Genomic DNA, 56,603 nt, shown 5'->3' on the forward strand with positions numbered 1-56,603 from the left:
GCCCCGAAGGCCCGCGCCGCCATATCCTGGGCTTCCTTGATCGGTCCGCGCGGCTCCAGCAGGCTGTCCAGGCCGCCAGAGGTGGCGGAGGTTTCCGCAAGGAAAATATTGGAGCCGTAAAACGCCCCCATGTCCTGGATCCAGTGCGAGCGGCTGATCGATTTGCCGCGGCTGATCGGCATCGCGTGGAACACGCCCGTAGGCTGTTTTGAATACTCCTTGAGCGCGGTGAAGAACGGCGACCGGTAACGGCGGTCCACCCCGCGCAGGATATTCAGGTGCAGCTCCTGGAAATCCTCCTGATTGTAGAACACGCGGCGGCAGCGGCCCAGGTCCAGCCCGGCGATGTCCTCGGCGGACCGGTCGGTGACCAGATAAGCGTCCAGCTCGGGCCGGATCTTCTCGATCAGGCGGCAGGCTTCGGGTCCGTATTCATGCGGCTCGATGGCATCAACCTCTTCCTCTTCACTGACGCGGGTCAGATACTGGCTGAGGATCGGCAGCTCGATGCGGGACTTCAGCGACAGGCCCGGCCGCACCACCACGGCCTGCACATTGTAGTTGAAGAGAATGCCGATCAGCGCATCCTCCAACGACGGCACGATGACCGGCTCATAGATGAACGGGTCTTCCACGCGGCGCATCCGCAACAGGTTCTGCCGCAGGAAGCGCTCTTGCGATTCCGACACGTCATCGACGATCAGAACCTCGAAGTAGGGCCGCCCCAGCGCCCGGGCTTCGGGCGCAAGCGAGGCTTCGTCCTCATAATCCTCGTTATCAATCTCTTCCGAGGTCAGCGGGATGGAGCGGCGCCTGTAGGCCCCGGAGGTCAGCGCCCGGGCAATGCGGCGGACCGTCACCGACAGATCGTCGGTATTGCCGTTCTGCAAAAGCCTGCGCAGGTGCTCGAAGGCATGGATCCCCGGAAAGGCCCAGTATCTTTCGACTGGTGCCAGAACCTCCAGAAGATGTTCGGCGGTGGCCATCAGCTTCTGGCTTTGGCGCCCCTCCCGGCTCTGCCGTGCGAGGCCTTCTGCGGCCTCGCGCAACGCGCTCCACCTGTCGGCGCGAAGCTGCGTTGCGCTGTAGTAATCCCGGATCGACGGCAACTTCTTCTTCCGCGAGTGCAAGTTCAAAACCTGCCTCCTTTCTGTCGCGTCAGGACCGGTGCCGCCGTCCAGTCCGGTTAATCTGACCCCGTTTTCCCTTCATAAACGGAGAAATGGTGCGGCGAATGGAACGTCTGTTCTAAATTCTGCAGCGAGCTTCTGGGATCAGCGGTTTGCAAACCGCGCAGGGACCCTTGTGCCGGCGTTTCCAGCGGGCCCAGGGTCCTGAGGTAAGCGTCCGCACCGCTGCTGCGGTCGTAAACGGTGAACTCGGCCTCGCGGTCGCGGAAGCTTTTCAGCACCTGGCCCAGCCCTTTCAGGCCGGTTTCACGCTGCCGCCGGACCTGATCCAGGTCGATCTCGATCGGGAACATGTCCTCTTGGCCCGCGGACTGGTGCAGCACGGTGGCTGAAGGGTCCACGACAAGCGACCGGCCGACACCGCCGGCACCCAGGCCGTTGACGTCAAAGACAAAGCACTGGAACTGCGCCGCCGTTGCCCGGGCAATCGCTATCTCGGCATCACGGTCGGTGGTGCCGGTCAGCACCGGATGCAGCAAAACCTCGACCCCCTGGCTGGTCAGCTGGCGGGTGGTTTCTGGGAACCAGATATCATAGCAGATCGACAGGCCGAAACGGCCGACCCCCGGCACGTCGAACACGCAGAACTCGGTGCCTGCCGAAATTCCGGCTTCATACGGGCGGAACGGGAACATCTTGGAATACTTAGCGGCAATCTCGCCCTGCGGGTTGATCACTACGGAAGTGTTCAGGATCCGGCCATCCTCTGTCTTTTCAAACATTGAGCCGGGGATCAGCCATATTCCAAACCTGCGGGCGTCTTCCTGGAACTGTTGGATGACATCATTGGGAAACGGCTGCGCAAACCGGTCGAGCGGCCCGTAGGGCGCCAACTCTGAAAACAGAACCATTTGCGTCCAGGGGAAACGGGCCATCAGGATTTCAATCCGGTGGCGCATCGCCTCAACATTCGAGTGCAATGCGCCGACGTGCATTTGAACACCAGCAATAGCAAAAGGTGTCATAGGGCGGGGAACTCCAGCTTTCTTTGTTAAAGATAGTTTATGACCGGTTCGAAACCTTGGCTAGAGCGGATTATCGCCCCGCGATTCCCGTTAGCCCCGCCCGTGTTCAGAGGGTCCTGGCCCGGCGGTGCGGCCTGTCAGAAGGAACCGGCTGCTCCTGATGAAGGCGCATTCTTTCGCTCACTGCAGGCCGCATCGTCAAGTTGTGCGCCGCTCCTGCACGGTTGCTGTTTGGCTGCACCGGAGGGCACGTCTTCCCGGAAAACTGCCGGCGGGAGTAAGAAACGCCAGCTTGTCTCAACAACAAAAACCCCGGGCAAAGGATGCCCGAGGCCGATTGCCCTGCCGGGCGTTCAAGGGAGGTTCCTACTTCTTGAGGTTGGTCCAGATCTGATCATAGACCGCCTGGGTTTCCTGGTCGCAGACCTTGATGAATACGCCGTCGCCCGCATTGGCATGAGGGTTCTTTTCCGGTTGAGCGGCAAGAGCGGGATCCAGGTATTCCGCAACCCCGGTCACACCGGCGTTGTACTGCGCATAGTTCGTGACCGCGGCAATGTTTTCCGGCTCCAGAAGGAAATCCATGAATTTCAGCGCATTATCCCTGTTGGGCGCGTCCTTCAGCAGAACCACATTGTCCATCCAGGCAACGTACCCCTGGGTCGGATAGGCATATTCCACATTGGCGCCTTCCTCGCGGGCCTTGGCGGCAAAACCGTCATAGATCTGCCCCACCGCCGCATCGCCCGACACCAGCACCTCTTTGGCGGTGTCGGAGTTGAAGGAGGCCCAGTGCTGCTTCGCCTCCTGCAGCATCGCGTTCAGCGCCTTCAGCTGCTCGCGGTCGGTGGAGCACTGCGGAATGCCCATGTGCAGAGAGGCCATCGCCATCACTTCACCCTGGCTGTCGAGCATGTTGATTTTGCCAGAGAGTTCCGCCGGTGGTTCAAACAGTATGCCGGTGGTCTGGATGTCGCCGCTGTAGGCGTCGCGGTTCACGGCAAAGGAGGTTGAGCCCCACTGATAGGGGATCGAAGACGCCCGGCCCGGGTCGAAGCTGGGGTCGGACCATTCCGGCGCGATGTTGCCTTTGTTTGCCAGTTCCCCGTCGGCAATGGTGTCCAGAAGGCCCTCCCCCGCCATGATGCTGACCATATAATCGCCCGGCACTGCCAGGTCATAGGTGCCCATGCCGCCTGCCTTCAGCGTGGCCAGCATGGACTCGTTGGAATCGTAGGTGTCCATCGTCACCTCGATGCCGGTTTCGGCGGTGAACGTATCCAGCACCTCCTGCGGCATATATTCGAACCAATGGTACAGGACCAGCTTGCCCTCGGCGGCGGCGGCATTGGAAGCGACACTCAAAGCAAGTGCGGCGGCGCTGGATTTCAGCAGGTTATTCATGTGTTTCCCTCCAAGTTTGATCATTTTGTGCTGTCGGATTTGCTGACAAAGTAGCTGATGGTGACCATCACGATCGACACGCTCAGCAGCATGGTGGATATCGCCATGATGTTGGGTTTGATGCCCTGCTTGACCGATCCAAAGATTGCGGTGGGCAGGGTCTCGACGCCTGCGCCCTTGACGAAATTGGTGATGATGAAGTCATCGAGCGACACGATGAAGGCCAACAGGAAGCCTGAGATGATTCCCGGTGCCATCAGCGGCATCAGGATCCGGGTGAAGGCCTGCCGCCGGGTGGCGTAAAGGTCCATCGCCGCCTGTTCAAAGCTGTCCTCGATCCCCTGCATCCGGGCCGAAATCGGCAGGTAGGCAAAAGGGATGCAGAAGGCGATATGTGCGACCAGGATGGTCAGGTAGCCGCGGGTGAAGCCGATGGCGTTGAAGAAAATCAGCGTCGCCACCGCGGTCACGATCTCCGGCACCATAAGCGGCAGGCTGATCAAGCCGAAGGAGACGGTGCGCAGGCGGAACTGGCCGCCGCGCACCATGGCGGTGGCTGCCAGCGTGGCAATCATCGTGCTGGCGGTGGCGGCCATGATGGCGATGGTGAAGCTGTTGAAAGCCGCAGTCTTGAACTTGGCGCTTTCCGGTCCGGTGAAGACATCGGCGTACCAGCGCAAGCTCAGCCCCTCCCAGTTTGTGATCGATTGGGAGGCGTTGAAGCTGTAGATGGTGACGATCACCAGAGGGGCATAGAGCACCACTAGGCAGAACAGGGTGATCGTGCGGAAGCCCTTGTAGGTTTTGATGTTTTCGTTCACGTGCGCCATGGCTCACCCCCCTGCTTTGTCTGCCTTGGCCTGCTGTCGGGCCGAGAACATCAGGATGATCAGCACCATGGTCAGCAGGATCATCGAAGCGGCAGCCCCGAACGGCCAGTTGCCCGCGTTGCCCTTGAACTGCTCCTCGATCAGGGAGCCGATCATGAAGTTTTTCGCCCCACCCAGCAGATCCGGAGCCAGGAAGGAACCCATCGACGGCACGAACACCAGGATGCAGCCCGCCACCACGCCCGGCTTCACCGCAGGCAGCACGATGCGGCGCAGGGTGGTCCATTTGCTGGCATAAAGATCCGCCGCCGCCTCCGAGAGCGAGAAGTTGTAGCGCTCCACCGCCGCGTAGACCGGCAGCACCATGAACGGCAGGTAGGAGTAGAACAGCCCCAACTGCACCGCAAAGTTGGTGTTGACGATATGGATGGGGGAGTCGATCAGGCCGGTGCTGATCAGAAAGTCATTCAGCGGCCCCTGGTCGCGCAGCAGGAATTTCATCGAAACGGTGCGGATCAGCAGGTTCACCCAATAGGGGATAGTTATCAGGAACACCCAGACGGGCCGGACATTCTCGGGCCGGGTGGCGATGAAATAGGCGGTGGGGAAGCCGATCAGAAGGCTCAGCAGCGTCGCCGCCCCCGCCTGCCAGATCGAGCGCCAGAAGATGGTGATGTAGGTCCATTCGATCGTGGGCGGCTCATCCCCGAACAGCCCGCGGTCAAAGAAAAACTGATCGTAAGCCGCGAGTGAAGGTTCCCAGATCACCCCGCCGCGGAATTCCTTGGTCAGGAAGGAATAGATCAGCATCATGCCGACGGGACCCAGCACAAAGATGCCAAGCACCGCCCAGGACGGCAGCAGCAGCCAGCCGCGGGCGTCCTTGTAAGTATCTGCGCGGGCCGAGCCGCCGCTTGCTGCGCCTGCTGCCATCAGTCCATCAAGAGGCGCCCGGCCCCCAGCTCCATGTTGACGAAAATCTCGCTGCCCGGCTCAAAAATCCGCTTGTTGCCGCGGTCGGAGTTGGAGGTGCGCACGATGAACTGGGGGCCCTCGGCCAGATCAACCAGGGTGCTGATGTCGGTGCCGACAAAGATGTTCTCGGCGACCCGGCCCTTGAGGCTCTCGGCCTCCACCGGCACGTCGGACATGAACAGGCGTTCAGGCCGCACCGACATATGCACCTTGGCGCCCGCACCGATACCCTCCACCGAGTTGCAGGTCAGCGCGTGGCCGCCGCCCAGATGGCAGGTCGCGCGGCCGTTCATCACCTGATCCACCGAAACCTCCAACAGGTTGGTCTCGCCGATGAAATCCGCCACGAACATGTTGCGCGGCTGCTCATAGATCTCCGTTGGCGTGCCCAGCTGCTGCATCTCGCCCGCCGACATCACCGCGATGCGGTCGGACATGGTCAGCGCCTCTTCCTGATCGTGGGTCACGAAGATGAATGTGATCCCGGTTTCCCTCTGCAGGTGCTTCAGCTCCAGCTGCATGGCTTTGCGCAGCTTCAGGTCCAGCGCCGAGAGCGGCTCGTCCAGCAGCAGGACTTTAGGCTGTGGCGCCAGCGCACGCGCCAGCGCCACACGCTGCTGCTGGCCGCCTGAGAGCTGGGACGGCTTGCGGGCAGCGAATTGCGACAGCTGGACCAATTCAAGCATCTCTCCCGCGCGTTTGCGGGCGGCGGATTTGGACTTGCCGCGCATCTCCAGGCCAAAGGCCACGTTGTCCAGGATCGTCATATGCGGGAACAGCGCATAGTTCTGGAACACCGTGTTCACCGGCCGCTGATGCGGCGGCAGTTTGGCGATCCCGTCTCCGTAAAGCAGGATCTCGCCTTCGGTCACATCCTCAAACCCGGCGATCATCCGCAGGAGAGTTGTCTTGCCGCAGCCCGAAGGCCCGAGCAGAGTGAAAAACTCATTGTCCTTGATAGTCAGCGAAATGCGCTTGAGGGCGGTGAAGTCCCCATAGCGTTTGACTGCGTCTCGCACATCAATCGCGTCTGTCCTGTTACCGGGCACTTGCGCCTCCCCTCTGCCGCGTGTCGTTTGATCCAGCATAGGAAGGCAGGCGGGCTGCATTAAGAATTGACTCCCTCAGCAAGAGTTAGCCTTTGCCTAACGCTTTAAAGCATAGCAATAACAGAAACTTAACGCACCGGCAGACGGATCTCTTGCGGGCTTTGCCGGACCCTAATCCCTGCAACGGAAACCGCGTCTTTACCCCAGCATCTGCTTCCCAGTACTCCGAAACGGATTTCCCAGCAGCAGGACCAGCGGACAATGCTCAAGACACGCATGGAACAGGACTCCATCGGCCGGATCGAACTGCCATCGGACTGCCTGCACGGCATCCAAACGGAACGGGCCCGGCAGAATTTTCCGATCACCGGGGTGCCGCTGTCGCATTTCCCGGTGCTGGTGCGGGCCATGGCGATGGTGAAGTCCGCCGCCGCCCGCGCCAACGCCGAAACCGGAGGGCTGCCGCAGAACAAGGCCGCAGCAATCACCGCAGCCTGTGCCGAGATCATCGCCGGGCAGCATCACGAACGTTTCAGCGTCGACATGATCCAGGGCGGGGCCGGCACTTCGACCAACATGAATGCCAATGAGGTGATCGCCAATCTGGCCCTGGTGCGGATGGGCCACCGCCCCGGCGATTACGCGCATCTGCATCCCAACGACGACGTGAACCACGGCCAATCCACCAACGACGTTTACCCCACCGCTATCCGGCTGGCGGTTCTGGCCAGAACCCTGCCGCTGTGCGGTGCGCTGCACTGCCTGAAGCTGGCCTTTGCAGAGCGTTCACGGGCCTTTGAAGGAATCGCCAAAGTGGGCCGCACCCAATTGCAGGACGCGGTGCCGATGTCCCTGGGGATGGAGTTCGCTGCTTTTGCCGTCACTATCGGCGAGGATATCGACCGGCTGCGCGATGTCAGCCAGCTGTTGACCGAGGTGAACCTGGGCGGCACTGCCATCGGCACCGGCGTGAATGCCGAACCGGGCTATGCGACGCTGGCCCTTAGGTATCTGTCGCAGCTATCGGCGTTAGAGCTGAAGCAGTCGGGCAACCTGATCGAAGCGTCCTCGGACCTCGGCGCCTTCGTCGCGTACTCCGGCATTTTGAAACGGGTGGCGGTAAAGCTCTCGAAAATCTGCAACGACCTGCGGCTTTTGTCATCCGGTCCGCGCGCCGGAATTGGCGAGATCACCCTGCCCGCGGTGCAGGCGGGGTCATCGATCATGCCGGGAAAGGTCAATCCGGTGATCCCGGAAGTGGTCAATCAGGTCTGTTACCAGGTGATCGGCAACGACCTGACCATCACCATGGCCGCGGAGGCCGGCCAGCTGCAGCTCAATGCGATGGAGCCGGTGGTGGCCTACAATCTGCTGGAATCGATCCGTATCCTGAAAAATGCAGTTGAGGTGCTGACCACGAAATGCGTTTCCGGCATTACCGCCAACGAAGACCGCTGTTCCGCGCTGCTGGAAAACAGCCTCGTTCTGGCCACCGCCCTAGCACCGCATCTGGGCTATGACGCCGCCGCCGCCATCGCCAAGGAGGCCTTGGCCAGCGGCCGGAGCCTGCGTGCTGTGCTGGAGGAAACGGGACAGTTGCCGCCTGACAAGACCCATAGAATTTTAGGAAATGCCGCCATGCTGAAGGGGCCGGAGCGTTAGGCTCCAGCCTCAGCTGGTCAGGTATTCCAGAATCCGGTCCATCATTGCGTCGCAAGCCGCCAGCTGGCTCAGCTCCAGATACTCATCCGGCTTATGCCCCTGCCCCTCCATCGAGCCGGGGCCGCAGACAACTGTCGGCACGCCTAGCCGGTCGAAGAAGCCGGCTTCGGTGCCAAAGGCGACCTTGGTGGTGCCATTGCTGCGGGCCAGCTTCTGGGCGAAGGCGATTATAGGGCTGCCTGCCGGCACGTCGAGGCCGGGATAGGAGTTGTACTGCTCCACCTCGATACGGGCCTCCTGCGCGGGGTAACGGTTGCTGATCTTCTCCGCTGCGGCCCGAATGCGGGCTAAAATGTCCTCGCTTCGGTCTGCTGCCAAATGGCGGTATTCAAAGGTCATCTCGGCCCGGTCGGGCACGATGTTCAGCGCCGTGCCGCCATTCAGCATCCCGGCATGCACAGTGGAATACGGCACTGCGTAGGCCGCGTCCCGCGCGCCGTTGGCTTCGAGATCGTCCTGCAGTGCGCGCAATTCCGCCAGGAAATCTCCGGCCAGATGCAGAGCGTTGGTGCAATCCGGCGCGAGGGCGGAGTGGCCGCTTTGGCCATGGCACACGGCGCGCAGGGCGGCCTTGCCCTTGTGTCCGGTGGCCACTTTCATCTCTGTCGGTTCACCGACAAAACAGGCGCGGGGCCGTCCGATCAGCGGCGCAAGACGCTCCAGCATTTCCTGAATACCGACGCAGCCGATTTCCTCGTCATAGGACAGTGCAATTTTCAGAGGCTCTTTCAAGTCCGCCCTTGCCGCCCGGTCGGCGAGCGCCAGCACGCTGGCGACATAACCCTTCATATCTGTCGTGCCGCGGCCATAGACGCGATCTCCATCCATGGTCATTTCGAACGGATCGCGGCTCCAGTCCTGCCCATCCACCGGCACCACATCGGTATGCGCCGACAGCAGCACGCCCTGCCCCGCTGGGCCTTTTTCGGCGTAGATCCCGGCTTTGCTGCCATCCGGCGAGGGCAGCCGCATGACGGCAAAGCCGCGTTCCATCAGGAACGCTTCGGCATAGGCGGCAAGCTCCAGATTGGAGTTGCGGCTGACCGTGTCGAACCCGATCAGCCGCTCCAGAATGTCCAGCGTTGCCGTCATCGTCAGTCCAGGGCCAGCTCGGTGATCTCACGGCGGAACGGCAGCGCATCGCCGATGTCCGGCCCGTCCAGCTCCCGTGCATAGCGGTGGCCTGCGTAAGTGGCCCAGGCAATCGGCCCCGGCGCGCTGGCATCGCCGATGATCTTGACCGACTTGATGCCGGCATCCGCCCATTCCGCCTCGCGGGCGCGCAGATCCTCGAACAGGCTGTCATTGCCCAGGCGCGAGGCCACCATCACCACCGCGTCGGCCTCGATGTTCCAAGTCCGGTTCGTGTAGGTGCAATTGCTGACCACATAGCTCGGATGAATTTCCGCAACCCCTTGATTAAGAACGATTTCCACCCCAGCCTCGACCAGGCGCGAGTGGATGGCCACCTGCTCCAGCGTATTGTTTGTCCAGTCAGAAACATAGGCTGATGGCGTGACCAGCGTCACCTGCGCCCCATTGGAAGCCAAAAGCTCTGCCAGCACCCCGCCCATGTAGTAGTGGTCGTCGTCATAGACCACCACGCGGCCTTCGGGAATGGTGCCGTCCATCAGGTCGTCAGGGGTGTAGACCTTGGCGCCCTCGGCGATCGGCATCGGCACCACATGCTGGCGGGAGACCCCGTCGCGGCGCCAGGTGGAGCCTGTGGCGATACAGACGTTCTCAAACCCGAACTCCAGGATGCTATCCGCATCCAGCGGGCTTTCGCGGTAGATCTCCACATTCGGGCGCTGGCTCAGCTGGTAATCGCGGTAGTCCACGACGCGGCCCCAAGCATTGAGCCCCGGCAGCTGGCGCTCGCGCGTCACCCGTCCGCCGATCACGTCCTTGGCCTCGGCCATTGCGACGTCATAGCCGCGGCGGCACAGCGCCCAGGCGGCCTCCAGCCCGGAGGGGCCGGAACCGACGACCAGCACGTTAGAGCTGTCGCCCTTGGTGTTCATTTTCTCCGGATGCCAGCCCTTGCGCCATTCCTCCATGAAGGTCGGGTTCTGGGTGCAGCGGCTGATCGACATGGTCATATCGCCGGTGATGCAGATGTTGCAGCCGATGCATTCGCGGATGTCCTCGATGCGGCCTTCCTCGATCTTCTTGGGCAGAAAGGGGTCGGCAATCGACGGCCGCGCGCAGCCGATAAAGTCCAGCGTGCCGGATCTCACCATCTTCGCCATCACGTCGGGGCTGGTGAAGCGGCCGACACCGACGATGGGCCTCTCCGTAAGCTCATGAATGCCGCGCACCAGTTGCTCCTGGGCGGCTTCCTCCTTGAAACGCGAGGGGCCGGAGCAGTCCTCCCACGTGCCCTGCGCCAGGTCCCAGAGGTCCGGCAGGTCCTTGTTCATCTCGATATAGTCGCGCACCTCGGCATTGGAAAACCCCAGCTCGCCGATGGTCTCGTCCAGCGACACCCTGAGGGTGATCGCCATGGTATCGCCCACCGCATCGCGCATATCGGCGATAACTTCCTGGCTGAACCGCGCCCGGTTCTCCAGGCTGCCGCCGTATTCGTCCGAGCGCTGGTTGGTGGCGCGGCTCAGGAAGTGCTGGAAAATACCGAACCCATGCGCACCATAAAGGCAGATCAGGTCGAAACCCGCCTCTTTCGACCGCTTCGCCGCGTTCACGAACCAGCGGCGCAGGTCCTTGATGTCCTGCTTGTCGAGCGCGCGGGCCTGCACCGGGTCATTGGTGAAAGTGCGGATCGGCAGGGCGGAGGGCGCCAGCGGCACCTCCTTGGAATAGAGGTTCGGCCCGTTGATGCCGGAATAGGCCAGCTGAATGCCCGCCAGCGCGCCGTGGGTCTTCATCCGCTCCGACATTTTGCGCAGCTGCGGGATGTCCTTGTCCTCCCACAGGCGCAGCTCGATGAAGGGAGTGATTTCCGAAGTGTGATGCATCTCACACTGTTCGGTGAAGATCACGCCCCAGCCGCCTTCGGCCTTGATGCCCCGCATCGCCGCCGCGGCGGACGGGTCGCGGTAGCCGCCGCCATTGCAGTGGGGCACCTGATAAAAGCGGTTCTTGGCGGTGAGCGGGCCGATCTTCATCGGCTCGAACAGAATATCATAGCGGGGATCGCGCAATTTCCATCTCCTTCGGTGCAAGAGCACTCAAAGGGTACAGGAACGTGGAGAAGGAGAAAGTTGCGCTTACGAAAGCATTGATTAGCCGCCGCCTAAGCGCCGCTGCCGTCCCCGATGCGGATGCCCGGGACCGTGCCGTTCGTAATCCGCTCCTGGCAGTAGCCGATGAATGTCTTGACCGTGAGCACGTTTTCGGCGCCCTCGGCGGTCAGCAGACCCATTCGCATAGGGCGCAGCCTGCCTGCTATCGGCACGAACTTCAGCTTGCGCCCGTCCGGCGCCACGTCCGTCACCGGCCGGATATTGGCGATGGAATAGCCGAACCCATTCGCCACCAAGCCCCGCATCACCGCCATGTCTCGGGTGCGCTCGGCGATCTGCGGGGTAACGCCTGCATCCTCAAAGAACGAAAGAAAGTAGTCGGTGCTCAAGGGCAAATCCAGCAGCACCATCGGGTGCTGGGCCAGTTCCGCCACAGTGACGCTCGCGCGGTCTGCCAGCGGGTGGTCCTCGCTCAGCAGCGCATAGGGCGGCAGCTCCGCAAGCGCATTGAATTTCAGATCAGCGGGAATGTTCAGATCATAGGTCAGCGCCACGTCGATCCGCGCTTGGCGGATCAGCTCGATCAAGCCGGCCTGGTCGCGCTCCAGCTGGCTGATGGTAACCGCGGGATAGAGCGCCTCGAACTGGCGGCGCAGACCCGGCACGATCAGCTGCGCAAAGGTCAGAAGGCAGCCGACAGACAAAGGCCCCTGCACGAAGCCCGAGATATTGTCAGCCAGACGGCTGAGCGCCCCGGCCTCATAGAGTACCGCACGCGCCTGGTCCATAAACTGATGCCCAGCCTGGGTCAGCGACAGCCCTTGCGCATGCTTGCGCACAAACAACTGCAGGCCGAATTCGTTTTCCAGCTGCGACACCGCCGCCGAGATCGACGGCGAGGACACGTTCACCTTCTCCGAGGCCAGGGCAATAGACCCGGCCTCGCCGACGGCGACGAAATACTCCAGCTGACGCAGTGTGAAACGCAAAGGCATGTCAGCGACTATGCCGGAGCAGGACCGGACCGATCAAGCCCGGTATTTGATCCAAGTGGTTTTCAGCGCGGTATATTTTTCCAAGCTGTGCAGCGACAGATCACGCCCGAAGCCGGACTGCTTCATACCCCCGAACGGCGTCTGCGGCGACAGTGCATCCACCGTGTTGACCGAAACCGTGCCGACCTGCAGCCGGTCAGACACCCGGCAGGCCCGGCTAATGTTATCGGTCCAGACAGACGCCGCCAGCCCGTAAATCGAGTCATTGGCCATGACGACGGCCTCCTCCTCGCTGTCAAACGGGATCACCGACAGGACAGGGCCAAAAATCTCATCCCGCGCCAGCGGGTTATCGTGGCTCACGTCGTCGAATATCGTCGGCTGCACGAAGCAGCCCTTGCCATCGACAGTGACACGTTCACCGCCCGCCACCAGATTGGCCGAGGCCTTGCCCGCCTCGACAAATTGCATGATGCCTTGGGTTTGTTTCTCATCCACGATGGCCCCCATCTTCGAGGACGGATCCAGCGGGTCGCCCGGCTGCATCGCTTCGGCGCGGGCAATCAACCTCTCGACGAACTCCTGCTGGATCGAACGTTCCACGTAAAGCCGCGAGTTGGCCGAGCAGACCTCGCCCTGATTGAAGAAGATGCCAAAGGCGGCCATGTCGGCAGCCGTGTCCAGATCCTCGCAATCAGCAAACACCAGGTTGGGGCTCTTGCCGCCGGTTTCGGGCCAGACCTGTTTCAGGTTCGACCGCCCCGAGTACTGCATGAACATCTTGCCGATTGCGGTGGAACCGGTGAAGGCGAGGCAATCCACGTCCATATGCAGCCCCAGCGCCTTGCCAGCCGCGGCACCATAGCCCGGCACCACGTTAAAGACCCCGTCCGGCACGCCCGCCTCTGCCGCCAGTTCCGCCAGCCGCAGCGCCGACAGCGGCGACTGCTCGGCCGGTTTCAGCACCACGGAGTTGCCCGCCGCCAGCGCCGCCGCCGCCTTCCAGGTCGCCATGTCCAGCGGGAAGTTCCAGGGCGTCACCGCACCGACAACGCCCAAAGGCACACGGGACACCAGGGCCAGATCACCCGGCCCGGTCGGCGCCACCTCGTCATAGACCTTGTCGATGGCCTCCGCGTACCACTGGAAGAAATGCGCAGACCCCGGCGCGTCAATGGTGGCGGCATCGGTCACCAGCTTGCCCATGTCCAGCGAATCCAGCAGCGCCATCTCTTCCAGGTTGGCGCGGATCAGGTCGGCGAGCCGCAGCATCACCGCCTTGCGGTCGCCCGGCGCCATCCGCGACCAGCGCCCGTCCTCGAACGCCCTGCGGCCTGCCGCCACTGCGCGGTTCACGTCCTCTTCATCGCATTCGGAAACCTGCGCCAGCACCTCGCCGGTGGCCGGGTTCACGCTGGCAAAGGTCTTGCCCGAGGCCGCGTCAGCGAACCGGCCATTGATGAAGGCCTGGCTGCGGAAAGAGAGCGCCGCCGCGCGGCTTTTCCAGTCGTCGAATGAATAGTCCAGCATTGTCTCTCTCCTGATTATTCGTCACCCGGCACGCCGTAGGACGGCGCCGCGCGCGGGTCGAGCGCGCGCTGGACATAGGCCTCCAACTGCGGCTTGTAGATGTCCCAGGCGGTTGCGATATTCTCAATCGGGCAATCCTCGCTCCAGTCGCAGCGCAGATCGGCCACCGGCCAGCTGACCTTGTCGACGATCTTCATGCCCGCCGAATGCACTGGCCCGGCCTCGCCGCCCGCAGCCAGCCCGGCGCGCATCGCCGCAATCAGCCGGTCGCCCAGATGCCCCCTGGCGGCCTGAAACCCGTCCACGATAGCCTGGCACACGCCGTCATTGGCCAGAAGATTGCCGCCCGAGGCCACATCCCGCCCCTCCGCCTGGGTCCAGATCCCCAGGCTGTTGGGTCCGGAATGGATCGCGGTGCGGCCCGCCTTGTCCACCGCCAGAACCTGGCGGTATTCGATGAACCTGCCCTGAGCGCGGACCTGTTCGATGACCTCAGCGGCGCTCAGCCCCTGCTGCATCAGATCCAGCGCCAATGGGCCCAAGCTGGGGTCTGTCACATTCTGGCTGGCCACCGCGCCGACGCCCGCCCGTGCAAAGGAACAGCGCGCCGCCACCGCCGGCGAGGAGGACGAGATCGCCACTCCGAACATGCCCGTTTCCGCGCAGCGCGCCACAAGCGAAAATGTCATCGTCATTTCTCCACACCAGCCACTGGAGAAGATCCGTTCTTCATCTGGCCGGAAATATCCTCGGGGGTGAATTGAGCCGCAGGCTCAAGAGGGGGCAGACAGCCCCCTCCCTCTTTCCGTTCAGTCCGGAATAACCGCCGTACCGTCGATCTCCACCAGCCACTCGGGCCGCGCCAGCGCCTGCACCACCAGGCCGGTGGAAACCGGATGCACGCCTTTGATGTATTCGCCCATGGTGCGGTAGACCGCCTCGCGGTGGCGCACGTCGGTGATGTAAACCACCACCTTGACCAGATGCTCCATCGAGCCGCCGCATTCCTCGATCAGCTGACGGATATTTTGCATCACCTTGTGGGTCTGCTCGACGGGGTCATGGCTGTCGATGTTGCGGGCGTCGTCCAGATTCTGCGGGCACTGGCCGCGCAGGTAGACGGTCTTGCCGCCCTGCGTGACCACCGCCTGGCACAGGTCGTTGTCCAGATTCTGTTCCGGGTAGGTGTCCGATGTGTTGAACTTGCGGATGCGGGTATGGGCCATGGGGGGTCCTCCTGGCATGGCGGGATGGCAGCGCCGGCAGGTTTCATCTGCCGGCAAAGGTGTCACAGGCGGCGGGGCAGCCAAATTACCTTCTGGCTACGCCTTGCTTTGGCAATGGCTAAGCCAACGTTCACAGTGCGTCGGCTCGGCACTCGCCGGGGCCGCGGTAGCCCTCGTAATGGCGCTGGATGGCGATCTGGTCCGCCACATGCTTGGCGTCATGCCAGACCCCCCAGATGAAGGTCGAGCCGCGTCGCGACTGCCAGGGCAGACCCAGGAAATAGATCCCCGGCTCTGCCGACACCCCGCGCTGATGCCGCGGGCGGCCCTGCGCGTCAAAAGCATCCACCTTCATCCAGGCAAAGTCCTGGCGGAAGCCGGTTGCCCAGAGGATGGTGGTGATGCCCTCCTTCTTTAAGTCCAGTTCCCGAATCGGATGGCTCAGGCAGTACGGGTCCGGAAAGGCCCTGCGGGCTTCCGGCTCTTCCGGCAAGTCGATTCCGGTGCGCTCCACATAAGCATCAGCCAGTTCCAGCATCTTCAGATAATCGGCATCGCCCGATGCGATGTTGTCCTGCAAATCAGATGCAAACGTCAGGGTCCCGTTCTCATAGGTCTCGGTCATGCCAAGCAGCGTCACGCCCTCCCCCGCCAGGCGGCGGAAATCCATGGTCTGGCCGCCATAGGCACCGCTGACAGAGATCGTCACATGCTCCTTGCCCGGTTCCTGCGCCGCCTGATCCCAGAGGCCCAGAACCCCCAGCCACCAGACGAAATCGCGGCCCCGGTACATGCGCGGCGGACGGTCGTGCGGGCCAACTGACAAATAGACCTTGCGCCCTGCGCGGTTCAGCTCATCCGCAATCTGCGCTCCGGAAGACCCTGCGCCCACAACCAAAACCGCCCCTTCGGGCAACTGTCCGGGATTCCGGTAGTGGAAGGAGTGCAGCTGCTTCATATCGGCCTCTTCCGGGACCACTGGCGGAATTACGGGATGCTGGAAAGCACCTGTGGCGGCCACGATGCGCTGCGCCTCGATCACCCCATCCGTGGTTTCAACCTGGAAGGCGCCGGTGCCTTCGATGCGCTCAGCCTTAATGACCTCCACTCCGGTGCGGATCGGCGCATTGAACCGTTTCGCGTATTCGACGAAGTAGTCAGCCACCCGGTCCTTGCCCGCAAAGTCCTCCGGATCCATGCCGGTGAATTCCTGGCTCGGGAAGCGGTCATGCCATGCCGGACCGTTGGCCACCAGAGAGTCCCAGCGCCCAGTCCGCCAAGCCTCGGCAATGCGGTTTTTCTCCAGTACCAGGTGCGGCACGCCTTGGCTGGTCAGGTGTTCACTCATGGCTACACCTGCCTGGCCTGCCCCGACTACAAGCGTGTCAATCTTTTCGTTCAGCATGTCTTTGTCCTCTTCTGGCGGTCCGGCGTGAGGTGCGGCTTCCTGCAGCACTTTAGCCCTGCCCGATGCTGACCAGGCTTAGGTGCGGTGCTGCACAAAAGTTTTCACAACTGCTGCTTCGGCAAAAGAAATGTCTGGCTTACCTGTGCTTCGCTTGCAGCTAATCAGCGGGCTCATCGTATTTCCGTACCGCAGTCAAACGCCCGCCGCCGTGCGCCGGGAGTTGAGACTTTTTCCAACGAAAGGAAGATTGACTGCCTAGACTGTGACAGCCCGCGACAGGCCGCTGAGCGGAGCCGAAATTCAGAATATGCCGCTGAGGCCTTATGGCCCGAAAGACCTGTCATCTTCGGTATTAGTGTCTGAGGAAATCGGACCTTGAACCGTATCAGACAGACTGCAGCCGTGGGCACCCCTCCGGCTGCAGTGGCAGTCTTAGTGACGGACGAAGATATGCCTGCCCCAGCACTCGATTTCCAAGTGAGAGGACGGCACCGTTGTAGGTTTTGGAAACAGCCGGAACCTGATCTTAAGGCACACACCACGGCAATAGCTGCCAGGCCTTTCACCCGGCTTTTCTATTGCAAACGCCGGCTTTTGCAGTGGCCGAAGCCGGGTCGATGCCGGCGCCGTCAGCCGGATCTAACTGGCCCCGCCCCCTGCAAAAGCCGGCGTTTACCGCCGCGAAGGCTTCAAGTTTTCAAGAGCCGGTGCACACTGCGCTGGAGGATGTTTACGCCTTGCATTCCCAAGCACGCTTGACCAGTCGGTCCTTGCGGTCGAACCAGTAATTCTGCTCATTCGCGCTCAGCCGGTCCGGGTTGCGGACAACCGCGTCTGCTTGGGCAATCGCTTGCGGCAATTCCCGGCACGGGTAGTACTCCGGCGGCGTGACCTCCTGCGCCTGCTCCCCCTCAAACTCTTCGCACCCTGTCAGAATTGTACCCGCCAAAGCGGCTGCAATAACACTCGTCAGTTTCATTTTAGACCCCTTTTGGTTCCTGGACTTTCCATTCTTTTGTTTCGTTACCAGTCAATCTGCACTTCCATTTGCCTCTCTCCTTTGCGGCACGTTTGGGTTTACACCGTCTGCAAGGGGAAACAGATCGTGCCGGTGGCATTTCCAATCCAGCTGGTGTGTTCTTTTAACAAGTCAAATCATATCTCAGCGGAATTGACGGGAATGCGTGACAGCTAAGAAGCAAAAGCATTCAAAAAAGTGTCCCAGCGTCAAACCGCTATTTTCCTGTTCCGCGCTGCTTGCGACCGCTGGACTGCAGTACACCCGCCTTCGGGCTGACGATAACGACAGCCTTCCGCGAAGCACCTCGGCAGCCCCCAACATACTCAACCTCATACAGAAATCGATGTGCAGACAAATGCTCTCCAGTTGATTGTTTTTTGCTTCGCCCCCATCGAAAGTGGTAGATCGGAACGATTAAGTATTAGCACGGCACCTAAAGCTTGATGGAACCCACCCTCCACCTATCGTTCATTTACGAGGCGGGCAGTGCATTAAACAAACAACGCAGATTATTTTGTCCGGGGACGCTGGTTAAACGCATTAAAGCAACGCCAGCAAACATCAGAAACTCCGCCGTACGCGGCGGCATTTCAGGGAACATCTTTCCCGACAACTTAATTGCGGTGCTGTACCAGATGGGGGTTGGGTACATGATACTGCCAAGTGGAAAAAGGCGTGCACAGCACGCGTCTGAAAAACCGTATGTGCCGATGCGCAAAACGGTTCTCGTCACCGGAGGGGCAGGGTTTCTCGGGTCGCAGCTTTGCGCCCGCAAGCTAGAGCAAGGCCACACAGTAATCTGCCTGGACAATCTGCAAACCGGCCGGATGCGCAATATCACACCGCTGATGTCGCACAGCCGTTTCCGCTTTGTCGAACATGACGTTGTCCGGCCTTACCAAATCGCCGGCCCTGTGCATCAGATTTTTAATCTGGCATGCCCGGCATCGCCGCCGAAGTACCAGCTGGACCCCATTCACACATTCAAGACCAGTGTAATGGGGGCCATGAATGCCCTGGAGCTTGCCCGCGAGAAAAGTGCCAAAGTGTTTCAGGCGTCCACGTCCGAAATCTATGGCGACCCCGAAATAAGCCCGCAGCCGGAATGCTACCGCGGCAGTGTCAACACATTCGGGCCGCGCGCCTGCTATGATGAAGGAAAGCGTGCCGCGGAAACGCTGTTCTATGATTACCACCACCGCTATGGCGTGCAAATCTCCATTGCCCGCATTTTCAACACCTACGGCCCCTTCATGGATCCGCAGGACGGCCGGGTGGTGTCCAATTTCATCAATCAGGCGCTGAGAGGCGAAGACATCACCGTGTACGGCAGCGGCGCGCAGACGCGGTCATTCTGCTATGCCGACGATCTGCTGGACGCGATCGAAGCCCTGATGGAGCTGAACGACCCCAGCCCTGCACCTGTGAACCTTGGGAATCCCGGCGAGTTCACTGTGCTGGAGCTAGCTGAAAAGGTTTGCAGGCTGACCGGAACCGGATCGCAGGTGGTGTTCAGGGATCTGCCGCAGGATGATCCGCAACAGCGCAAACCCGATATCAGCACGGCGGCAGCCAAACTGGGCTGGACCCCGAAGGTGCTGCTGGAAGACGGGCTGCAAATGACCATCCGCCATTTCCAGACAGAGATGGCCGAGCCTGACCAAATTTCCGCGGCGGCGCGCTGATGGCACGGCGTTTTCCCATACTCGTGACAGGCGGCGCCGGCTTCATCGGCAGCCACGCGTGCAAGGCTTTGCGGCAGGCGGGATATATGCCCGTCACCTTCGACAACCTCAGCACTGGACATGCGGATGCAGTCAAATGGGGGCCGCTTGTTCACGCCGACGTGCGCGACCAGGCGGCCCTGAGCACAGCCATCCGCAGCCACGGGATCAAGGCAGTGATGCATTTTGCTGCCTCCGCCTATGTCGGCGAGTCAGTGGCGCGCCCAGCATTCTACTACGACAACAATGCAGGCGGGATGATCTCCCTGATCAATGCCTGCCTGGACACCGGCGTGGATCAGATCGTGTTCTCCTCCAGTTGTGCGACCTATGGCAGCCCTGCGGGCGGCCCGATCCGCGAGGACACGCCCCAGGCACCGATCAACCCCTATGGCCGCAGCAAGCTGATGTGCGAGCAAATGCTGCGGGACTGCTCAGCTGCACATGGGCTGCGGTTTGCGGCGCTGCGCTATTTCAATGCCGCCGGCGCGGACCCGGAGGGCGAGCTGCGCGAACGGCACGATCCGGAAACCCATCTGCTGCCGCTGGCGTTGCAGGCGGCCTCCGGGCAGCGGGGGCCGCTGCAGGTTTTCGGGACGGACTACGCCACCAGAGACGGCAGTTGCGAACGGGACTACATCCATGTCAGCGATCTGGCCCGCGGCCATGTCCTGGCCGCGGATTACCTGGCGGCGGGCGGCAAAAGCTGCGCGCTGAACCTGGGCAGCGGCACCGGCCATACAATTTTTGAAGTCCTGGAAGCGATCCGCAGCGTAACGGGCAAGGCGGTACCGCATGATCTTGCCCCGCGCCGCGCCGGAGATCCGCCTTCGCTGACTGCGGACCCCGCCCTGGCGGAAAAAACACTGGGCTTCCGCACCGCCTGCTCCGGGCTTGAACAGATAATCAGGGACGCAGCACCGACGTTCGGGCTGCGCTCCCGGGAAGAGGCACGCAATGAGCGCCATGCAGCGGAATAACCGGGTTTCCGCCCGCCGCGACGCAGGCCTGGACTGGGCGGCAGCATCGGTTTTTGGCCTGTGGCTGCTGGCTGCCGGATACTTCTGGCACTGGTGGCTGCAGCCGGGCCATAACATCGGCACCGGACGTTACGCTGCCGTCTCGCTGGCCATCCTATGGCTCTACTTCCTGCTGGCTTATTTCATGGTGTTTTTCCTGAACGGCACCCGCCGCCGTCCGCGGCCTGCGCTGCAAGGCCCGCTCAGGGTGGCCATGATCACCACCAAGACACCCGCTGAACCGCTTACCGTGCTGCAAAAGACCCTGACCGCAATGCTGGCGCAAGCGCCGCCGCATGATACCTGGCTGGCCGATGAAGATCCGGACGAGGCAACCCGCGCCTGGTGCGCGGCGAATGGCGTCAGGATCTCCTCCCGCAAGGGGGTTGCTGACTACCACCGCAAGGAGTGGCCGCGCAGGACCCGCTGCAAGGAAGGCAATCTGGCCTATTTCTACGACCAGTACGGCTATGAAGCCTATGACATCGTGTCCCAGCTGGATGCCGATCACGTCCCGCAGCCTGGCTACCTGGAAGCGATCCTGAAAGGGTTTGACGACCCGGCTACGGGCTATGTCAGCGCCCCGTCGATCTGCTGCAGCAATGCTGGTCAAAGCTGGGCAGCGCGGATGCGGCTTTATGCTGAGGCACCGTTCCACGGCGGCATCCAGCTGGGCTACAGCGCCGGCTGGGCACCGATGTGCATCGGCTCGCACTATGCGGTGCGCACCCGCTCGCTGCGGCAGGCGGGCGGTCTGGGACCGGAGCTGGCCGAGGATCATTCCACCACGATGCTGATGAATTCCGCCGGCTGGCGGGGCACCCATGCTGCGGATGCCATCGCGCATGGCGCAGGCCCGGCTTGCATGGCGGATCTTGCCACTCAGGAGTTCCAGTGGTCGCGCAGCCTGACAACGCTGCTGCTGAACTATACACCGCGCTATCTGAAAGGGCTGCCGCCGCGGCTGCGGTTCCAGTTCCTGCTTTGCCAGCTGTGGTATCCGCTGTTCGCCGTGTTCATGGCCCTGATGTACCTGTTCCCAATTGCGGCGCTGCTGCTGGACATCCGCTTCGCCGGAGTGACATTCCTGGGCTTCGTTCTGCATGCGCTGCCATCAACCGCTGCAGTGATCCTGTTTGTCTATCTGATGCGGGCCCGCGACACACTCAGACCGTTTGACGCCAAGGTTCTCAGCTGGGAGCGCGCCCTGTTCCCCTGTGCGCAATGGCCCTGGGTTCTGCTCGGCTGCGGAATGGCCGTTGCGGACAGGCTGCGCGGAGGGTTCGTCGACTTCCGGGTAACGCCCAAAGGCGGCGGCACGGCGCCGCCGGTGCCGCTTCGGGTTCTCCTGCCCTACCTGCTGCTGGCCCTGGGAGCAGCCGTGCCTCCTCTTTTCGTGCAGGATCTGCAACAAGCCGCGGGCTTCGTCATCCTGAGCCTGATCAACGCCGCGGTTTACACCGTGCTGTTCGCCGTGATCGCCATTCAGCATCTGCGCGAAAACAAGCTGTCGCCTTTCGAATGGCCTGTGGCCTCCGCCTTTCAGGCAACGGCCAGCATGGTGCTTGCCACCGCCATAGCGGCAGCGCTTGGCAGTCAAGGCGCGCACAGCGTCTATGCACTGTCCCACGGCAGCGGTGTGTTCTCCCCGTACACCCCCAAATACATCGTGTCCGGTGCGGGTTTGGGGCCGCCGGGCACTGTTACTTACCAAGTGAACCTGGACTGGCCGGGAATGGCCTTGTTCCAGCAGAAGACGGAGTAGAAAATGTCCAAACCTAACCGGCACATCCTGATCGCTGCTGCGGTATCAGCCGTTTCCTTCGGCACCGCTCTTCAATCCTTCCCGCCGCCTCCGGGCGAGCTTCCCTTCGGGGTCTATGATCCAAATGGTGATTTTTCGGACGAGCAGAATGTCCAAGTCGAACACCTCTTCCTGCCGTGGGAGGACTTGTTCCTGGATTCTCTGGCTGAAGCTGACAAATACGCCAAGGAACGCAACCGCGAGGTTCTGGTCACGATCGAGCCCTGGACCTGGACGCGCGATGCCCGCAACACACCGGCGCGGCTGATCCACGGGATCAGGGACGGCGCCTATGATGGCAACATGGCCGCCATCTGCGAAGTGCTGAACCAGTTCGAAAGCAAAGTCACCGTCCGCTGGGCGCAAGAGATGGACGATGACAGCGGCCAGTTCATCTGGGCGCAGTGGCAACCTGAAACCTATATTTATGCCTATAAACGGATGATCGACATTTGCCGGGAAAAGGCGCCTGACATCCATGTCATGTGGTCGCCCCTCGGATACGAGAACCTGAACAAATACTATCCGGGCGATGACTATGTCGACATCATCGGCCTGTCTGTCTTCGGGCTGCAGCCCTGGGAACAGATCTACAAGGGCGGCGAGATGAGCTTTGATGATATCTTTGCCCCCCGGTATGAGCGGGTCAAGGACTACGGCAAACCTGTCATGGTGGCTGAGCTTGGCTATTCGGGAGACGAAGCTTACGTCGCACGGTGGGAGCAGACCGTCCGACAGGACAAAAGCGCTTACCCGGCCCTGACCGGCGTCGTCTATTTCAACCAGCAGGAAGTGTATCCTTGGCCCGACGGATTCGGTCTCCCGGATTGGCGGGTGGAAAATCGAATCCGCGTCGATACCGCAGGAAACTAGTGCCGGACCCGGCCTGAAGCGGGCACCTCGCCCGGTCACATCCAACCCGGCCTGCGACTGCAGACCTGGCCAAGAACCCCTTGATTCCAAGGCTCTTTATCTGTGCGACGCCGCACAGAACAGGGCATTTTAGGCAGATTTCCGCACAGACGCGTTGAAAAAAAGCACTATTGCACCTAAAAAGCACGTGCTGTGCGGCCCGCACAGCGCGTAACAAGGCTGTTTGGCTGCCGCATGCCGTTCCGGCATTAAAGAGCTGCCTGGAGCCGGTGAGGACGAGGTGCAGTTTATGTGCGCAGTATCTGCGGCGAACCGGCTTGTGCCGGCTATTCATTATTCCGTCAAATGTCTCAGCGGCGCGCTTCTCGGCTTCGCTCTGTGCCTGAGCGGCGTCAGTGCGCAGGAAAACGCCCCCGCCGCCGGAGAAACGGTTCTGGCTAAGGGGACATACATTTGCTCCCCCAGCGGTTTCGGTCAAAAGTCCAGATGCTACCGCCGGTAGCTACTGCTTCATCCTTTCCGGGGCAAGCCCCGGACCTGAACCCGGCAAAATTAGCCTAAAGGAAACCGCCGACCGGCCAGTCGGCCGTTCCTTAGGTTCCGGCAATGTCACTCTCCATTAAGTACCGCATCCGGTTTCCTCCGGAGATCTCGAAGCGCGGCAGGTCAGAAGCCTTTCGCTGCGGCATTCGCGCGATTGCCTTCCGGGCGCCGCCATGCTGTGGTGCGCGCGGAATAAAAGACCTTTCAGGGAGACATACTGATGACCGACGCCCCGTCTTATGGGTTTGACACCTTGCAGATCCACGCCGGCGCCAAGCCGGACCCGGCTACCGGTGCGCGCCAGACACCGATCTACCAAAGCACAGCCTACGTCTTCCGCGATGCTGAACATGCCGCTGCCCTGTTCAACCTGCAGGAGGTCGGCTTCATCTACTCGCGCCTGACCAATCCCACGGTCGCGGTGCTGCAGGAGAGGCTTGCCACCCTCGAGGGCGGCGTTGGCGCAGTCTGCTGCTCCTCCGGCCATGCGGCGCAGATCATGGCCCTGTTCCCGCTAATGGCTCCGGGCTGCAATGTCGTGGCCTCGACCCGACTCTACGGCGGCACGGTCACCCAGTTCAGCCAGACCATCAAGCGCTTTGGCTGGTCGGCGAAATTCGTCGACACCGATGATCTGGAGGCGGTGAAGGCCGCAATCGACGAAAACACCCGCGCGGTGTTCTGCGAATCCGTGGCCAACCCCGGCGGCTATGTGACCGATATCCGTTCGCTGGCTGATATCACCGACGCCGCCGGCATTCCGCTGATTGTCGACAACACCTCCGCCACCCCCTACCTGTGCCGCCCGATCGAGCATGGCGCAACGCTGGTGGTGCATTCCACCACCAAATACCTGACCGGCAACGGCACCGTGACCGGCGGCTGCATTGTCGACAGCGGCAAGTTCGACTGGTCGGCGAATGATAAGTTTCCGTCTCTGTCGGAACCGGAGACCGCCTATCACGGGCTTAAATTCCACGAAACCTTTGGCCCGCTGGCCTTCACTTTCCACGGCATCGCCATCGGGCTGCGCGACTTGGGCATGACGATGAACCCGCAAGCGGCGCATTACACGCTGATGGGGATCGAAACCCTGTCCCTGCGCATGCAGCGGCATTGCGAGAACGCCCGCAAGGTGGCGGAATGGCTCGAGAATGATGACCGCGTCGACTACGTGACCTATGCCGGGCTGCCCTCCTCGCCCTACTACGAGCGCGCCCAGGCTTGCTATCCCAAGGGTACCGGCGGGTTGTTCACCTTTGCGGTGAAGGGCGGCTATGACGCCTGCATCAAGCTGGTGGATTCCCTGGAGATCTTCAGCCATGTGGCCAACCTTGGCGACACCCGCTCGCTGATCATCCACTCGGCCTCGACCACCCACCGCCAGCTGACCCCGGAGCAGCAGGAAGCCGCGGGGGCAAGCCCAAATGTGGTGCGGGTGTCGATCGGCATCGAGGACGCAGACGACCTGATCCGCGATCTGGACCAGGCACTGGCCAAGGCCTGCGGCTGACCCGCCGAAGGCTAAAGAATGGAAAGGCCGGGCACACTGCCCGGCCTTGTTCGCCGCATCTATTCGCCGCCCGGCACCGCCATGTCGAACACCACCGAGACATTGTGCGTGAACGTCAGCTCGCCGGCTTCAATTGGCATCGCGTCGCTGCGCGCCATCTCCATTGCCATCATCGGACGGCCACCGCCGCCGCCATGTTCGGAAATCGAGCGCACCGGACCCAATTCCATACCCGCAGCCTCTGCCAGCTGCTGCGCCTTGCGCATGGCATCCTTCACCGCTTCGCCGCGGATCCGGTCGGCAACTGCTGACGGATCAGTGACGCCAAAGCTCAGCCCTTGGAAGTTGTTGGCCCCGGCCCTCAGAACCGTATCGAGCACCGGCCCCAGCTCGCTAAGGTCTCGGACCCGCACCATCAGCGTGTTCGAGGCCTCAAAACCGGTAATCTCGCGCCGCGCTCCGTTGTCATGGGAACGATCCTGCGACCAGACCGGGTGCATGGAAATCTGCTGGGTCTGCATGTCCGCGGCCGCAATGCCTGCATCCTTCAGGCGCGCAATCACCGCCTGCATATCCTCTGACACCGACGCCATGGCGGCAGCGGCTTCTTCCGCCTCTTCGGTCACGCCAAGAGTGATGGTCGCCAGTTCCGGCGCCACTTGCAGCGTGCCTTCACCGGTAACCGTGATCTGGCGCGGATGCGCCGCCTCGCTGGCTGCCTGGGTGCCTGCACTCATCGACAGCATCAGTGCGGCTGCCAGCAGTTTCTTTGCCTTCATGCTCAAAAGCTCCTTTTCCGAATGCCTCTTAGATGGGGACGGCAAACCGCCGCCCGCAAGCCCCGCTGCCAGTCTTTTCCTTTAACTCGGCAGGTTCCTGCTTTAAGGTTCGCGGCAAACACCGGGTGCATCCAGACGTCCCCGGGCAGTATGGATTTGGATGGTTTGACCCGAAGCATGAAACCGGCCTTTGCTCTTTCTCTTTCCGCTGATGGCATTTCACTGCTTTACCGTGCCAAGGACGGCTGGCGGAGCGTTGGCAGCACGCCGTTCGACACCGGAGATCTGCCTTCCGCGCTGGCTGAAATGCGTGCGGATGCGCAGAAGCTGGCACCTGGCGGGGTCTACTCAAAGCTGATCCTGCCGAACGACCAGATCCGCTATCTAAGTGTTGAAACCGGCGACCTGCCCGCGGGCGAGCGGATTGACGCGGCGCGCCGGGCGCTGGAAGGCGCAACCCCTTACACAGTGGACCAGCTTGCCTTCGACATTTGCGCCAGCGGCAGCGTCACCCATGTGGCAGCGGTGGCACTGGAAACTCTGGACGAGGCAGAAACTTTTGCGGTCGAGCACGGCTTCGGGCCGGTCAGTTTCGTCGCTGCGCCGGAAGAGAGCGGCTTTCAAGGAGAGCCCTTCTTTGGCACCACGCGGGCGATCCGAGGCACCGAGGTTGAACCTGATAATGCTGCAATAAAGGTAATTGGCCCAGTACAGCTGCCGGAGCCCGCAGCCAAAGGCAGGTCCGGGGACAAGCAGCCTGCCCCTCAGGATCCCTCCGAGGCTCAGACCGCTGACCAGTCTGATGCCCCGGCGCCTGCGGGCGGGCAGACGCAGGAAACTCCTGCACGCCCCGCAAAGCCGGAACAGCCGCAGCCCCTGAGCGACGACGCCCCGGCAGCGCGTGAAAAGGCGGCCCCCGCTCCACATCCAGCGACCCTGCCGCCGGCGACACCCGCTGCTGCCAAGCCCGTGAAGGAAACAGCGCAGCCGAAGGATGTACAGGAAGAAAGCCGCCCGGCACCGGAGCCTGGACAGAAAGACCGAGGCGCCTCTCCTGCCCCTGCAGCTCCGCCCGCGGAGCAATCCGCCCCAGCCCCGCTTGCGGCCAGCAACACGACTGCCGAACCCGGAGCAGCGAAACCGCTTGGTGCAGCAATCGATAGCACCGCAAAAGAAACAGCCGGGGCGCCGAGGAAGATCCCGCCAGCTCCGGCGGCCTTGCGGGAGGCTTCGCCTGCGGTTGCCGCACCACCGCCGGGCACGGCTGCGCAGAGCAAGAAAACGCCCGCAAGCAAGCCGCGCTACCTTGGCGTCGCCCTGACAGCGTTGCTGCTGCTGTTCCTTGCCGCTGCGGCTGTCTGGGCCCTGCTTAGCGAGGATGGTTTCTTTGCCGCCCAACCGGCGGCAGACGCAAACCGCTCTCCTGCGGCATCCGTTAGCACTGGGGACACCCAGGCGGGCGGGTCAGCTGAAGCACCGTCCTCCGGAACAGAAAGCCCGGCGGACGCGATCGCCCCGCAAGTCAGTGCCTTGGCGGATCTGCCTGATCCGGGCCTGGGAAGCGCCCCCGCGGTGTCCGGAGCAGACGGCGCAGAGGCCGACCCCACGGCGGAAGACGAGGCTGCAGCCGATGGGATAGACCTGCCGGAGGAAGGCACCGGCGCGGCGTTTCTGGATTTTAAAGCATTGCAGCCCGGCTCGGTTCCGGACCCGCTTCCGGTGCCGCTGGATGAACTGGCTCAGGCGGCACGATACGCGGCAACCGGTGTCTGGCCGGTGGCCCCCGAAATGGACGAACTTCCCGCCGTTCCCGGCTTGGACGAGCTGTACACGGCCTCTGTTGACCGCACCGAAATCGCGGCCGACGCCGTGGCGCTTCCGCAGCCGGAATCCTTCGCCAAGGATGAAACTCCCGGGGCCATCGCCTCGCCCGCTGCTGCCGGTGCGGCCTTTGAACTGGACGCCCGCGGCCTGGTCAAGGCTACCCCGGAAGGGACCCTGAACCCAGATGGCATCACCGTCTATCTGGGCCGCCCCAGGAAGGTGCCGCCGCCAGCCCCAGAACGCAGCGATCCGGCAGCCGAGGCACTGGCAGAGGAAGTGGCACGCAATCAGGTGCTTTCACGCAAACGGCCCAAGGCGCGTCCTGAGGATCTTGCGGAACAGGTTGAACGAGCTCAGAACGGCGGCCTCAGCCGCGCCGAGCTGGCCAGTTTGCGACCGCGCAAGCGGCCAGCCAGCCTGAAGCCCGCGGAGGAGGAAGAGCTGCCCGCCACGGCGCAGGCTATCGCGTCTTCGGTTGTGCCGCGCGGCCGTCCGGCCAATTTCGCCAATCTGGTCGACCGCGCCCGCCGCAACGCGCAGAATCAGGTGCAGACCGCCGCTGCCGTGCCTGCCGCCGCGGCCGCAGCACCGCCGCGCATTCCGACAAGCGCCTCCGTCGCCCGCCGCGCCACCGTCAACAACGCCCTCAACCTCCGCAAGCTGAACCTGATCGGCGTTTTCGGCACGGCTTCCAACCGCCGCGCGCTGGTGCGGCTGCCATCCGGCCGCTACAAGAAGGTGCAGGTCGGAGACCGCATCGACGGCGGCCGCGTGATTGCTATCGGCGAAAGCCAGCTGCAATATCAGAAGGGCGGCCGGAACCGCACCCTGACGATGCCCAAGAGCTAAACAGCCGTACAGCGATCAGCACCCCTGCCGCCGGTCAGGCAACCAGGTGCCGCCTGTCATTGGCGCAGACGGCTTTGCAAGCGGAACCATCTTTGTCTTCCATCTTGCCCGTGCCAGCACCGACTGGAAAAAAGCCGGGCCCGCATGGCAGGCCCGGCGCAGTCCGGTTCATTTCCCGGCAATCAATAGGGCTTATTCGGCGGCCTGGATTTCGCCGCTTTCAATCTGCTCGCGTTCGATAGATTCAAACAGCGCCTTGAAGTTCCCCTCTCCAAAGCCGTCATCACCCTTGCGCTGGATGAATTCGAAGAAGATCGGCCCGATCACGGTCTTCGAGAAGATCTGCAGCAGGATCTTGGTTTCGCCGCCGTCGACCACGCCCTCACCGTCGATCAGGATGCCGTGTTTCTTCATCCGGTCCAGCGGCTCATCATGGCCCGCCACGCGGTCGTGGCTCAGGTCGTAATAGGTCTCCGGGGGGGCTGGCATGAACTGGATGCCTCGCTCCGAGATCTCGTCGGTCGAGTCATAGATGTTCTCGGTGCCGACGGCGATGTGCTGAATGCCCTCGCCCTTGTATTTCTTCAGGTAGGAGACGATCTGCCCGGTCTCGCCGCGGTCCTCGTTGATCGGGATCCGGATGCGGCCGCAGGGCGAGGTCAGCGCGCGGCTCAGCAGGCCTGTGTACTTGCCTTCGATGTCAAAAAAACGGATCTCCTTGAAGTTGAACAGTTCGCCGTAGAACTTGAACCACTTGTCCATATTGCCCTTGTAGACATTATGGGTCAGGTGATCGAGGTAGTAGAAGCCAACGCCGCGCGGCTTTGACTGCTTCAGCCATTCGAACTCCTCGTTGTAGGGCGAGGTGTCGTAATACTGATCGATGAAGTAGATCAGTGAACCGCCGATGCCTTTGATCGCCGGCACGTCCATGGTCTTGTCTTCGCCTTCATAGGCCTCGGCGCCCTTGGCGACGGCATGCTCGAACGCTTTCTGCGCATCCGCCACACGCCAGCCCATCGACGGGGCGCAGGGTCCATGCTCTGCGACGAACTTTTCGGCGAAGCTGCCAGTTTCCGCATTCAAAATGTAAGTGATGTCGCCTTGCTGCCACAGCTCAATGCCGGTCTTCTGTTTATGGCGGCCAACCAGCTCATACCCCATCCGGGTGAACAGGTCCCGCAGCTCCTGCGGTTCCGGACTGGCGAATTCAACGAACTCAAAACCGTCAGTGCCGGCAGGGTTTTCTGGGGTGATTACGGACTTCGGGGCGTTATGCGGGAAAGGACCCATTACGCGTCTCCTTCATGTCATGCGGGACAATGTGATTTGCTGCATCAAGAATACTCCAAATCCTCCGCAGCTTTTCCGCATAGTTTCGCGCCCAACACTTGAAATACACGCAATATTTGCACCATTTTGGTAAAAAAGGATAAAATCACGCATGCTTGATCCGACTGACACCAAACTGCTCGCAGCCCTTCAAAAGAATGCCCACCTCACGGCGCAGGAACTGGGCGAAATCCTCAACCTGTCCCCCAGCCAGGCCGGGCGGCGGCGGCAGAGGCTGGAAACGGAGGGCTATATCGAAGGCTATGCAGCCCGGCTGAACCCGGCCAAGCTCGGGCTCGCGGTGCAGGGTTTCGTGCAGGTGCACCTGGCCAGCCATGGGCCGGAGCAGTCCAAGGGGTTTGCCCGCCTGGTGGCCAGCCAGCCGGAGATCACCTCGGCGTGGACGATGACCGGCGAGGCCGATTACCTGCTGCGCGTCTACTGCACGGACCTGCAAGCGCTGAACACGCTTATACACGAGATTCTGCTGCCCCATCCCGGCGTCTCGAGGGTCCAGAGCCAGATCGTCATGGCACAATTAAAACGCGACGCACCGCTGCCGACTTAACCAAGCAGGAAGGATTTTGGCTTAAAGATGCAGCAACGAATGCTGTAACCCAAAGTGGAAATGTTCCGTGTCCTTTGTCGACCGCCGTGTTGAAACCCGCCCAACCAGCGGCGAGGCGCCGTTTGGCCTGAACGAGGTTTTCTTTTCCAGAACCGACAGCCGCGGGGTGATCCAGGCCGGGAACTATGTTTTCCGCCGCGTCGGCGCCTACTCCTGGGAGGAGCTGATCGGGGCGCCGCACAAGGTGATCCGCCACCCGGACATGCCCAAGGGGGTGTTTTCGCTGTTCTGGGAAACCATCCAGCGCGGCGAGAGCATTGGCGCCTACGTCAAGAACAAGGCCAAGGACGGCCTGTACTATTGGGTCTTCGCCGTGGTGATGCCTTGCCAGGACGGCTACCTGTCCGCCCGCATCAAGCCCAGCAGCAAGCTGTTCGATGAGGTGCGCGGCCTCTACACGAAAATGTTGAAGCGCGAAAAGGACGAGGACATAAAGCCGGAGGACAGCGCGCAAGACCTGCTCGACTGGCTGAACAGCCAGGGGTACGAGGACTACCACCAGTTTGCCGCCCATGCTCTCAGCCAGGAGCTCATCGCGCGCGACAAGGGGCTGGGCAACCAGCAGAACGCCCGGATCCAGGAGCTTTCCGGCATGCTGCAGGATGCCGAAAAGCTGGCGGAGGAAACCGATGGCCTGATCGCCGATTTCGATGCCATGCACACTATTCCGCATAACCTGCGGGTGCTGGCCTCGCGCATCGAACCCTCTGGCGGGCCGGTTACCGTGCTGTCGCAGAACTACGGCGCCATGTCGCGGCAGATGTCGGACTGGTTCGGCGCCCATGTAATGGGCGAGAACAGCAACTTCGCCAAGATCAAATCCTCGGTGAATGACAGCCTGTTTGTCGAAGGCATGGCGCGCATCCTGGCCGAATGCGACATTCAGCTGCAAAAGGAACGCCGCGAGCTGGGCAACCTCGATATGGAGGCTGAGCGCAGTATTCTGAGCGAACTGGTGAAGGAGCAAACCAAGCGCTCGGAGGAAGGCATGCGGGAAGTGGACGGTGAAGCCGTGCGCATCACCAATGCCTGCCAGATCATGCACCGGCATTTCCTGGGCCTCAGCTCCACTCGCGTCCTGCTCAAGATCGAAAGCGCGCGGCTCACCGATTCCGGCGAAACACTGGCTGACATTATCGACCAGCTCGGCGGCTTTCAGGAACGGATCTCCCGGCGGCTGGACCGGATCGGCAAGCTCAGCGAAGACATCCGCATGCTCGAACAGTAGGCGCTGCAGGCGCCCTATTGCCGCAATCACCCGCCCCGCGCTGCAAAGCCATTGCCAAGGCCGGGGCAGGCTTGCGATACCTGTTTTATGGAAGAGTTTTTCTATCAGGCAACAATTTACCTCGGCGCCGCGGTCATCGCGGTGCCCCTGGCGGCACGTCTCGGCCTGGGCTCGGTGCTGGGGTATCTCGCGGCCGGCATTGCCATTGGCCCGGTGCTGGGCCTGACCGGCGCCGAAACTGAGGATCTGCGCCATTTTGCAGAATTCGGCGTGGTGATGATGCTGTTCCTGATCGGGCTGGAACTGGAGCCGCGCGCGCTTTGGGCGATGCGGGACAAGCTGATCGGGCTGGGCGGCATGCAGGTGTCAGCCTCCACCGTTGTCCTGATGGGCGCCGCAATGGCGATGGGCCAGCCTTGGCATGTCAGCCTGGCAGTGGGGCTGGCGCTGTCGCTGTCCTCCACCGCGATTGTACTGCAGACGCTGTCGGAGAAGGGGCTGATGCGAACCGGCGGAGGCCGGGCCGCCTTCTCGGTGCTGCTGACTCAGGATATTGCAGTGATCCCGATCCTCGCTTTCCTGCCGCTTCTGGGCACCTATGCCATTCCGCAGTTCGCCGCTGACGGTTCGATCAGCCGTGAAGGCGCAGGCGGCCATGGCGGCGGCCACGGTTCGCTGTCTCTGGTCGACGGGCTGCCGGGCTGGGCGGTGGCGCTGGTCACGCTGGCTGCGATCGCCTTCATCATTCTGGCAGGCATCTACCTGACCCGCCCACTGTTCCGTTTCATACACGCCTCCAACCTGCGGGAGATGTACACCGCGCTGGCGCTGATGATCGTGGTCGGCATTTCCTTCGTAATGACCCTGGTTGGCCTGTCGCCGGCGCTTGGCGCGTTTCTGGCGGGCGTGGTTCTGGCCAACTCGGAATTCCGTCACGAGATGGAAAGCGACCTCAACCCTTTCAAGGGGCTTTTGCTGGGGCTGTTCTTCATCACCGTGGGGGCCGGCATCGATTACCGCCAGTTCCTGGCGGACCCCGGCGACCTGATCGGCCTTGCGCTGCTGGTGATTTTTGCCAAGGGCGCTGTGCTGTTCATTGTCGGACGCGCCTTTGGCCTGCGCCGCCGCCGCCTGTGGCTGTTCACCCTCAGCCTGGCACAGGCAGGGGAGTTCGGGTTCGTGCTGCTGGCTTTCTCCACCCAGCTCAATGTCCTGCCTGCGGCGCTGTCAGAGAAGCTGCTGCTGGTGATCGCGTTGTCGATGCTGATCACTCCGCTGCTGTTCATTGCCTATGACCTCCTGTCCAAGCGCATGGGCGAGCCCCTGCAGGAACCCGAACCGGATGAGATTGACGAGGAAGGCCCGGTGATCATTGCGGGCATCGGACGGTTCGGACAGATCGTCAACCGGCTGGTGCAGGCAAGCGGCTTCAAGACGGTGGTGCTGGACCACGATATGGAGGCGGTGCAGCTGATGCGCCGTTTCGGAGTCAAAAGCTTTCTAGGCGATCCGACCCGGCCGGAACTGCTGAAAGCCGCAGGGATTGCCAAGGCCAAGGTGTTTGTTGTGGCGCTGGATGACCCTGAGGGCGTGGTCAAGATGGTATCCTATGTGCGCCGGGCCTATCCGGATCTGCACATCATCGCCCGCGCCAAGGACCGCAACCACGTCTATGAACTGTACCAGGCCGGCGCCGATGACATCGTCCGCGAACTTTTTGACAGCTCGGTGCGCGCCGGGCGCTATGTGCTGGAGAACGTCGGCCTAAGCGAATATGAGGCCGCGCAGGCCGCGCAAACGTTCTACAACCACGACCGCCAGAACCTGCGCGATCTGGCGCAGCATTGGATTCCCGGCGTTCCTGCCAGCCAGAATCCAGCATACATAGAACGTGCGCAAGAGCTGGAAAAAGCAATTGAAAGCGCAATTTTTGAGATGGCCGAGCGCAAGCGCAAGAGGTCCTCTGAAGCCGCAGAATGAAAAAGCCCCGGCGCAAACCGGGGCTTGAAATAGGGAGCGGAACGCCCTCCCGGGTCAGCTGTCCGAAACTCCAGCTTCGGCAAAGGTCGCCATGCCGCTGTGGCAGGCGATTGCTCCCCTCAGAACCTGGATCGCCAAGGCCGCGCCAGAGGCCTCGCCCAGGCGCAGGCCCAGCGACAACAACGGCTGCTTGCCCAGTTTCGCCAGCAAGGCAGCATGGGCGCCTTCCGCGCTTTGATGACCCGCCACCGCGTGGTCGAGCGCCCCGTCGGCCGTTTGCAGCAGGCAGGCCGCCGCGGCACAGCAGATGAAACCATCCAGGATCACAGGAATGCGCAGCACGCGGGCCGCAGCGATGGCGCCCGCCATGGCCGCAATCTCGCGACCGCCCAGGCAGGCCAGCGCATCCAGCCCGTCGCGGATCGCGCTCTGGTGCAGGGCAACGCCTTCAGCCACCACGCGGGTCTTGTTGGCGAGCCCGGCATCGTCCACACCGGTGCCGCGCCCGGTCCAATCCGCGGCCTCGCCGCCGAACAGAGCGCAGCAAAGCGCCGCTGCCGGGGTTGTGTTGCCGATTCCCATTTCTCCAACCACCAGCAGATCCGCAGAAGGGTCCACCGACTCCCAGCCGGCTTTCAGCGCAGCAAGAAGATCGTCCTGGCTCATCGCGGCGCCCTTTGTGAAATCGGCTGTCGGCCGGTCCAGCTCCAGCGCATGGACGTCCATGCGCGCGCCCGCCAGCTTGGCCAGCTGGTTGATCGCGGCACCACCGTGTTCGAAGTTGATCACCATCTGCGCCGTCACTTCCGCCGGGAAGGCCGAAACCCCCTGCTCCATCACTCCGTGGTTGCCCGCAAAGACAATCACCTGCGGCGCAGAGATCTCTGGCCGCGCGCTGCCGCGCCAGCCGCCGTACCAGATCGCCAGATCCTCCAGCCGCCCCAGCGCGCCCGGCGGCTTAGTCAGCTGCCCGTTGCGCGCCGCAGCCCCGGCCACCGCAGTTTGGTCCTGCACCGGAGCGCCTCCCAGCGCGGTGCGGAAATCATCAAGGGAGGAAAGCTGTGGCAGCATGTGAAAGCCTCGTTGCATCTGAGTGGTGGACGCGGATAAAGCGGTTTCACCCTGTTTACCCGCTGGCAGCTCTGCCGCAAGCACCGCAATAGGCCCGTGAATGCAAAAAAACGACATACAGGCAAATGACATCCTTCTGGCGCTGGTGCTTCTGACCCGGCTGCCGCTGCCCCGCCTGCCGCAGGACGCCTTTCAGCGCCAGGCCAAGGCAGTTTGGGCATTTCCGCTGGCGGGCCTGGCAGTTGCCCTGCCCGCAGCCCTGCTGGCCGCTCTGGCGCTTTCCGCGGGCCTGCCCGCCGCGGTGGTCGCCGGGATCGCTCTGGCTGCTCAGGTAATGCTGACGGGGGCCATGCATGAAGACGGGCTTGCCGACACCGCAGATGGACTGTGGGGCGGTTTCAGACGCGAGCGGCGGCTGGAGATTATGAAGGACAGCCGCATCGGCGCCTATGGCGTGATCGCGCTGATCCTCGGCTTCGGGCTGCGCTGGGGCGCATTGGCCGCGCTGATCGAAACGGCCGGCATCTGGCCGCTGCTGGCGCTGGCGATGCTCAGCCGGTCGACGATGCCCCTGTTGATGGCTTGGCTGCCGAACGCACGGTCGGCAGGCCTCTCGCAATCCGTGGGCCGCCCCCGCGCTCTGCCCTGCCTGCTGTCTGCAGGACTGGCTTTTGCCCTGTCGCTTCCACTGATCGGTGGCGCAGCTCTGGGAGCAGCGCTGGCGATGGGCGCAGCCGCCCTTGGCTTCGGCGCACTGGCCAAGGCCAAAATCGGCGGCCAGACTGGTGATATTCTCGGTGCCTGCCAACAGGTTGCCGAAATTGCCGGCCTGCTCGCACTGCTGGTCATCCGGGGCTAGCCCGCCGCCAGGCGAAAAAAAAGGCCGCGCCCTTTCAGGCACGGCCCCTCGGTCTTCTCATCCGGCTGGATCAGGCAGCGCGGGACGTCAGAACTTCATCCACCTGCTTGGCGGCAGCAATCTCGTCATTGCCGGAAACCGCAGCCACTTCGCGGGTAAGGCGCTCCAGCGCGGCTTCATACAGCTGGCGCTCGGAATAGCTCTGCTCGCGCTGGTCGTCGGTGCGGTGCAAGTCCCGCACCACTTCGGCGATCGAGATCAGGTCGCCGGAGTTGATCTTCTGCTCATACTCCTGGGCGCGGCGCGACCACATGGCGCGCTTCACCTTGGCCTTGCCCTTGAGCGTCTTCATCGCCTGGGCAATCACGTCCGGCGAGCTCAGGGAGCGCATGCCCACTTCGGTCGCCTTGTTGGTCGGCACCCGCAGGGTCATTTTGTCCTTTTCAAAGGTGATCACGAAAAGCTCCAGCGCAAAGCCGGCCACTTCCTGCTCCTCGATCGAGATGATCTGACCCACGCCATGCGCCGGATAGACCACGTAATCATTGGGGCGGAATTCGAGCTTCTTCGACTTGGTCATACAGGTTCTTCCTCACTCATGAGCCGGGCGGCACCGGCACTATGGCAAACAAAATGTCCAGATCCGGTCAGTTGAGTTTGACCAGTCCCCAAGGACATTTTCTCCGCAGAAATACCGCCCATTTTGCACGCCACTGCTACGGCGCACCGGGGGCGGACTCCGATTGTTTATGTCTATTGTCTGCTAAGTATATCATAAAAAAGGGCCGCCCGAAAGGCGGCCCGCTGGCGGCGGGCCGTAAAAACCCGAAGCAATACGGCGGTTTTCCGCACAAATGCGGCACTGCCGCGTGAGATTGAGAATCAGCCGCCCTCGCCGGGCGCCTCAGAGAAATACTTCTCCATCTTGCCCTCTTCACCGTCCCGCTCCTCGTAGCCCGGCATCGGATCCTTCTTGGAAACGATCACCGGCCACAGCTCGGCATATTTGCGGTTGAACTCAACCCATTTGTCCATATCCGGCTCGGTGTCGGGACGGATCGCATCGGCGGGGCACTCCGGTTCGCAGACGCCGCAGTCGATGCACTCGTCGGGATGGATGACCAGGGTGTTCTCGCCCTCATAGAAGCAGTCTACCGGGCATACCTCGACACAGTCGGTGTATTTGCAGGCGATGCAGTTTTCCGTCACGACATAGGTCATAGTACCGAGTCCCGTTATCCGTTTGCGCCTAGCTAATCCAGACCGCCAGCGGCTTCAAGCCGTCAAAGGGTATCCTGCTTGCGAGTAAGATCAAGCGCCCTGCGGGCTTTTTTGTCCGGACGGCCCTTTCCCTCGAACTTCGGGTTTGACGGAATTTTTTCCTGCTTCTCCGTCATATCGAAGTACAGCGCCTGCGCCTCAGGCGCCGGGCCGCGCCGCTCGCCGATAGCTTCGACCCGCACCACGCGGATCACTTTGCCTTGAGCGAAGGTCAGAACGTCACCCGGGGCGACGTTCTGAGCCGGTTTCAGTGCCTTGGTGCCGTTGAGGCGCACATGGCCCGCGCTGACCTGTTTGGCGGCCAGGCTGCGGGTTTTGAAAAACCGCGCATGCCACAGCCACTTGTCGATGCGGATCTTGGGCGCCCCGTCAGCCATGGCAGGATCAGTCGCCCTGCTTCAACCCCATCAGCGCTGCGGCAAAGGGGTTGTCCGGGTCGATCTGCTTTTCCTTCTTTGCAGGACGCGAGGAGTAGGTCTTGGCACCGTGATCCTGGCGTGGGCCGCCCTTGCGGCCCGGCTTGCCGCGACCGCCTTCACGGTCGCCGCCCTTGGCTCCGCGCGGTTTGCCCTTGCCGCCAGGTTTGCCGTCGCCCTGCGGACGGCGGTTCTGCTGACGCTGGCCGCCCTGGCGCCCGCCCCGGTTGCCGCCCCAGGTGAAAGTGTAGAACACCTCCAGTTCCGGCTCGTCAACATTGGCATCGACCGCTTCGCCGACCGGGGTTTCATCCGCGGCGGTTTCAGAAACCGGGGTGTCCGCAACCGGCTCGGCCGGCTCCTCGGCCACCGGCGCCACGCCTGCGTCCACGATTGCCTCGGTGCCTGCGGGCACATCGGCGGGCGCGGTGTCTGCACCTTCGTCCGGGGCTGCGGCGGGTGTGACCGCTGCCTCGGCAGCAGCGTCCATCACCGGCTGGCCTTCGGCGGGGGTGCTGGTCTCGGCAACCACAGCATCCACCGGTTTCACCTTCTGGCGCTCACCCTTCTCAGCCTTGTAGCCCAGGCCCTGCATCAGCTCCGCGAACTGCTCCAGGGTCATGCCGGTGATCGACAGCATATCGGCCTTGGCTTCAAAACCGCCGCGACTGTCCTCGCCGCGCAGCATGTCGGCCAGACGCTCCAGCATGTCGATGCGGATCATCCGCTCGCCAGCAGCCCGGTAGCCGGACATGGTGTCATAACCTTCAGGCGCGTCCTTGATGGAGGGCACAGTGACCAGCCCCGGAGGCGGTGCTTCGGGGAAATCCTGCAGGCCGTTGGCCAGCGACCACAGCACCAGGCGCAGACGGGTCGGCGCGGGCTTCAGCAGCAACGGCATGAAGATGGTGAACTGGCCGAAACGGATGCCATGCTTGCGCAGTGCGCCGCGGGCATCCTGGTCCAGATCCTTGACCTCCTGCGCAACGCCTGCACGGGGCAGCACGCCGAGGTTCTCGACCATGCGGAACGCGAACCCGCGCGCCAGGCCGGTCAGCTCTTCGTCCTTCTGCAGATTGAGCAGCGGCTCGAACAGCGCGTTGATCTTGCGGGTGATGAAATGCAGCAGGCGGCGCTCGACCTTCTGGGCCACGTCCGGCCCGGCGGCGTCATCGACGAACACCTCGATCTGCGGGTTCAGCGCATCCGCGCCGGCAACCAGCTTGCCCACCGCATGCTCGCCCCACATGAGGCCGCCCTGCTCGGTAAAATCGATCTCGGTGTCGGGCGCGTTATAGAACCGGTCCGCACGCAGATGGAACTGAGGCGCCAAGGCCTGCAGCGAGGCCGCCTTCAAGGCTTTGGCCTCGGCACCCTGCGCACCTTTGTCCGGGCTGAACCGGAACCCCTCCAGACGGCCGACGAATTCGCCTTCGACCGTCACTTCACCCTTGTCATTCACTTCGGCCAAAAGGGCCTCCTTCTGCTTGAGCCGGCGCAAAAGCACGGATGTGCGCCGGTCCACAAATCTCTGAGTCAAGCGCTCGTGCAGCGCGTCTGACAACCTGTCTTCTACAGCGCGCGTCTCCCCGCGCCAATGGCTTTCGTCACGCAGCCATCCATTCCGCTGCGCGACATATGTCCACGTCCGGATAAATGCCAGACGCTTGGACAATGTGTCGATGTTTCCGTCGGTGCGGTCAATCCGCTTGATCTGGCGGGCCATCCAGTCGTCGGGCACCACACCGCCGCCGTGCAGATGCTCGAAAATCACTCCCAGAAGCGAAGCATGCTCGGCATGGGAGATGCCGCGGAAATCAGGAATCCGGCAGACATCCCACAGCAGTTTAACCGATTGCGCATTGGTGGTGCGCGAGATGACGGCAGATTCCCGCGACAGCATTTTCAGCGCGCCGAGGTCATCGGCCTCGCGCGCCTTGATGAGGTTCTCGTTCTGCGGGCTTGATTCGAGCGAATTGATCAGTGCTTCGACTGAGCCGAATTGCAGATCAGCAGAGCGCCAGTTGAGTTTTTTAAGCGGTGTGAACTGATGGTTCATGATGGCCGAAGCCGTGCCCTCATCCAAGGGCCGGGCATCGCCGGTGACACCGAAGGTGCCGTGGCTCATGCCACGGCCCGCGCGGCCTGCGATCTGCGCCAGCTCATTGGGGGCCAGCGGACGCATCCGGCGGCCGTCGAACTTGGTGGTGGAGGAAAACGCCACGTGGTCAATATCGAGGTTGAGCCCCATGCCGATGGCATCAGTGGCGACCAGAAAATCGACCTCGCCATTCTGGTAGAGCTCAACCTGCGCATTGCGCGTCCGCGGGCTCAGCGCGCCCATCACTACAGCCGCACCGCCCTTCTGTCGGCGGATCAGCTCGGCAATCGCATAGACATTATCAACCGAAAACCCGACGATTGCCGTCCGTTGCGGCATCCGGCTTATCTTTTTCGAACCTGCGTAGACCAGATCGGACATCCGCTCGCGGCGGACAAACTCGACGCCTGGAACCAGGGCCGAAATCGGCCCGCGCATGGTGTCTGCGCCTAGGAACAGCGTCTCATGGGTGCCGCGGGCGCGCAGCAGCCGGTCGGTGAACACATGGCCGCGCTCCGGGTCGGCGCAAAGCTGGATCTCGTCGATGGCCAGGAAATCGCAGCCCATGCCCTCGGGCATCGCCTCCACCGTGCAGATCCAGTACTGTGCCCGCGGCGGCACGATCCGCTCCTCGCCGGTGACCAGCGCCACTACGGATGGCCCGCGCGCAGCGACAACCTTGTCATAGACCTCGCGCGCCAGCAGGCGCAGCGGAAACCCCATCACCCCGGTGCGGTAGCCCAGCATCCGTTCGATGGCATAATGGGTTTTGCCGGTGTTGGTCGGGCCCAGGACGGCCACGATCCGCGATGCGCTTGCCATTGCTTCAGCCCCCGCGCCCCAGAGGGGCTTACAATTCCCTGCCCTCGATCGAAGACCTAAGACGTTTGAGGGCGCTGCTTACTTCCTCGTGGTGCGGATGTATAGCCTTGGCGCGCAGGTAGGCAGCATAGGCGCGTTCTGGCCGGCGGAACTGCTCAAACAGGGCGCCCAGCGCATAGATCGCATTGTAATCCTGAGGATTCAGCGCCAGCGCGCGCTCCAGATCTGCCACCGACGGCCCGTAGAGTTCCAGCGCGAAGTAGACCCGCGCACGCTCATACCAGCCGCGGGCAAACAGCGGTGCGTGATCGGTGAGCGCTGTCAGATGCTCTGCCGCCTCCTGCAGGTCGCCCCGCTCCATCGCGTTCCGCCCGCGCCGCAGCAGCAGATCCATCGCGGGCGAGCCGCTCCTGTCCCAGAGCGCCTGCAGTTCGCGGTCGATCGCCGCCGCTTCGGACACCTCCGACTGCGCCAGATCCTGCAGCAGCACTTCGGCAGAAATCTGCTGCGCCTCTCCGTCTCTGGGCAGGAACAGGACAGCTGCGGCCGCCGTTGCCGCCACGATAGCTTTGAGCTTTGGGAAATTTGCCAGCATGATGACCCCAGTGTAATCCCGCGCGCTGCGAATTCCAGTATTGGATGCACAAGCTTCACATGTTTGTGCTATGAAGCGCGCAAAGCAGATTGAGGACTGATATGAGCGTTACCCTTGAGCAGGCGGCCGAGGCCCTGAACGGCAAACTGGACGCAGGCGAGTTCGATTCCACCGCCAAGTTCCAGATCGAAGATCTGGGCGCCATCATGCTGGACAGCGACGGCGCCCGTGTCGGCGACGAGGAAGCGGATGTGACCATGACCGCGGATGCCGACACCTTCCAGTCGATCCTGGAGGGCGACCTGAACCCGACCGCGGCCTTCATGTCCGGCAAACTGACCATCGACGGCGACATGGGTACTGCCATGAAGCTCGCCTCAGCGCTCTCCTGATGGACGGAGCCCCGGTGGAGCTGCAGCCAGCGCCCCTGTTCGCGGAAATCGCGCTGGGGCCTGCAAATGGTGCAGCCCATTGGGTCCAGACCTCGGACGGCGTGCGCATCCGTGCCGGTCATTGGCGTCCCGAAGGAGCGGCGAAAGGCACGGTCCTGCTGTTTCCCGGGCGTACCGAATATGTAGAGAAATACGGCATGGCCGCGGCGGAATTTGCCGCCTGCGGCTTTTCCACCCTCACCGTGGACTGGCGCGGCCAGGGGCTGGCGGGGCGGATGCTGGCGGAGCGCCGACTGGGCCACGTCGGGCATTTCACTGATTTCCAGAAAGATGTGCAGGCGCTCACCAGGCTGGCGCAACAGCTGGACCTGCCCCGCCCCTGGTTCCTGGTCGGCCATTCCATGGGCGGCGCCATCGGCTTGCGTTCGCTGCTCGAAGGGCTGGACGTCAGGGCCTCCTGCTTTACCGGGCCGATGTGGGGCATCCAGATCCCGCCGCTGATGCGGCCCTTTGTCCGCGTCCTCAGCGGTGTTGCCCCCTATCTGCGCTTGCAGGAGAGGCTGCTGCCGACGACGGCGCTGGAGCAATACGTTCAGATCACCCCGTTCGAAGGCAACACGCTGACCACCGATCCGGAGATGTACCGGCTGATGCACGACCAGCTGGCCGCACAGCCGGATCTGGCCCTCGGCGGCCCCACCATCCAATGGCTGCGGGTCAGCCTGCAGGAATGCGCGGAACTGGCAGCAATGCCTTCGCCCGCCCTGCCCTGCATCACCTTCCTGGGCAGCGAAGAGCAAATCGTCAGCCCTGAAGCAATCCACACCCGCATGTCCCGCTGGCCCGGCGGCGAGCTTGACCTGATTCCCGGCGGCCAGCATGAGGTGATGATGGAAACCCGGGATATCCGCGCGCATGTGTTTTCCCGCATGTGCCGCCTGTTCGAACAACACAGCGGCTGACCCCCCCGCAACCCCGTTGCCCCGGCTGCGCACGCCCCGTTTACCCAGCCCTTACCCGCTCCTGTCATTCTCACCCGGTTCGCCACAGCCCGGCTTGTGATCCCGCAAACCGCCCCTTAGATGTTGGATCAACACATTTCTCATCTCATGACAGGAGCCCTCATGTTCCAGCTTCCCTTCCCCGTCCGCGACGCAAACGCCACTGCCAGTTCCGGCGGCCTCGGCAACCTGCCGGAATGGGACCTCAGCGACCTCTACAACTCTGAGGACGCCCCCGAACTGGCTCGCGACCTGGACTGGCTGCAGCAGGAATGCGCCGCCTTTGCCGCCGATTACGAAGGCAAGCTGGCGGAGCTGGATGCAGACGGGCTGCTGGAATGCGTGCAGCGCAACGAGAAGATCAACAACATCGCCGGCCGCATCATGTCCTTTGCGGGCCTGCGCTACTACCAGCAGACCACAGACGCGGACCGCGCCGCCTTTCTGTCCGACTGCCAGGAGAAGGTCACCATCGCCACCACCCCGCTGGTGTTCTTCACGCTGGAACTGAACCGGATCGAAGATGACGCGATGCAGGCGCATCTGGAAGCCAACGCTGAACTCGCCCGCTATGCCAGCGTATTCCGCCGCATCCGCGCTATGAAACCCTACCAGCTGTCCGACGAGCTGGAAAAGTTCATGCATGATCTCGGCATCGTTGGCGATGCCTGGGAGAAGCTGTTTGATGAAACCATCGCGGGGCTCACCTTCACCGTCGATGGCGAAGAGCTGAACATCGAAGGCACGCTGAACCTGCTGACCGAACAGGACCGCAGCAAGCGCGAGGCCGCGGCCCGCGAACTGGCGCGTGTGTTTGGTGAGAACATCAAGACCTTTGCCCGTGTCCACAACACGCAAGCCAAGGAAAAGGAAATCATCGACCGCTGGCGCGGTATGCCCAGTGCCCAGATGGGCCGCCACCTGTCCAACGACGTGGAGCCTGAGGTGGTCGAGGCGCTGCGCGAGGCGGTTGTCGCTGCCTACCCCAAGCTCAGCCACCGCTATTACGAGCTGAAGCGCAAGTGGCTGGGGCTGGACGTGATGCAGGTCTGGGACCGCAACGCGCCGCTGCCACTGGAAGAACCCCGCACCATCAGCTGGGACGAGGCGGAAAACACCGTGATGGAGGCCTATAACGCCTTTGATCCCCGCATGGGCGAAATCGCCGCACCGTTCTTCTCCGACGGCTGGATCGACGCGGGCGTGAAACCCGGCAAGGCGCCCGGCGCCTTTGCGCATCCGACGGTCACCAATGTGCACCCCTATGTGATGCTGAATTACCTGGGCAAGCCGCGCGACGTGATGACCCTGGCGCATGAGCTCGGCCACGGCGTGCATCAGGTACTGGCGGCGGAACAGGGCGAAATGCTGTCCTCCACCCCGCTGACGCTGGCGGAAACCGCCTCCGTGTTCGGTGAGATGCTCACCTTCCGCAAGATGCTCGACAAGGCCGAAACCAAGGAGCAGCGCAAGGTGCTCTTGGCAGGCAAAGTCGAGGACATGATCAACACGGTGGTGCGCCAGATCGCCTTTTACGACTTCGAATGCAAACTTCACGCCGCCCGTGCCGAGGGCGAGCTGACCCCGGATGACATCAACGCCATTTGGATGTCGGTGCAGGCGGAATCGCTGGGCGAAGCCTTTGACTACATGGACGGCTACGAGACCTTCTGGGCCTACATCCCGCATTTCGTGCATTCGCCCTTCTACGTCTACGCCTATGCCTTTGGCGACGGACTGGTGAACGCCTTGTATTCTGTCTATGAAAGCGGCGCCGAGGGCTTCGAGAACAAGTATTTCGAGATGCTGAAAGCAGGCGGCTCCAAGCATCACAAGGAGCTGCTTGCGCCCTTCGGCCTCGATGCCTCCGACCCGAAATTCTGGGACAAGGGCCTGTCCATGATTTCCGGCTTCATCGACGAGCTGGAAGCAATGGAAGACTGATGCCGTTAACTTTGTGCCCGGTGTCCCGCAGCGAGTTTGATCTGGTCTCCCATATCCAGGTGCAGCCGGATCAGGTCCGCTTTTCCGGCACTGTGGTGCAGGCGTTTGAAGAGGATGAGGACGGCGTGGATTTTCACGCTGTCCTTGACGATGCCTGCGCGGTCGGCTTCTTCAAGATCGACCGCCTGTATCATGAGACCTACGAGTTTGCCCAATCGGATGAACTGGGCCTGCGCGCCTTCATGATAGACCGGGAACATCAGGGGAAGGGCTTTGCGACAGCTTCGACGGCCGCGCTGCAGACTTACCTGACCCGGCATTACCCGGACCGCAGCGCAGTGGTTCTGACGGTCAACATGCAAAATCCCGGCGCTATCCGCTGTTACAGCAAGGGCGGCTTTGAGGACACCGGCGGCATCTACCCTCATGGTATGGCCGGTCCGCAGCACATCCTGCGGATGGCGCTGGCGGGACGCTAACACTCAAAGCTGCACCCCCTCACCGGCCTCACCCGAAAGCAGCAAAACCAAATACCCTCTTTAGCAATATCATCGAAATTTTATTCAATTTATGGTACACTCTCCCCGTTCAATAGTGAGAGGGTATAAGTGATGTCTCTGTTCAAAACATTCGCTGCAGTCGCATGTGCATCAGTCATCGCGGCCACGTCAGCTGCCTTCGCAGGCCCGGACAAAAAAAACCGGGTGAGCGGTCAATCCATCGCAAAGCTTTACTCGGGCAAAACATGGATTTGGAGCAAAGGCGGCTCTTACTGGGCTCCGGACGGCAGTTTTCAAGCCATTTGGGGGAACAGCGTCGGCCTTGGAAAATGGTATGCCACCTCAAAGGGCAACCTCTGCTATGAAGCTGTCTGGTATGACGGCAAGGGCGCCGCGGGCAGTCAACACAATGAATGCTTCCGGCACGTTGCTGACAGTCAAGGGCAGCTGTGGAAATACAGCGACAAGGACAAGTCCTGGTACAAGCCGACCAAGGAGTTCGCCGATCGGGTTAAACCCGGCAACGAGATTTCCTCTCAAGTTCGCAAGCTGCGCAGGAAATACGGTGTTTGACCGGACTTGAGAGGAAACCAGGGGCACCTGAACACCAGCGGGCGGCTCACCTGCAGGTTCCCAGCCGAACACCCGCCTTGGCTCTAGATTTGCGGTTCCGGAAGCTCGTGGCGGTTCCAGCCAGGAAACTATGCGGCTTCCTGGCTGGCTTGCGCGTCACAAACCGGCCCTCCGGAACAAGGGGGGCAGACTTACAGATGCGGGAAGTAATCCTCGCAATCGCCGTCGCGGAAGACATCCGCGGTGCAGCAGTGCAGCCCGCCGCCAAACGCATAGGCGTCACGCAGCTCGACCTCGATGACTTCCATGCCCAGCTTGTCCATCTGCTCGGCCTGGTAGACCTCGGACTTTTCGACACAGACTGTCTTGGGATCCAGCACCAGCACGTTCATGCTGAGCCAGGTCGAGGAGTAGCACAGCGGCGGCGGGGTGTTGTGCGCGGGCTGGGCCGCGTCGACGATCTCCCAGCCGTTCCTGATGAACATCTCGCGCTGCTCTTCCGGCAGGCGGCGCTGCGGGTTGTTCAGGATCAGCCCCGGGCGCAGCGGGGTGAAAGTGGCGTCGATGTGGATCGGATAGGGGTCGCCGGGGAAGTTTACCGTATGCACGCGATGCTCCGGGAAGTGGCGGCGCAGCCACTCGATCCCTTTGAGGTTGGTGGTGAACCCGTGCTGCACAACCAGATCCTTGCCGAACCGCAGCACGTCGGCGGCGTCGAACAGCGGCTCCTCCTCGGTGGTGACAAAGAACTTCTCCGCCGCCCATTCCAGCCGCTTGGCCTCGCCGATCTTGTCGCTGAGGTAATCCGGGTGGTAGTCCGCGTCCGTGAGGCGCGGCTTGGGGGCCGCCTCGTGACGGAAGTTCTGGTCTTCCTCCCAGTACTGCTTCAGCAACGGCCGGTAGTTCAGATATTCGAACCAGCGGCAGCGGTAAGACATGGTGGCTTCCAGCATTTCATGGCCGACCGTCAGCAGCACATCACGCGGCGGCATGCAGCCGAACTGGCTTCCGGTGTGGAAATCCGGCGTCGTCACAGGCTGAGAATGGTCGATCGGAACCGGCCGGTCGACGCGGATGCCGAGCCCCCGCAGCTGATCGGCGAAATTGTTCAGAAGCTCGTTGGCGCGGTCGATGGTTTCCGGCGGCCGGCGCCCCCATTGGCCGCGCATGTCGCTGTCTTCCGGCACCTTGGCATCCAGCGCCGGCTCTTCCGGCGGAATATGGCAGTCATCGGCACGGCCCACGATCACATGGCGCAGTGTGTCCCATTCGTTCCAGCTTTTGACTTCAGTTTTTTCCGGCGACCAGGCCATGGGTGCCTCCTTTGTCAGGGGAGACAAAGGCAGGGCCTTCAATCTCCCGATTGAAAGTCCCGGCGTACAGGAGCGTGTTTCAGGGCCAGAGCGGTCCTCTCTGCGGCGACGCCATCGCCTGTGAGCCCGGCGCAGGATATAGCACTGGCCGGACAGGCGGGGAAGAGGCTGCGGCTGTCACGTTCCGCAAAGGGTGAAACTGCCGCAGATTGGGCTAGGGTCAGGAGTCAACGCTACCAGCAACCGGTCCGGGCAGAATGAGAGACAATCGCGCATCAGACCCGCCGCCTTCGGCAACCAGCCAGGTGACAATGCTGCTTGGGCTGGCCGGATATTTGTCCACCCTGATCCTGATGCAGGACAGCGATGCCGGGCGAACGGAGGCCGGGGTCGTCGCGATGCTGGCAACCGCGATGCCGATGCTGGCGCATGAACTGCTGGTGCTGCGGACGTATCGCGATGCCGCCGCCGGGCTTGACCGTCTTCAGCTTCACCGGATCAACTGGCCGAGGATCCTTCTGAAACTAACCGGCCTGTGCGGAACGCTAGGTGCCCTCGCCGCTGCATATTGGCTGTTCCCGGAATACCACCGCAGTTTCTATGCTCCGTTCTGGGAGGCCTGCCGCATGGTTCTGCCGGTGTTTCTGCTGCTGGCGGCGCCCTATTTCATCGCGGTTGACCTGTGGATGCGGGACCCGGCTGACGGTTACCTGCATTCCGGCCATTTGGTTCTGGGCCGTCTGAGCAAGGTAAATTGGGACGTACTGCGGGACCACGCTCTCGGCTGGCTGATCAAGGGGTTTTTCCTGCCCCTGATGTTTGTCTATTTCAGCGGCAATGCCGCCTATCTGCTAAAGACCCCGTTGTCCGCCGCGTTGGAGAGTTTTCCCGCCTTTGTCAGCTATGCGGGCCGGCTGACAGTCGGCATTGACCTGGCTTTTGTCAGCATCGGCTATGTACTGACTCTCCGGATCACCAATTCCCACATCCGCTCCTGCAACCCGCTGTTCTGGGCCTGGGCAGTGACCCTGGCAATGTATGCGCCGTTCTTCTCGGTCATCGGGCGCAAATACCTGGAATACAATGACGGGCTCGGCTGGCTCGACATGCTCGGCGGGCCAGGGCCGGCCGTGGTGCTGTGGGGCAGCGCGATCATCGCGGCCAAGGGACTTTGGGCCTGGGCCAATGCCTCCTTTGGCATCCGGTTTTCCAACCTGACCCACCGCGGCATCATCACCAATGGCCCCTACCGCTGGACCCGGCACCCGTCGTATCTGTTCAAAAACATATCCTGGTGGCTGCTGTCTGTACCGTTCTTCACCACGGAAGGCCTGGACCAGGCTTTGCGTCACAGCCTGCTGCTTCTCGGCATAAACGGGATCTATTTCCTGCGAGCTAAGGCGGAGGAACGGCACCTTTCCGAGGACCCTGCCTATGTGGCCTACGCGCTGTGGATCGATCAGCACGGCAAGCTGCGATGGCTGGGCCGGATGCTGCCGGTGCTGCGCTATGCCCCGCCCGCAACCGCAGCTGCCCGATGACACGAACCGCAGCCTGGCAAGGCGGCGGTCACTTCAACTGGCTGTCCTTGGAGCCGCGCCGGTTGATGCCGCCACGGGCCTTGTGGGCGCCGTCCCGCTCCTGCTGGCACTCGATACAGAGCTTGACGCCCGGGATGGCTTTCCGGCGCTTTTCCGGGATCGGCTCCTCGCACTCGGCGCAATGGGTCAGGCTCTCGCCGACCGGGCGTTTCTGCGCCTTCAGCCGCGCCAGTTCATCATTGATCGACGCTTCGATCTGTTCGTTCACCGCGCCATCTTGCGCCCAGCCGCCTGCCATAGCCTTTCCTCCTGTTACGGACCCCAACATTCTAATCCCGCTGCAGTGATGTTTCCAGTACACGCTTCCGCCCATAGCCTTGCCGTCACTTGGCGGCTTTCCGGCCGTCAAGTTGCCGCGCGGCCAATTCCTGACTGTTTCTGTTGCAGCTCATTCCCGATGAAATCTGTCAACTAATTGAAATTGCACACTTTTTCTATTGACCCATTGCCGCGATCTGCATACACAGGATGCAGAGAATGCAAGCAAGCCAGAATCAACAGGCCGCAAGCAGCCAGCTCTCCAGCCATCCTTCGGGACAGCCAGACCAGCCAGCGACGCCCGCAACCGGATTGATTTCAGCCAGCCACACGCCAGCCTAGCAGCCAGCCCGAGCTTTCTCAGTCCCCGCCCAGCCGCGCACCCAGCCCGCCATTGCCAGGACCGTGCCAGACAGGGCAAATGCCAGCATCCGCCAGCCCTTCAGGCCAATCTTCCGAGCCTAATACTTTGCGAGCCAAGCCTTCCGGCAGCCGCGCTGCCGCAACGCCAGCAGAATAGCCTGGCTCCGCCTGCCGGAAGCACACAGATCCGGAACGCAATAAGGCGGTGCCAAGCACCGCCTTATTGCGTTTCTGACAGGGCCCCCACGGAGAGGATCAAGCCGTGGACAGCATCCCCTTTTCCATCGCCAGCTCCCGCATCTTCTTCTGCAGCTTCTCAAAGGCCCGCACCTCAATCTGGCGGATCCGTTCGCGGCTGACATTGTATTGCGTGCTCAGCTCTTCCAGGGTGACCGCCTGGTCCATCAGGCGGCGCTGCGTCAGGATGTCCTTTTCACGGTCGTTCAGCACGTCCAACGCCTCGGCCAGCAGTTCGCGCCGGGCTTCCAGCTCATCTCGGGCTTCGTAATCGCCGGCCTGGTCGGCATCTTCATCCTCGAGCCAGTCCTGCCACTGCATGGTCCCTTCGCCTTCGGAACCGACGGTGGCGTTCAGCGAGGCATCGCCACCGGACATCCGGCGGTTCATCGAAATCACTTCGTCCTCGGTCACCCCGAGATCATTGGCGATCTGGGCGACGTTGTCGGGGTGCAGGTCACCCTCTTCAAGCGCACCGATGCGGGCCTTGGCCTTGCGAAGGTTGAAAAACAGCTTCTTTTGCGCCGAGGTGGTGCCGAGTTTCACCAGCGACCAAGAGCGCAGGATGTATTCCTGGATCGAGGCGCGGATCCACCACATTGCATAGGTCGCCAGACGGAACCCCTTTTCCGGATCAAAGCGTTTAACGGCCTGCATCAGGCCGACGTTGGCCTCGGAAATCACTTCGGCCTGCGGCAGGCCGTAGCCGCGGTAGCCCATGGCGATCTTAGCCGCGAGCCGCAGATGGGACGTCACCATCTTGTGGGCTGCTGCCGCATCCTGCTCTTCGACCCAGCGCTTGGCCAGCATGTATTCTTCTTCCGGCTCCAGCAGCGGAAACTTGCGGATTTCCTGGAGATACCGGTTCAGGCCGCCTTCGGGCGTCGGGGCAGGCAGGTTTGCATAATTCGCCATATAAAGTGTCCCTCCCAAAATGTATAAGGACTTAACATCAGCGCATATGTGTTAGCGCTAAGCCCTTTTCAAGGACTGCTTAAGGAATTCTTCTATGTTAGCCCGACTCATTTCGTCTGTGAATTGCGTCACAGGTTTGAACACGCTTATTTGCAGTCGGTTTACTGACGCAATGCCGCCAGCAGATCCGCCATGTCCTGCGGCAGCGGCGCCTCGAATCTGAGAAGCCCCCCAGTCACCGGGTGATCGAAGCCCAGCACGGCAGCATGCAGTGCCTGGCGCGGAAAGGCCTGCACCGCCGCCTGTGCGGTCGTGCTCAGCGCCTTGGCAGCCAATTTGCGGCGGCCGCCATAGGTAGGATCGCCGATCAGCCCATGGCCGGCATGGGCCATATGCACCCGAATCTGATGAGTACGGCCAGTTTCCAGCCAGCATTCGACCAGTGCTGCGCAGGACGGGTTGCCGAAAGTTTCGACGATGCGCGCCCGGGTGACCGCATGGCGGCCGCCCTGAAACAGCACCGCCTGGCGCTGCCGGTCGGTCTTGTGACGGGCCAGCTGGGTTGTGAGCTTGAGGATGTTCCCCGGCTCGAAGCTGGCGCCCTTGACGCCGCGCAGGCGGGGATCGTTGCCGTCCGGCACACCGTAGCAGACCGCCTGATAATAGCGCTCCACAGTGTGCTTTTCGAACTGCGCTGCCAGCCCCTGGTGGGCGGCGTCGGATTTTGCCACCACCAGAAGTCCCGATGTCTCCTTGTCGATCCGGTGCACGATACCGGGGCGCTTTACGCCGCCCACCCCCGACAGGTTGCCGCCGAAGTGATGCAGCAGCGCGTTGACCAGCGTGCCCGAGGGCGAGCCCGGTGCCGGATGCACCACCATGCCCGCAGGCTTGTTGATGACGATCAGGTCATCGTCCTCGAACACGATCTCCAGCGGGATGTCTTCGGGTCCGATATGGCTGTCTTCCGCCTCTTCCACCTCAATCGCGATCTGCGCGCCTTCGGCAATCTTGGCCTTGGGGTCCTGCACCACGGCGCCATCCACCATCAGCGCACCGTCCTCGATCAGCCGGGCCAGCCGGGTGCGCGACAAAGACGCCTCCTCTGGCACATCGCGTGAAACCGCTTTATCAAGCCGCTTAGGCGGGTTTTCCGCGATGACAAATTCAATCCGGCGGCTGCCCATGACTGATCCTTCCGAGACAGAAATCCAACAGGAACCACCGCAGATCCGGTTCCTGCGGCGGCTCGTGACCACGCTGACGGTGGTGATGATTGGCGGGCTTGTAGTGATAATTTCGCTGCTTGTCATCCGCCTGCAGTCGGATGATGCGCCGCTGCCCTCGGAAATTGCCCTGCCCCCCGGCGTCAAGGCCGAAGCGGTGACCCTGGGCCGCGGCTGGATCGCTGTGGTGAGCGGCGATGACCGGATCCTGATCTATGACCGCGAAACCGGCGCTTTGCGACAGACGGTCAGGATCAATAAGTAGGCCGGCGTCTCAGGACCTCAGCAGCACCTTGCTGGAATCGATTGCCGCGGCGATTTGGGCATATTGTGCCTGCCTCTCCCGCGCAGTCTCTGCGCTGCGCGGAAGTATTGCCGCAGCCTCCTCGAGGATGCGGGTCGCTTCGAGATTCACTGCAGCCTGCGCCGAGGCCCTGACCGGGGCCAGGGGACGGCTGGTGCGTTCCGCCGGATTCGCGGCGCTGGTGACTGTGACACGGCCCCGCCCCGGATCGCGGTTCTGGCGGGCAAGCTGTATCAGCCTGCTTGATGTGTCCTGCAGCACGCCGCGCACCTCGTCATAGTCGGTGCCCTCGGGGATCGGCTCCACCGCGGCCTCCAGCCGCTCGGACAGACAGTCCACCTGCAGCGCCGAATCGCCGGTGGCCCGGCAAAAGGCCTTGGCCGCCTCCAGCGTCCCAAGCAGTTCAGCCAGGAAGGCCGGGGAGCCGAATTCATTTTCCCGGTACCACTACTGTTTAGACTACAGCCCCCGGAACCCGGGTTAGCGCAGGTGCTGCAGCCAGGGCCAGAGAGGGACTCCCCGCAAGTACCGATTTGACGACTACTTTGAACATATTGCTTCCCTCGCAATGTCCCGGAAACCGCTCATCTCTTTTGCGGTCTGCGCGTTTTGCTGCCTGCATGGCGTTGCTGTTGTCACGTTTTTTTGCCCGGATGAAGGCGGTTGGCTAACGTTAACATGCCCCTAATCACAAGGTCGTTATTCATGCATACCAGTGTCTTGAGGGCTGTCGCGGTGACACTGCCGCTGACGTTTACCGCGGAGGCCGTTTTTTTGCCCAGACGGAGACCGCTTTGGAAGCGGCCCAGCGCCGCGCAGCCTGCGGGAGCGGAAATCCGGTTTCCGCCACCGACCTTCCAAACGGCTCGCTTCAGGTAACGTGCCATTCCAGCGGCCTGCCCGATACAGGCCTGTCTACGGAGGGAACTGCCGGGGTTGCTGCAAGGACCTTGTTCATTGTTCTTGTTGCCAATGACGGCGAAAGCACCACAACAACGACAACAACGACCGGGGGCAGTTAACGGCACATGCCGCCTCCGGAACCGGAGGCGGCACGCCTGACTGGGCACCGATCGAGAAAAGGGGTCGCCGCAATCCTATGCGGCGGCCCCTTTTGCGCGGACTGGCCTGAGACCCGAACCCGGCAACTGGCCAGACGCGCAAACAGCCAATTCCGGCAGCATCACGACCATATTCTCGCACTCAGGAGAAGTTTATTTTCGATAAGATGGGATGGTACCGCCTCCCCGGCTTGAACGGGGGACCTCTGGATCCACAATCCAGCGCTCTAACCAACTGAGCTAAGGCGGCACTGAGGGGGCATTTATAGCACGCTCTGGAGGCACGCAAGAGCTTTTTCGCCTTTCCGTTTCAGAAATCCCCCGCATCGGGCGTTCGCCGGAGCGCGCGATGTCAGGCACAGTGAAAAGGGCGTAAAGTTATCCACAACCGCCTGCATTTGCTCCAAAATTCTTCCCGGCCACTTATCAGACCTCTGCCTCGTGAAACGAGAGCTGCCAGGTTTGCTCCACCAGATCCTGCCCGTAATTGCGCACTGGGCGGCTGTCCTGCAGCCGCCAGCCGAACGCCTGGTAAAGCGCGCACGCTGTACGGTGGCTTTCATGAGTCTTCAGCATCATTTCGCGGTAACCGGCAGCACGGGCAAACTCCATGCAATCACGCAGCAGCCGCTTGCCCAGTCCTTTGCCGCGTGCTTTGGGGGTCAGCAGAAACAGCCGCAGCTGTGCGGTTTCGTCATCCTTTTTCATGCAGAAAACCGTGCCCAGACGCTCTGTGCCGCTGACGGCCATCCAGCCCCGCTCGCAGGCGGGATCATGCGCGGCACAAAAATCGTGCAGGATGTCGGCAACCAGCCGGCCAAAGCTGTCGTCGAAGCCTGCTTCGCGGGCATAAATATCCTGATGGCGGGCCACCAGCCATTGCATGTCACTCGGGGCGAATCGGCGCAGGGTTACATCCTTCATAGGGGCAGTGTAGCCAAACCCGGCTTGCGTTTCAGCCTGAGGCGGGCTAGCACCGGCATTCAAGCGGCTGGCCGCCAGTGGAGTGCAAGATGGGCATCAATACCGAACGCGACATCGAGGCGAACATGCAGATCGGGCCGACTGATCAGGGCATGGTACGGATTTTCATCGAGGCAAGCGGCGTCGAGATCCCGATGGACTTTGATCCCGAGGAAGCCGAAGAGATCGCTGACGAGCTCCGCGCCGCGGCGCAGGCGGCCCGCGCCGTTAAGTAAGGCAAGCTTTTGGAGAATCCGCCACTGTTTTCAGGCGAATTTTCAGAACTGCAATTTTACCTATTATAACTATCTAAAGCCCCGGGGCTCACCCTCTTGCTCAGCCAGTTATCGGAGTGAGTGCAATGGTGAACCTGACGAGCAGTACCGCACCCCCCTTTTTCTTTTCGGCACAGCTAACCGCTGCGACCAGCGGCGCAAGCGCATCTCTGGACGGGATCAACCCCGCCCTCGGCATAGCTGCCGACGACTTGCAGCAGGAGGCCAACGGGCTGTTTGGCGACCGCAGGCGGGAAGGGCTGCCGCCGGCGGCGCACGGATGGGAAAAGCCCCAGGTGCAGACTGCAGTGGTGAAGCTAGGCGGCACCAACTCTGCCCCGACTCCCAGCACCCCGGCGGCGCAGCACGCCACGGAAGCAACCGTTGCGCTGCACTCTGCGCCGGACACCGCAGTTGAGGTTCTGCCGCCATGGGAAGTGACCCAGGCCAGCGCTGCCAGTCCGGAGGCGAGCTACTATGAAAAGCGCATCCTTGAGATGGCCAAGGCGCTGCACGCCCTGTCATCCCAGCCCTGGCCACAGAACTCGGCGGCATTGATCCTGCTGACCGGCCTGCCGGAGGCAACGATGCAAGCCGAGGCAGAACAGCAACCACAGACTGCCGCAGCACCGCAGCAGGCCATCCCCGCTGCAGTGACGGGCACAGCGGCCACGCCAAGTGACGACACAGTGGAACTGCGCGCCGACGGTATCCACAACATCGCCACCGGAGACGGGGCCGATGCCGTGGCGCTGGAGGGGCGCATCGTACAGGGCGTTCACACCGACCGCGCGCCCGCCCAGCCCTTTGAAGGGCGGGGTTTTGGATACGGGCGCAGCTTCGCAAACCGGCAGGGTCACGCATTCGGGCATCAACATGCTCCCGGGCGCGAACGCTGGCAAGCGCAGTTCGCCAATGCAGACTCAGTCTCAATCCGCGCCCGTCATGCCCGCAACATCAGCACCGGCGGCGGCGATGACGCCATCGCCATCCAGGCAGGCACCCTGCGCGGAGTCCGGGCTGGTGCAGGCGATGACAGCATTGCCGTTGCAGCCACTCTCGTGTCGCGCATTCGCGGCGGTGGCGGCAACGACGTCATCTCTGTCGCGGCACAGCGCGCCCTGCAGGACCGGCGGGAAGTGCCGGCCGCTGCGTACAGCCCTGATGCCCCCGCGGCTGAAAAAATGCGCCAGGCGCTCAGCACCTATGCCCAGGTAAGCGGTGGCAACGGCAACGATCAGATCAACCTAAAAGTGGGAGAAACCCTGGCTGCGCGCGGCGGCAGCGGCGATGACCGCTTCACCCTTCGGGGCGGCACCGTGGCACTGCAGTACAGCCAAGGCGATGGCAACGACACAGTCGACCTAGCGGAAGGCGCAAATGCCGTGGTCCAACTGCGTGGGATGGGCGCCTCGGCCTACAGCGCCAGCCGAGACGGCGACACGCTGACGCTGGCATTCGACACCGGCGGCAGCATTACCTTCACCAATGTCTCGCAAGGGGGCGCCATTGGTGTCGCCACCGGGCAGGACGCCCCTATTACCCTTCTGCACCAGCCCGCTGCGTTAAACGCAATGGCCTAAGCTGGTTGCGCCCCTGCCAGACGCGAGGGCGGCCGGGTTACCAGTCCGGCTGCTCTCCCGCCGGCGCGCTCACCAGCGCTCCGTCCGCTCCAGGGCGCGGGTCGCGCAAGATTTGCAAGCGGCGGGCGGCATCCCTGGCAAACTTCTGTACCAGCTTCTTGCGCCGGGCCGGCGCCAGTTTGTCCTCCGGAGCCATACGGACAATTTCTGCATCGTAGGGGTCAGCAATGATCAGCCCGGCGCTATCGGACAAAAGCTCCGTAGGGAATTCCAAATCGACAGCCCAGAAGAAACGGTCGCACCAGTCCAGGTAGCCTTCCCATTTGCTGTCGGACTGGTAGTCCGCCCGGCTGGACTTGCATTCGATTACCCAAAGCTCCCCCTTGGGCCCCAAAGCCATCACATCAACGCGTAATCCGCGGGCAGGCACGAACTCCTCCAGCGGCGCGAAGCCGAGCGACCGTAAATAACGTGATACCCCGCGGGCAAGTTTCTGGCCTGGCTGAAGATTTTCCATCATGCAGCCGAATGTGAACAATCAGAGAACAAATTGCAATCCCGCGCTTCGTCAGCGAAACGCGGGAAGACTGCCACAGCCCCCTTGTAACAGCGCCCTTGGCAGCTTACTTACGGGGCTGGCGGGTTCTGCCCTTCTCGTGACAGGCAGCATTCCGGTGGCCTTAAGCAATTCCGAGGGAGCTGGCTCTGTTCGGATCCTGGTCCGTTTACCTGGCGCCCACCTGTATATACAGGTCCTCGGGAATCAAAGCCGCACGGTTGACTGGTGGTCCCGCCGCTTCATCCCCCTATCTGCAAAGAAAAACCGCGCCTTCCAGGGAAAGCGCGGCGGAAATTGAGATTGAGCGCTTTCAGCAGCGATGGTGCAACTGGCGCTTCTGCAGAGAGGTTTCCTCCGCCAGGACGCGTACTGGCTGGAATTCATGCCCCACCGGGGTGCCGCGGCGGGGACCGTCATCCTCTTCGGCCATGGCCATCACTGCCCAGGCGAACTGAACACCGGCAAAGACGATGCCGTTCATGAACCACAAGAGTAACACCGCCAGTAGCCCCACGTCAGAGACGGAGACCAGCGCCCAGAGGTTCATCACGTTGAACCACAGGAGCATTACCACAAAGGCGGCCGCAATCCCAAAGCCGATCACCACGTTGCGGATGTACATTTTCACCAGTTCAGGCATCTGAGTCCTCCAGATATGCCAGAAGAGGTTATCAGCCTTTACGGCGGCGTCCAGCGGTTCCGGAAGGGATGAGCGGAATTTGCCACACCCTTCGCCCGCCTTGACAGCGGCACAAAAAAGCGCGCCCGGAGGC

At 62.2% G+C, this 56,603-nt stretch carries 51 protein-coding genes and 1 tRNA gene (1 of these 52 running past the window's edge); 20 read left to right on the top strand and 32 right to left on the bottom strand.

The genetic code is table 11. The features are described from left to right. From KUV26_RS06875 to KUV26_RS06900, 6 genes are all read right to left on the bottom strand, one after another. Nucleotides 1-1,136, bottom strand: partial view of an aminotransferase class I/II-fold pyridoxal phosphate-dependent enzyme gene (locus KUV26_RS06875; protein ID WP_261399763.1) — the 5' portion only. It extends 1,609 nt beyond the left edge of the window; only the first 1,136 of its 2,745 coding nucleotides appear in the window; it begins with the start codon at nt 1,134-1,136; its stop codon lies beyond the left edge, outside the window. A gap of 50 nt (nt 1,137-1,186) precedes the next feature. Further along, a complete protein-coding gene (locus KUV26_RS06880) occupies nt 1,187-2,155 on the bottom strand; it encodes a carbon-nitrogen hydrolase family protein (RefSeq protein WP_222507804.1) in 969 nt (322 codons plus the stop codon). 366 nt (nt 2,156-2,521) lie between these two features. After that, complete coding sequence (locus KUV26_RS06885; protein ID WP_222507805.1) at nt 2,522-3,559, bottom strand: extracellular solute-binding protein; 1,038 nt, start codon at nt 3,557-3,559, stop codon at nt 2,522-2,524. Nucleotides 3,560-3,579: 20 nt separating this feature from the next. After that, the gene (locus tag KUV26_RS06890) at nt 3,580-4,389 is read right to left on the bottom strand and encodes an ABC transporter permease (RefSeq protein WP_222507806.1); all 810 of its coding nucleotides are present in this window, start codon (nt 4,387-4,389) and stop codon (nt 3,580-3,582) included. A gap of 3 nt (nt 4,390-4,392) precedes the next feature. Then, nucleotides 4,393-5,322, bottom strand: coding sequence for an ABC transporter permease (locus tag KUV26_RS06895; protein WP_222507807.1), 930 nt, complete (start codon nt 5,320-5,322; stop codon nt 4,393-4,395). Next, nucleotides 5,322-6,452, bottom strand: a complete 1,131-nt coding sequence (locus tag KUV26_RS06900) for an ABC transporter ATP-binding protein (RefSeq protein WP_222507808.1) — start codon at nt 6,450-6,452, stop codon at nt 5,322-5,324. The genes KUV26_RS06895 and KUV26_RS06900 overlap by 1 nt, the downstream gene beginning before the upstream one ends. Before the next feature lie 222 nt (nt 6,453-6,674). Here KUV26_RS06900 and KUV26_RS06905 point away from each other — a divergent pair, with 222 nt between their 5' ends. Next, complete coding sequence (locus KUV26_RS06905; RefSeq protein WP_222507809.1) at nt 6,675-8,075, top strand: aspartate ammonia-lyase; 1,401 nt, start codon at nt 6,675-6,677, stop codon at nt 8,073-8,075. A 9-nt stretch (nt 8,076-8,084) separates the two neighbouring features. On the opposite strand, the gene argE is transcribed toward KUV26_RS06905, so the two are convergent. From argE to KUV26_RS06945, 8 genes are all read right to left on the bottom strand, one after another. Next, on the bottom strand, nt 8,085-9,227 hold the full coding sequence (gene argE / locus KUV26_RS06910) for an acetylornithine deacetylase (RefSeq protein ID WP_222507810.1): 1,143 nt from the start codon (nt 9,225-9,227) through the stop codon (nt 8,085-8,087). A gap of 2 nt (nt 9,228-9,229) precedes the next feature. Beyond that, nucleotides 9,230-11,299: an NAD(P)-binding protein gene (locus tag KUV26_RS06915; RefSeq protein ID WP_222507811.1), complete on the bottom strand. Its 2,070-nt coding sequence runs from the start codon at nt 11,297-11,299 to the stop codon at nt 9,230-9,232. A 92-nt stretch (nt 11,300-11,391) separates the two neighbouring features. Beyond that, the gene (locus tag KUV26_RS06920; protein ID WP_222507812.1) at nt 11,392-12,336 is read right to left on the bottom strand and encodes a LysR family transcriptional regulator; all 945 of its coding nucleotides are present in this window, start codon (nt 12,334-12,336) and stop codon (nt 11,392-11,394) included. A 33-nt stretch (nt 12,337-12,369) separates the two neighbouring features. Next, on the bottom strand, nt 12,370-13,866 hold the full coding sequence (locus KUV26_RS06925) for an aldehyde dehydrogenase (protein ID WP_222507813.1): 1,497 nt from the start codon (nt 13,864-13,866) through the stop codon (nt 12,370-12,372). A 14-nt stretch (nt 13,867-13,880) separates the two neighbouring features. After that, complete coding sequence (locus KUV26_RS06930; RefSeq protein WP_222507814.1) at nt 13,881-14,555, bottom strand: DUF1028 domain-containing protein; 675 nt, start codon at nt 14,553-14,555, stop codon at nt 13,881-13,883. Nucleotides 14,556-14,675: 120 nt separating this feature from the next. Then, on the bottom strand, nt 14,676-15,092 hold the full coding sequence (locus KUV26_RS06935; protein ID WP_222507815.1) for a RidA family protein: 417 nt from the start codon (nt 15,090-15,092) through the stop codon (nt 14,676-14,678). 130 nt (nt 15,093-15,222) lie between these two features. Further along, entirely contained in the window at nt 15,223-16,497 is a 1,275-nt protein-coding gene (locus tag KUV26_RS06940) for a flavin-containing monooxygenase (protein WP_222507816.1), read from the bottom strand. 733 nt (nt 16,498-17,230) lie between these two features. Beyond that, on the bottom strand, nt 17,231-17,479 hold the full coding sequence (locus KUV26_RS06945) for a hypothetical protein (RefSeq protein ID WP_222504983.1): 249 nt from the start codon (nt 17,477-17,479) through the stop codon (nt 17,231-17,233). A gap of 692 nt (nt 17,480-18,171) precedes the next feature. Between KUV26_RS06945 and KUV26_RS06950 the strand changes: the two genes are divergently transcribed. The 5 genes from KUV26_RS06950 (at nt 18,172) to KUV26_RS06970 (ending at nt 24,997) form a co-directional block, all read left to right on the top strand. Further along, the gene (locus tag KUV26_RS06950; protein ID WP_409996942.1) at nt 18,172-19,206 is read left to right on the top strand and encodes a UDP-glucuronic acid decarboxylase family protein; all 1,035 of its coding nucleotides are present in this window, start codon (nt 18,172-18,174) and stop codon (nt 19,204-19,206) included. Then, nucleotides 19,206-20,225 (top strand): UDP-glucose 4-epimerase GalE, encoded by a 1,020-nt coding sequence (galE, locus tag KUV26_RS06955; RefSeq protein WP_222507817.1) that lies wholly within the window; start codon nt 19,206-19,208, stop codon nt 20,223-20,225. Before KUV26_RS06950 ends, galE begins: the two co-directional genes overlap by 1 nt. Continuing rightward, nucleotides 20,203-22,029, top strand: a complete 1,827-nt coding sequence (locus tag KUV26_RS06960; protein WP_222507818.1) for a glycosyltransferase — start codon at nt 20,203-20,205, stop codon at nt 22,027-22,029. The genes galE and KUV26_RS06960 overlap by 23 nt, the downstream gene beginning before the upstream one ends. Nucleotides 22,030-22,032: 3 nt before the next feature. Then, entirely contained in the window at nt 22,033-22,941 is a 909-nt protein-coding gene (locus tag KUV26_RS06965) for a glycoside hydrolase family 26 protein (protein ID WP_222507819.1), read from the top strand. Between the two features lie 763 nt (nt 22,942-23,704). Beyond that, nucleotides 23,705-24,997, top strand: coding sequence for an O-acetylhomoserine aminocarboxypropyltransferase/cysteine synthase family protein (locus KUV26_RS06970; protein ID WP_222507820.1), 1,293 nt, complete (start codon nt 23,705-23,707; stop codon nt 24,995-24,997). Between the two features lie 59 nt (nt 24,998-25,056). Here KUV26_RS06970 and KUV26_RS06975 read toward each other — a convergent pair whose 3' ends face one another. Further along, nucleotides 25,057-25,776 (bottom strand): SIMPL domain-containing protein, encoded by a 720-nt coding sequence (locus tag KUV26_RS06975; RefSeq protein WP_222507821.1) that lies wholly within the window; start codon nt 25,774-25,776, stop codon nt 25,057-25,059. A 177-nt stretch (nt 25,777-25,953) separates the two neighbouring features. Here KUV26_RS06975 and KUV26_RS06980 point away from each other — a divergent pair, with 177 nt between their 5' ends. After that, entirely contained in the window at nt 25,954-28,449 is a 2,496-nt protein-coding gene (locus KUV26_RS06980) for a hypothetical protein (protein ID WP_222507822.1), read from the top strand. A gap of 192 nt (nt 28,450-28,641) precedes the next feature. Here KUV26_RS06980 and hppD read toward each other — a convergent pair whose 3' ends face one another. Further along, on the bottom strand, nt 28,642-29,742 hold the full coding sequence (gene hppD / locus KUV26_RS06985) for a 4-hydroxyphenylpyruvate dioxygenase (protein WP_222507823.1): 1,101 nt from the start codon (nt 29,740-29,742) through the stop codon (nt 28,642-28,644). A gap of 151 nt (nt 29,743-29,893) precedes the next feature. Here hppD and KUV26_RS06990 point away from each other — a divergent pair, with 151 nt between their 5' ends. From KUV26_RS06990 to KUV26_RS07000, 3 genes are all read left to right on the top strand, one after another. Then, nucleotides 29,894-30,349: an Lrp/AsnC family transcriptional regulator gene (locus KUV26_RS06990; RefSeq protein ID WP_222507824.1), complete on the top strand. Its 456-nt coding sequence runs from the start codon at nt 29,894-29,896 to the stop codon at nt 30,347-30,349. Nucleotides 30,350-30,416: 67 nt separating this feature from the next. Then, nucleotides 30,417-31,637, top strand: a complete 1,221-nt coding sequence (locus KUV26_RS06995) for a PAS domain-containing protein (RefSeq protein ID WP_222504992.1) — start codon at nt 30,417-30,419, stop codon at nt 31,635-31,637. An 87-nt stretch (nt 31,638-31,724) separates the two neighbouring features. After that, on the top strand, nt 31,725-33,617 hold the full coding sequence (locus tag KUV26_RS07000; protein ID WP_222504993.1) for a cation:proton antiporter: 1,893 nt from the start codon (nt 31,725-31,727) through the stop codon (nt 33,615-33,617). Between the two features lie 54 nt (nt 33,618-33,671). Here the strand turns inward: KUV26_RS07000 and cobT are convergent, their stop codons facing one another. Then, entirely contained in the window at nt 33,672-34,688 is a 1,017-nt protein-coding gene (cobT, locus tag KUV26_RS07005; RefSeq protein ID WP_222507825.1) for a nicotinate-nucleotide--dimethylbenzimidazole phosphoribosyltransferase, read from the bottom strand. Nucleotides 34,689-34,788: 100 nt separating this feature from the next. Between cobT and cobS the strand changes: the two genes are divergently transcribed. Then, a complete protein-coding gene (gene cobS / locus KUV26_RS07010) occupies nt 34,789-35,547 on the top strand; it encodes an adenosylcobinamide-GDP ribazoletransferase (RefSeq protein WP_222504995.1) in 759 nt (252 codons plus the stop codon). 70 nt (nt 35,548-35,617) lie between these two features. Here cobS and KUV26_RS07015 read toward each other — a convergent pair whose 3' ends face one another. The 5 genes from KUV26_RS07015 to KUV26_RS07035 form a co-directional block, all read right to left on the bottom strand. Continuing rightward, on the bottom strand, nt 35,618-36,127 hold the full coding sequence (locus KUV26_RS07015; RefSeq protein WP_019294694.1) for a CarD family transcriptional regulator: 510 nt from the start codon (nt 36,125-36,127) through the stop codon (nt 35,618-35,620). A gap of 302 nt (nt 36,128-36,429) precedes the next feature. After that, nucleotides 36,430-36,768 carry a ferredoxin FdxA gene (gene fdxA / locus KUV26_RS07020; RefSeq protein WP_019294695.1) on the bottom strand — a complete coding sequence of 113 codons (339 nt, stop codon included), beginning with the start codon at nt 36,766-36,768 and terminating at the stop codon, nt 36,430-36,432. Between the two features lie 62 nt (nt 36,769-36,830). After that, on the bottom strand, nt 36,831-37,205 hold the full coding sequence (locus KUV26_RS07025) for an RNA-binding S4 domain-containing protein (RefSeq protein WP_222504997.1): 375 nt from the start codon (nt 37,203-37,205) through the stop codon (nt 36,831-36,833). Between the two features lie 7 nt (nt 37,206-37,212). Next, a complete protein-coding gene (locus KUV26_RS07030; RefSeq protein WP_222507826.1) occupies nt 37,213-40,167 on the bottom strand; it encodes a helicase-related protein in 2,955 nt (984 codons plus the stop codon). A gap of 28 nt (nt 40,168-40,195) precedes the next feature. Continuing rightward, nucleotides 40,196-40,762, bottom strand: coding sequence for a tetratricopeptide repeat protein (locus KUV26_RS07035; protein ID WP_222507827.1), 567 nt, complete (start codon nt 40,760-40,762; stop codon nt 40,196-40,198). Nucleotides 40,763-40,863: 101 nt separating this feature from the next. On the opposite strand from KUV26_RS07035, the gene KUV26_RS07040 reads away from it, so the two are divergent. From KUV26_RS07040 to KUV26_RS07060, 5 genes are all read left to right on the top strand, one after another. Next, nucleotides 40,864-41,154, top strand: coding sequence for an SCP2 sterol-binding domain-containing protein (locus KUV26_RS07040; RefSeq protein ID WP_222505000.1), 291 nt, complete (start codon nt 40,864-40,866; stop codon nt 41,152-41,154). Continuing rightward, nucleotides 41,154-42,116, top strand: a complete 963-nt coding sequence (locus tag KUV26_RS07045; protein ID WP_222507828.1) for an alpha/beta fold hydrolase — start codon at nt 41,154-41,156, stop codon at nt 42,114-42,116. The genes KUV26_RS07040 and KUV26_RS07045 overlap by 1 nt, the downstream gene beginning before the upstream one ends. 162 nt (nt 42,117-42,278) lie before the next feature. Continuing rightward, nucleotides 42,279-44,099, top strand: coding sequence for a M3 family oligoendopeptidase (locus KUV26_RS07050; RefSeq protein ID WP_222508004.1), 1,821 nt, complete (start codon nt 42,279-42,281; stop codon nt 44,097-44,099). After that, complete coding sequence (locus KUV26_RS07055) at nt 44,099-44,578, top strand: GNAT family N-acetyltransferase (protein ID WP_222507829.1); 480 nt, start codon at nt 44,099-44,101, stop codon at nt 44,576-44,578. Before KUV26_RS07050 ends, KUV26_RS07055 begins: the two co-directional genes overlap by 1 nt. 132 nt (nt 44,579-44,710) lie before the next feature. Then, a complete protein-coding gene (locus KUV26_RS07060; protein ID WP_222507830.1) occupies nt 44,711-45,172 on the top strand; it encodes a DUF995 domain-containing protein in 462 nt (153 codons plus the stop codon). A gap of 191 nt (nt 45,173-45,363) precedes the next feature. Here KUV26_RS07060 and KUV26_RS07065 read toward each other — a convergent pair whose 3' ends face one another. Then, a complete protein-coding gene (locus tag KUV26_RS07065; RefSeq protein WP_222507831.1) occupies nt 45,364-46,485 on the bottom strand; it encodes a serine/threonine protein kinase in 1,122 nt (373 codons plus the stop codon). Between the two features lie 257 nt (nt 46,486-46,742). Between KUV26_RS07065 and KUV26_RS07070 the strand changes: the two genes are divergently transcribed. Continuing rightward, on the top strand, nt 46,743-48,026 hold the full coding sequence (locus KUV26_RS07070; RefSeq protein WP_222507832.1) for a methyltransferase family protein: 1,284 nt from the start codon (nt 46,743-46,745) through the stop codon (nt 48,024-48,026). Nucleotides 48,027-48,054: 28 nt separating this feature from the next. Here KUV26_RS07070 and KUV26_RS07075 read toward each other — a convergent pair whose 3' ends face one another. The 3 genes from KUV26_RS07075 to KUV26_RS07085 all read right to left on the bottom strand — a co-directional run bounded on the left by KUV26_RS07075 (nt 48,055) and on the right by KUV26_RS07085 (nt 51,046). Then, on the bottom strand, nt 48,055-48,324 hold the full coding sequence (locus KUV26_RS07075) for a DksA/TraR family C4-type zinc finger protein (RefSeq protein WP_222507833.1): 270 nt from the start codon (nt 48,322-48,324) through the stop codon (nt 48,055-48,057). 638 nt (nt 48,325-48,962) lie between these two features. Then, the gene (gene rpoH / locus KUV26_RS07080) at nt 48,963-49,859 is read right to left on the bottom strand and encodes an RNA polymerase sigma factor RpoH (protein ID WP_222505008.1); all 897 of its coding nucleotides are present in this window, start codon (nt 49,857-49,859) and stop codon (nt 48,963-48,965) included. 161 nt (nt 49,860-50,020) lie between these two features. Then, a complete protein-coding gene (locus tag KUV26_RS07085) occupies nt 50,021-51,046 on the bottom strand; it encodes an RluA family pseudouridine synthase (RefSeq protein ID WP_222507834.1) in 1,026 nt (341 codons plus the stop codon). Between KUV26_RS07085 and KUV26_RS07090 the strand changes: the two genes are divergently transcribed. After that, a complete protein-coding gene (locus KUV26_RS07090; RefSeq protein WP_222507835.1) occupies nt 51,045-51,350 on the top strand; it encodes a DUF6476 family protein in 306 nt (101 codons plus the stop codon). The two genes, KUV26_RS07085 and KUV26_RS07090, sit on opposite strands and share 2 nt — an antisense overlap. A 9-nt stretch (nt 51,351-51,359) precedes the next feature. On the opposite strand, the gene KUV26_RS23570 is transcribed toward KUV26_RS07090, so the two are convergent. The 4 genes from KUV26_RS23570 to KUV26_RS07110 form a co-directional block, all read right to left on the bottom strand. Beyond that, a complete protein-coding gene (locus tag KUV26_RS23570) occupies nt 51,360-51,728 on the bottom strand; it encodes a hypothetical protein (protein ID WP_261399764.1) in 369 nt (122 codons plus the stop codon). Between the two features lie 296 nt (nt 51,729-52,024). Beyond that, a complete protein-coding gene (locus KUV26_RS07100) occupies nt 52,025-52,276 on the bottom strand; it encodes a hypothetical protein (protein ID WP_222507836.1) in 252 nt (83 codons plus the stop codon). 347 nt (nt 52,277-52,623) lie between these two features. Beyond that, a tRNA-His gene (locus KUV26_RS07105) sits at nt 52,624-52,700 on the bottom strand. A 176-nt stretch (nt 52,701-52,876) separates the two neighbouring features. Further along, a complete protein-coding gene (locus KUV26_RS07110) occupies nt 52,877-53,374 on the bottom strand; it encodes a GNAT family N-acetyltransferase (protein WP_222503883.1) in 498 nt (165 codons plus the stop codon). Between the two features lie 89 nt (nt 53,375-53,463). Here KUV26_RS07110 and KUV26_RS07115 point away from each other — a divergent pair, with 89 nt between their 5' ends. Beyond that, nucleotides 53,464-53,649: a DUF6324 family protein gene (locus tag KUV26_RS07115; protein ID WP_222503884.1), complete on the top strand. Its 186-nt coding sequence runs from the start codon at nt 53,464-53,466 to the stop codon at nt 53,647-53,649. A 125-nt stretch (nt 53,650-53,774) separates the two neighbouring features. Beyond that, the gene (locus tag KUV26_RS07120) at nt 53,775-55,271 is read left to right on the top strand and encodes a hypothetical protein (RefSeq protein WP_222507837.1); all 1,497 of its coding nucleotides are present in this window, start codon (nt 53,775-53,777) and stop codon (nt 55,269-55,271) included. 37 nt (nt 55,272-55,308) lie between these two features. On the opposite strand, the gene KUV26_RS07125 is transcribed toward KUV26_RS07120, so the two are convergent. Further along, a complete protein-coding gene (locus KUV26_RS07125) occupies nt 55,309-55,791 on the bottom strand; it encodes an MmcB family DNA repair protein (RefSeq protein WP_222507838.1) in 483 nt (160 codons plus the stop codon). A 349-nt stretch (nt 55,792-56,140) separates the two neighbouring features. Continuing rightward, nucleotides 56,141-56,470, bottom strand: coding sequence for a hypothetical protein (locus KUV26_RS07130; RefSeq protein WP_222507839.1), 330 nt, complete (start codon nt 56,468-56,470; stop codon nt 56,141-56,143). Nucleotides 56,471-56,603: the final 133 nt, after the last annotated feature.

It is taken from the genome of Leisingera daeponensis, assembly GCF_019801465.1.
GTDB lineage: Bacteria > Pseudomonadota > Alphaproteobacteria > Rhodobacterales > Rhodobacteraceae > Leisingera > Leisingera daeponensis_A.

Bases quoted from the DNA above. Each gene is read 5' to 3' on its own strand.
- KUV26_RS06880 (WP_222507804.1), bottom strand. From the start codon at position 2,155: ATGACACCTTTTGCTATTGCTGGTGTTCAAATGCACGTCGGCGCATTG.
- KUV26_RS06885 (WP_222507805.1), bottom strand. From the start codon at position 3,559: ATGAATAACCTGCTGAAATCCAGCGCCGCCGCACTTGCTTTGAGTGTC.
- KUV26_RS06890 (WP_222507806.1), bottom strand. From the start codon at position 4,389: ATGGCGCACGTGAACGAAAACATCAAAACCTACAAGGGCTTCCGCACG.
- KUV26_RS06895 (WP_222507807.1), bottom strand. From the start codon at position 5,322: ATGGCAGCAGGCGCAGCAAGCGGCGGCTCGGCCCGCGCAGATACTTAC.
- KUV26_RS06900 (WP_222507808.1), bottom strand. From the start codon at position 6,452: ATGCTGGATCAAACGACACGCGGCAGAGGGGAGGCGCAAGTGCCCGGT.
- KUV26_RS06905 (WP_222507809.1), top strand. From the start codon at position 6,675: ATGCTCAAGACACGCATGGAACAGGACTCCATCGGCCGGATCGAACTG.
- argE (WP_222507810.1), bottom strand. From the start codon at position 9,227: ATGACGGCAACGCTGGACATTCTGGAGCGGCTGATCGGGTTCGACACG.
- KUV26_RS06920 (WP_222507812.1), bottom strand. From the start codon at position 12,336: ATGCCTTTGCGTTTCACACTGCGTCAGCTGGAGTATTTCGTCGCCGTC.
- KUV26_RS06925 (WP_222507813.1), bottom strand. From the start codon at position 13,866: ATGCTGGACTATTCATTCGACGACTGGAAAAGCCGCGCGGCGGCGCTC.
- KUV26_RS06930 (WP_222507814.1), bottom strand. From the start codon at position 14,555: ATGACATTTTCGCTTGTGGCGCGCTGCGCGGAAACGGGCATGTTCGGA.
- KUV26_RS06935 (WP_222507815.1), bottom strand. From the start codon at position 15,092: ATGGCCCATACCCGCATCCGCAAGTTCAACACATCGGACACCTACCCG.
- KUV26_RS06940 (WP_222507816.1), bottom strand. From the start codon at position 16,497: ATGCTGAACGAAAAGATTGACACGCTTGTAGTCGGGGCAGGCCAGGCA.
- KUV26_RS06945 (WP_222504983.1), bottom strand. From the start codon at position 17,479: ATGAAACTGACGAGTGTTATTGCAGCCGCTTTGGCGGGTACAATTCTG.
- KUV26_RS06950 (WP_409996942.1), top strand. From the start codon at position 18,172: ATGATACTGCCAAGTGGAAAAAGGCGTGCACAGCACGCGTCTGAAAAA.
- galE (WP_222507817.1), top strand. From the start codon at position 19,206: ATGGCACGGCGTTTTCCCATACTCGTGACAGGCGGCGCCGGCTTCATC.
- KUV26_RS06960 (WP_222507818.1), top strand. From the start codon at position 20,203: ATGAGCGCCATGCAGCGGAATAACCGGGTTTCCGCCCGCCGCGACGCA.
- KUV26_RS06965 (WP_222507819.1), top strand. From the start codon at position 22,033: ATGTCCAAACCTAACCGGCACATCCTGATCGCTGCTGCGGTATCAGCC.
- KUV26_RS06970 (WP_222507820.1), top strand. From the start codon at position 23,705: ATGACCGACGCCCCGTCTTATGGGTTTGACACCTTGCAGATCCACGCC.
- KUV26_RS06975 (WP_222507821.1), bottom strand. From the start codon at position 25,776: ATGAAGGCAAAGAAACTGCTGGCAGCCGCACTGATGCTGTCGATGAGT.
- KUV26_RS06980 (WP_222507822.1), top strand. From the start codon at position 25,954: ATGAAACCGGCCTTTGCTCTTTCTCTTTCCGCTGATGGCATTTCACTG.
- hppD (WP_222507823.1), bottom strand. From the start codon at position 29,742: ATGGGTCCTTTCCCGCATAACGCCCCGAAGTCCGTAATCACCCCAGAA.
- KUV26_RS06990 (WP_222507824.1), top strand. From the start codon at position 29,894: ATGCTTGATCCGACTGACACCAAACTGCTCGCAGCCCTTCAAAAGAAT.
- KUV26_RS07000 (WP_222504993.1), top strand. From the start codon at position 31,725: ATGGAAGAGTTTTTCTATCAGGCAACAATTTACCTCGGCGCCGCGGTC.
- cobT (WP_222507825.1), bottom strand. From the start codon at position 34,688: ATGCTGCCACAGCTTTCCTCCCTTGATGATTTCCGCACCGCGCTGGGA.
- cobS (WP_222504995.1), top strand. From the start codon at position 34,789: ATGCAAAAAAACGACATACAGGCAAATGACATCCTTCTGGCGCTGGTG.
- KUV26_RS07015 (WP_019294694.1), bottom strand. From the start codon at position 36,127: ATGACCAAGTCGAAGAAGCTCGAATTCCGCCCCAATGATTACGTGGTC.
- fdxA (WP_019294695.1), bottom strand. From the start codon at position 36,768: ATGACCTATGTCGTGACGGAAAACTGCATCGCCTGCAAATACACCGAC.
- KUV26_RS07025 (WP_222504997.1), bottom strand. From the start codon at position 37,205: ATGGCTGACGGGGCGCCCAAGATCCGCATCGACAAGTGGCTGTGGCAT.
- KUV26_RS07030 (WP_222507826.1), bottom strand. From the start codon at position 40,167: ATGGCAAGCGCATCGCGGATCGTGGCCGTCCTGGGCCCGACCAACACC.
- KUV26_RS07035 (WP_222507827.1), bottom strand. From the start codon at position 40,762: ATGCTGGCAAATTTCCCAAAGCTCAAAGCTATCGTGGCGGCAACGGCG.
- KUV26_RS07040 (WP_222505000.1), top strand. From the start codon at position 40,864: ATGAGCGTTACCCTTGAGCAGGCGGCCGAGGCCCTGAACGGCAAACTG.
- KUV26_RS07045 (WP_222507828.1), top strand. From the start codon at position 41,154: ATGGACGGAGCCCCGGTGGAGCTGCAGCCAGCGCCCCTGTTCGCGGAA.
- KUV26_RS07050 (WP_222508004.1), top strand. From the start codon at position 42,279: ATGTTCCAGCTTCCCTTCCCCGTCCGCGACGCAAACGCCACTGCCAGT.
- KUV26_RS07055 (WP_222507829.1), top strand. From the start codon at position 44,099: ATGCCGTTAACTTTGTGCCCGGTGTCCCGCAGCGAGTTTGATCTGGTC.
- KUV26_RS07060 (WP_222507830.1), top strand. From the start codon at position 44,711: ATGTCTCTGTTCAAAACATTCGCTGCAGTCGCATGTGCATCAGTCATC.
- KUV26_RS07065 (WP_222507831.1), bottom strand. From the start codon at position 46,485: ATGGCCTGGTCGCCGGAAAAAACTGAAGTCAAAAGCTGGAACGAATGG.
- KUV26_RS07070 (WP_222507832.1), top strand. From the start codon at position 46,743: ATGAGAGACAATCGCGCATCAGACCCGCCGCCTTCGGCAACCAGCCAG.
- KUV26_RS07075 (WP_222507833.1), bottom strand. From the start codon at position 48,324: ATGGCAGGCGGCTGGGCGCAAGATGGCGCGGTGAACGAACAGATCGAA.
- rpoH (WP_222505008.1), bottom strand. From the start codon at position 49,859: ATGGCGAATTATGCAAACCTGCCTGCCCCGACGCCCGAAGGCGGCCTG.
- KUV26_RS07090 (WP_222507835.1), top strand. From the start codon at position 51,045: ATGACTGATCCTTCCGAGACAGAAATCCAACAGGAACCACCGCAGATC.
- KUV26_RS07085 (WP_222507834.1), bottom strand. From the start codon at position 51,046: ATGGGCAGCCGCCGGATTGAATTTGTCATCGCGGAAAACCCGCCTAAG.
- KUV26_RS07100 (WP_222507836.1), bottom strand. From the start codon at position 52,276: ATGGCACGTTACCTGAAGCGAGCCGTTTGGAAGGTCGGTGGCGGAAAC.
- KUV26_RS07110 (WP_222503883.1), bottom strand. From the start codon at position 53,374: ATGAAGGATGTAACCCTGCGCCGATTCGCCCCGAGTGACATGCAATGG.
- KUV26_RS07115 (WP_222503884.1), top strand. From the start codon at position 53,464: ATGGGCATCAATACCGAACGCGACATCGAGGCGAACATGCAGATCGGG.
- KUV26_RS07120 (WP_222507837.1), top strand. From the start codon at position 53,775: ATGGTGAACCTGACGAGCAGTACCGCACCCCCCTTTTTCTTTTCGGCA.
- KUV26_RS07125 (WP_222507838.1), bottom strand. From the start codon at position 55,791: ATGATGGAAAATCTTCAGCCAGGCCAGAAACTTGCCCGCGGGGTATCA.
- KUV26_RS07130 (WP_222507839.1), bottom strand. From the start codon at position 56,470: ATGCCTGAACTGGTGAAAATGTACATCCGCAACGTGGTGATCGGCTTT.